The sequence below is a fragment of the Microbacterium sp. Z12_35 genome, from assembly GCF_058310475.1.
This window is the reverse complement of sequence record NZ_JBZEGJ010000001.1, coordinates 783908-840805: the sequence shown is the minus strand read 5'-3', so window position 1 is coordinate 840805 and position 56898 is coordinate 783908. Positions and strand designations below refer to the sequence as shown.

The following is a 56898-nucleotide window of genomic DNA, read 5'->3' as shown; positions in this document are numbered from 1 at the left end:
CGTACGCGCGCTCGATGATGCCGAGATCGCCCTTGGGGTGATGCGTGCGAACGGTGCGCAGCAGCTGGTCGACCCCGTCGCGCTTGGCCGAGCGGGAGAAGATCCGCGGAACCAGCCGTCGCAGTGAGGAGGTCTGTGCGACCGGGGGCGCGGTTTCGGTCATCCGGTCACCTCCCCTGTTCGCTTCGACGCGACCATCTTACGCCAGCGCCGCAGGGGCTCAGGCCGGGGCGACGGCGCGCGAGCGGGCCTCCAGGACGCGCGCGTCGCGCTCTTTGATGCGCGGCTCGTTCTCGCGCAACAGCGAGTACAGCGGCGCCGCCACGAACAAGGTCGAATAGGCCGCCACGATGGTGCCGACGAAGATCGACAGCGAGATGTCGCTGAGCGTACGGGCTCCGAGCCAGATCGCGCCGATGAACAGGATCGCACCGACGGGGAGCACCGCGACGACCGTCGTGTTGATCGAGCGGATCAACGTCTGGTTCACGGCGAGGTTGACCGATTCGCCGAAGGTGCGGCCGGAGATCTCGCCGTCGTCACGGGTATTCTCGCGGACCTTGTCGAAGACGACCGTGGTGTCGTAGAGCGAGTACGACAGGATCGTGAGGAATCCGATCACCGCCGCCGGTGAGATCTCGAACCCCGCAAGCGCGTACACGCCGATCGTGATGACGAGCACGTCGACGAGCCCGACGATGGCGGCGACCGACATCTTCCAGGTGCGGAAGTACAGGGCGAGGATGAGGAAGGTGAGGGCGAGGAAGATCGCCAGGCCCCACAGCGACTGCCGGGTGACGTCGGCCCCCCATGTCGGACCGATGAACGATGCGGTGACCTCGCTGGTGGAGACGCCGTAGACGTCCGCGAGGGCGGCGACGATCTCCTGCGTCTGGGCGTCGTCCTGTCCCCCGTCGAGGAGTTCGGTCTGCACGCGGACGGCATTGTCGCCCACGGTCGTCACGCGCGCCGTCGCATCCGGCACCACCGACTGCACCGCCTCCGACGCGAGCGACTGATCCGGCGAGCTCAACCCCGACACGGTGAACTGCGAACCGCCGGTGAACTCGATCGACAACTGCACCGGCCGGATGAGAGGCACGAGGGCCGAGCCGATCACGAGGATCGCCGCGATGATGAACCACAACCGGCGACGCCCGACGAACGGGAACGAGGTCTTGCCGGTGTAGAGGTCGTTTCCGAGCTGACCCATGGTGCGCATCAGTCGTCGCCCTTCTTACCGGCCGTCGGCGTATCGCCGCGCGAGCTCCTGGATGCGGCCAATTCGGCCTGCTTGCGCTCCGCGATGGTCTGGCGGCGCTGCGCCTCACCGCGCGATCGAGCTGTCCGGGCGCGGTCCGCCACGACGGGCGCGCGGAACTCGGCTCGCCCGCGGTACACGGCCCCGAGCGCCGCAGGATCCATGCCCGACAGCGGGTGTCCCGAGCCGAAGAATCTCGTGCGGGCCAGCAGCTGCATCACCGGGTGGGTGAACAGGATGAAGATGAGGATGTCGATGGCGGTGGTGAGCCCGAGCGTGAAGGCGAAGCCCTTCACGGTCGCGTCGGCGAGGACGTACAGCACCACCGCCGCCAGGATGTTGATCGACTTCGAGATGTAGATCGTGCGCTTCGCGCGCGCCCAGCCGTCTTCGACGGCGCTCGTGATCGACTTCCCGTCGCGGAGTTCGTCTCGGATGCGTTCGAAGTAGACGATGAACGAGTCGGCTGTGAAGCCGATCGTGACGATGAGGCCCGCGACGCCCGCCAGTGAGAGGCGGAAGCCCATGCGCCAGGCGAGGATGCACAGCGTCACATAGGTCAGCACGGCCATCACGGCGAGCGAGGCGATGATCACCGTGCCAAGGGTGCGATAAACGAGGAGCGAATAGATCGCCACGAGAGCGAGACCGATGAGGCCGGCGATGAGGCCGATCTGCAACTGCTGCGAGCCGAGAGTGGCCGAGACGGTGTCGGAGCTCACCACCGTGAAGCTCAGCGGCAGCGCCCCGTATTTCAGCTGGTCGGCGAGGGCCTTCGATGACTCCTGCGTGAAGGATCCGCTGATCGACGGGTTGCCGTCGAGGATGGTCCCGTTCATCTGGGGCGCCGACAGCACCGAACCGTCGAGCACGAACGCGAACTGATTCAGCGGCGGAGTGGCTCCGTAGAGGCGCTGGCTGATCTTTCCGAAGACGGAGGTGCCTTCGTCGTTGAAGTCGAGGTTGACGACCCAGCTGCCGTTGTTGGGATCGACCCCGTTGGTGGCGTCGTCGATCGACGTACCGTCCAGCTCCACCGGGCCGAGGATGTACTTGACCGATCCGTCAGCGCTGCACGTGATCAGCGGCTGGTCCGCGGGCGCATTGGCGGGGTCGTTGTCCGGGTTGGCGCAGTCGTAAGCGAGGAACTGGGACTGCAGAGCCGGGGTGATCCAGGCCTGGTCGCTCCCGCTGGTGGGCGCCGCCGTCGGTGTGGCCGGCAGAGCGGGATCGGCCGAGGGGTACGGAGTTTCCTGGCCGTCCTCCCCCACGAACGTGTTGGCCGGAGCACCGGTGAACAGCACCGCGCGCAGCTGGAGCTGAGCGGCGGCCTGGATGCGGTCGCGCGTCTCCTGGTCGGCTTCGCCGGGAATCTGCACGACGACGTTCCGGCCGCCTTCGCTGGCTACATCGGCCTCACCGACGCCCGTCGCATCCACGCGCTGTCGGATGATCGTGACCGCCTGCGCCAGTTGCTCCTCCGTGGGCGCGGCACCATCCTCGGTCTGCGCCTGCAGGATGATCTGCGTGCCGCCCTGGAGGTCGAGCGCGAGTTCCGGCGTCCAGGAGCTCTGGTGGAAGACATACACGCCGAGCGCGTTGATTCCGAAGAGCACCGCCGTGATGGCGAGCAGTCCGGTCAGCGCGCGCCAGGCGTGACGAACGGGGGTGGAAGGCGCCACGAATTCGGCTCTCTGTACGTCGAACGGGAGGAATCAGGCCTGGGGCTTGTCCTTGGACTCGCCGTCGAGACCGCGTGCACGCTTCTGGTCATCGCTGATCGAGGTGATGTCACCCTCGGCGACGCCGGCGACGTACTCGGCTTCGCTCTCCTCCGCCTCGATGAACTCGTCGTCGGTGACCACGCCCTCCGCGGGATCGACGATGCGCAGGATCGCCTGGCTGTGCACCTTGATCTCGACGCCCGGTGCGATCTCCACACGAGCGGGCCGGTCGAGGTTGTCGGGGTCGTACTCGACGATCGTGCCGTAGAGGCCGCCCTGGAGGAGAACCTCGGCCCCGGGGACCGTCTGGCGCGCCTTGGCCTCCTGCTCGGCCTTCTGCTTCTGCATCCGACGACGCGAACTCCAGAACATGAAGACCAGGAGGAGGACGAGCAGGATGATGAGCCCGTAATCGGCGAGGAATTGCATTGGTCGGGCACCTTTCGATTTCGGCGCGCCGCTGCGGTACTGCCTTCAGGGAGGGAGGGCGGCGATAGCCTTCAGCGATTATAGGTCATGCAGTCGCAGAGCACCGTCGCCCGCGGGCACGCCCATGTGTGCTGCTGCGGCGGCGGTTGCGACTCGGCCGCGCGGGGTCCGGCCCATGAACCCGATGCGGACAAGATAGGGCTCCACGACCGACTCGATCGTCTCGGCCTCTTCACCGACCGCGACAGCGAGGGTGGAAAGACCCACCGGGCCTCCGCGGAAACGACGGACCAGCGCTTCGAGCACCGCGCGGTCGAGACGGTCGAGCCCGATGGCGTCGACGTCGTAGAGGTCGAGGGCCGCGTCCACCGCCGCGAGGTCGGCGTCCAGCGCGTCGTGCACCACGAGGTAGTCGCGCACCCGCCGCAGGAGCCGGTTGGCGATGCGGGGCGTTCCCCGCGAGCGGCGCGCGATCTCAGCGCGGGCGCGCGGCGGCAGGGGGACGCCGAGCATCGCCGAGGAGCGCTCGACGACCCGTTCCAGCTCCTCCGGCTCGTAGTACTCCAGGTGCGCGGTGAACCCGAACCGGTCGCGGAGTGGATTGGGGAGGAGGCCCGAGCGGGTGGTCGCACCCACCAGCGTGAACGGGGCGAGATCCAGCGGGATGCTGGTGGCACCGGCGCCCTTGCCGACCATGATATCGATGCGGAAATCCTCCATCGCGAGGTACAGCATCTCCTCGGCCGAGCGCGCCATGCGGTGCACCTCGTCGATGAAGAGCACCTCGCCCGGAGTGAGGCTCGACAGGAGGGCGGCCAGATCACCGGCGTGCTGGATCGCCGGACCGCTGGAGAGGCGGAGGGGCCGTTCGCTCTGGTGAGCGACGATCATCGCGAGGGTGGTCTTGCCGAGCCCCGGCGGACCCGACAGCAGGATGTGGTCGGGGGAACGCTGCTGGATGCGCGCGGCGTCCAGCAGCAATTGCAGCTGGCCGCGCACCTTGTGCTGCCCGACGAAGTCGGCGAGGGAGGTCGGGCGGAGCGCTCCTTCGATGGCGAGTTCGCCGTCGTCTTCCGGAGTGCCGACGTCGCGCAGATCATCCACCGGCAGGCTCCCGGCGGGCAGGGCCCAGCATCGCGAGCGTCAGTCGGAGGAGCGCCTGGACCGACGCGCGGTCGGCCTCGGACGCGTCGTCGGATACGCTCGCGACCGCTTCGACGGCGATGCGCTCCGACCAGCCGAGTCCGACGAGCGCCTGGGCGACCTGGGCGGGGACCGCGCCCGCGGATCTCGTGAACGACGGAGCTGCCGCGCGGGGCGGGGCGAGCTTGCCGGCGAGCTGGACGACGATGAGCTTCGCCGTCTTCGGCCCGATCCCCGAGACACGGCGGAAGGGTGCGTCGTCGTCGGCCGCCACGGCCTCGGCGATCTGCGAGACGGTGAGCGAGGACAGCACGCCGAGGGCCGACTTCGGGCCCACCCCGGTGACGCTGAGGAGCTGACCGAAGACCACGAGCTCTTCCCGTGTCTCGAAACCGAAGAGCGACAGGGCGTCCTCGCGGACGATGAGGTTCGTGTGCAGGTGGATGTCGGAGCCGACCATGGCGGCGCGGGCGAGCTGAGGCACGACGGCCACGCTGAACCCCACGCCGCCGACGACGACCACGAGCGCGTCGTCGTCGACGTGCGCGACGCTTCCCGTGACGGAGGAGATCATGAAGGCGAGCCTACGTGCGGGTTCGCATCTTTGTTCGAGCGACACGCGTAGTGCGCTGCTCGGCGTCCCGCCAGGCCTTCTGCGCCGGAGTCAGCGCGTCCGTCGCGCCGGGCGCGCTGCCTGGTCCCGACCGCCAGGCGTGGCAGAGCGCCAGGGCGAGGGCATCCGCGGCATCCGCCGGCTGGGGAAGCTCATCGAGCCGGAGAACCCGGGCGACCATCGTCTGCACCTGCCGTTTGTCGGCAGATCCGTAGCCGGTGACGGCGGCCTTGACCTCGCTCGGGGTATGGGTAGCGGCGCGCAGGCCGCGCTCACCGGCGAGCATGAGCGCGATGCCGCTGGCCTGTGCTGTTCCCATGACGGTGTGCAGGTTGTCCTGGGCGAAGACCCGCTCGACGGCGACCACGTCCGGAGAATGCGCGTCGAGGACCTCGCGGAGACCGGCGGCGATGGTGGCCAACCGGCGCTCGATGGGCAGGTCGACCGCCGAGCGGATGACGCCCACGTACACCAGGCGCGCCGAACGGTCGGGCGCGACATCGACGATTCCCACGCCGCACCGGGTGAGTCCGGGGTCGACGCCGAGCACACGCAGAGACGGGCGGGAGGTCACTCCCCCACGCTAAGCGCGGGGGCGGACGGCGGCGGGCAGGCGCGCCTGTTCAGTCGTCTTCTTCGAGCTGCGCCTGCACCTCGGGAGTGAGGTCGAAGTTGCTGAAGACGTTCTGCACATCGTCGCTGTCTTCCAGCGCGTCGATGAGACGGAAGACCTTGCGCGCCGTGTCGGCGTCGACTTCGACTTTGAGGTTGGGGACGAATTCGATGTCCGCGGACTCGTAGTCGATGCCCGCATCCTGCAGCGCCGTGCGCACCGGCACGAGATCGGAGGCTTCGGTGACGACGGCGAAGTCGTCTCCGTGCGGTTCCACCTCTTCGGCGCCGGCATCGAGCACGGCCATCATGATGTCGTCCTCGGTCGTGCCGTCACTGGAGACGACGATGACGCCCTTGCGGGTGAAGTTGTATGCGACGCTGCCCGGATCGGCCAGGTTGCCTCCGTTGCGGCTGAGCGCGGTGCGCACTTCCGCCGCCGCGCGGTTGCGGTTGTCGGTCAGACACTCGATCATGAGCGCCACACCGTTGGGCCCGTAGCCCTCGTACATGATCGACGTGTACTCGACCGCCTCGCCGCCGATGCCGGCGCCGCGCTTGATCGCGCGCTCGATGTTGTCGTTGGGAACGGAGGTCTTCTTGGCCTTCTGCACGGCGTCGTACAGCGTGGGGTTTCCCGCAAGATCGGCACCGCCCATCTTGGCGGCGACCTCGATGTTCTTGATGAGCTTGGCGAACGACTTGGCACGGCGAGAGTCGATGACGGCTTTCTTGTGCTTGGTGGTCGCCCACTTGGAGTGGCCGGACATGGAGGCAATTCTACCCGTGGCGTTCTCGCGCCGAACACCCGCGGTCTCGTCGGGCTCCGACCGCGTCCCGATGAGGCGTCGACTGCACGGGTTGATGCCGAGTGCACGGGATGTCTGCGCCGATAAGCCGTGCGCTGGGGAGGAGGTCGTGCACTCGGCGGATGTGGCGGGGATGCGGCGGGGAGGTGGCGGGGACGCGGGCGCGGCGGGTCTTGATGCGCACCCGCAGCGGGTCCACACTGTCGACGTGGACGAACGCGATGGAGCGTTGCACGCCGCACACGCAGCGGCCTCCGCCTTCCTGGCGAGCCTGCCCGAGCGGGCGGTGTGGCCTCGGGCGACCCTCGACGACATGCTCGCACGATTCGGGGGTGCCCTCCCGGACGAGGGGATGCCGGCCGAGGCCGTCGTCACCGACATGGCGGAGGGGGCCGAGCCGGGGCTGGTCGCCATCCCCGGCGGCCGGTTCTTCGGCTTCGTCATCGGCGGCACGCTGCCCGCAGCTCTCGCGGCCGACTGGCTCGTATCGACGTGGGATCAGAACTCCGGATCGAGCACGATGACGACGGCGACGGTCGCCCTCGAGCGCGTGGCCGGCGAGTGGATCCTCGACCTCCTGGGGCTGCCGTCGGGCGCATCCGTCGGGTTCGTCACCGGCGCACAGATGTCGAACTTCGTCTGCCTGGCCGCCGCCCGCGCCGCCGTGCTGCGGCGGCGGGGATGGGCTATCGCCCGGCAAGGCGTGCACGGCGCGCCGCGGGTGCGACTGGTCGTCGGCGCAGACCGGCACGGCTCGGTGGATCGCGCCGCGCGGTTCCTCGGCATCGGCGAGGACGACATCGTCGTGGCCGCCGCGGACGACCAGGGTCGGATGCTGCCGGATGCGCTCGAGCAGTCGCTCACGCTGTGCGGCGGCGACCCCGTGATCGTCTGCGTGCAGGCCGGAGAGGTGCACTCCGGCGCGTTCGACCCCTTTCCGGAGCTCATTCCCCTGGCACGAGCGCGCGACGCGTGGGTGCATGTGGATGGTGCGTTCGGGGCGTGGGCGGCAGCATCCCCCGCCCTGGCGCACCTGACGGTGGGCATGACCGAGGCGGACTCATGGACGACCGACGCCCATAAGACCCTGAACGTGCCGTACGACTGCGGCATGGCGATCGTGCGGAATCCCGCCGACTCGATCGCGGTGTTCCGCGCCGGCGGCGACTACCTCATGTACTCGAGTCTCGACCCGTGGGATGTCACCCCGGAGCTGTCGCGTCGCGCCCGCGGTGTTCCGGTGTGGGCGGCGCTGCGAAGCCTCGGGCGGTCGGGCGTGGCTGACCTGGTCGAGCGACTGCACACCCACGCGCGTGCGCTCGAGGCCGGGCTCCGCCGCATCCCCGGGGTGACGATCATGAATGACGTTCCCTACACGCAGGTGATGTTCCGCCTCGACGACGACGCGGACACGCAGGCGCTCGGAGCGGCGATCCTCGCCGAGGGAACCGCCGCGGTGACCGGAGCGGTGTGGGCGGGGCATGCGGTGCTGCGCTGCTCGATGTCGTCGTGGGTGACGACGCAGGACGACATCGAGCGCACTCTCGAGGCATTCGCGCGACTGGTGGCGCTCACCCGAGGATCTTGAGCACCGTCCTGAGGTTGCGGTTGGTCGTCCGCTCCTTGTAGGTGCGCTTGGCGATGAGTTTCGCGAACGCCGTATCGGTGCTGGAGCCTTTCGGGGGGTTCCAGTAGACGACGCCGGGGCCGCCGGCGACGGGGTCGATGGCGGAATCGAGGGATGCGGCGGCGTCCACGAGCTCGTCGCGGGTCGCGTCGTCCGCGCAGAACAGCAGCCACGGCTGGCGCGCCGGGTCGTCGGCGTCGAAGGGAAACCCTTCGGCTGCACGCGCCACCTCCTGCCGGGTGAACAGCAGCACCCGGGCCTCGTAATCGAACCGGTCGCGGAGCGCGCCTTCGATGCGGTTCTTGAGCTGCGCCCGCTCCGCAGGCGTTCCGCCACCGGTGAAGGTCGCGTTGCCGCTGGCCAGCACCGTCTGCACGTCGGAGAGCCCGAGCTCGGACAATGTCGCGCGCAGATCGGCACTGCGGACGGTGATGCCGCCCACGTTCACACCGCGCAGCAGCACCACCCACTCGGTCATGCGCTCAGCGTAGGCCGGACATCAGGTCCGCTCACGCACGCGCGCCAGGAAGCGCTCGTGGAATCGGGTCTCCCCCGTCACCTCGGGGTGGAACGCGGTCCCGAGCACGGCGTCCTGCTCCACGGCCACGACCCGGCCGTCGGGGAGCGACGCGATCGCGCGTGCGCCCTCTCCCACGTGCTGGACGATGGGCGCGCGGATGAAAGCGGCGTGCACCGGTGCATCGAAACCGTCGACGTCCAGATCGGTCTCGAAGGATTCCGCCTGACTCCCGAACGCGTTGCGCGCGACGACGACATCGAGTCCGCCGAACGTCTCCTGGCCTGCGATCCCGCCGGTGATCCGGTCCGCCAGGAGGATGAGCCCTGCGCACGTCCCGTAGACGGGCAGCCCGTCGGCGATGGCCTCGCGCAGCGGCTGCTGCATCCCGAACGTCCGGGAGAGCTTGTCGATGACGCTCGACTCGCCGCCGGGGAGCACGAGCCCGTCGACGGCGGCCAGCTCCTCCGGGCGGCGGATGAGGGCGACATCGGCGCCGAGAGAGGCGAGCATGCGTGCATGCTCGCGCACGTCGCCCTGCAGCGCGAGGACGCCGACGCGGGGCCGGTGCGCCACCGCTACCAGCCGCGCGTGGCCAGGCGGTGCGGGGCGGCGAGGTCGGCGACGTTGATGCCGACCATGGCCTCGCCGAGACCGCGGGATACGTCCGCGATCACGCTGGGGTCGTCGAAGAAGGTGGTGGCCTTCACGATGGCTGCCGCGCGCTCCGCCGGATTGCCCGACTTGAAGATGCCCGAGCCGACGAAGACCCCGTCGGCGCCGAGCTGCATCATCAACGCCGCGTCCGCGGGAGTGGCCACGCCGCCGGCGGTGAAGAGCACCACGGGGAGGGTACCGGTCTCGGCGATTTCGGCGACCAGGTCGTACGGCGCCTGCAGCTCCTTGGCTGCGACGTACAGCTCGTCCTTGGTCATCGAGCGGAGCCGGTTGATCTCGCCCGTGATCGTACGGATGTGCTTGGTCGCCTCGGAGACGTCGCCGGTGCCCGCCTCGCCCTTGGAGCGGATCATCGCCGCACCTTCGGTGATGCGTCGGAGCGCCTCGCCGAGGTTCGTCGCGCCGCACACGAACGGCACGGTGAAGCCCCACTTGTCGATGTGGTTGACGTAGTCCGCCGGTGAGAGCACCTCGGACTCGTCGATGTAGTCCACCCCGAGCTGCTGAAGGACCTGCGCTTCCACGAAGTGCCCGATCCGCGCTTTCGCCATCACCGGGATCGACACTGAGGCGATGATCTGATCGATGAGGTCGGGATCGCTCATCCGGGCCACGCCGCCCTGTGCCCGGATGTCCGCGGGCACGCGCTCCAGCGCCATCACGGCGACGGCGCCGGCGTCCTCGGCGATCTTCGCCTGGTCGGCGGTGACGACGTCCATGATGACGCCGCCCTTCAGCATCTCCGCCAGTCCGCGCTTCACGCGCGACGTTCCGTTGGTGCTCATCGTGGGGTCCTTCCGCCGTGGCGGGTTCAGTCCGCGACCGGGCGATCGCGGATGCACATTGGCATAGGCCAGAAAGTACCATGTTCCACGCCCTTAGGATCGAGGCGGAGGACACATATGACAACGCAGATCGGCGGCAGCTCTGCGGCCGAGATCGCCGAGAGCGTCCGCGGCCTCCGCGAGCGCGGCGCCCTGCGCGCGGGCGATCCGCTTCCCTCGGTGCGGGCGCTGGCCTCTGAGCTCGGGGTGAATCGCAATACCGCCGTCGCCGCCTATCGCCAGCTCGTCGCGGCGGGGGTTGCCGTGACCCGGGGGCGCGGGGGTACCCGCATCGCCGGTCAGAGCCCGATCCCCCAGGAAGGATTCGCCGCCGACACGGTGCTGCGCGACGTGGGCACCGGGAACCCGGATGTCACGCTCATTCCCGATCCGACCCCCGCGCTCGCCCGGGTCGTCGGCCGGCCGGTGCTCTACGGAGAGCCGGTCGTGGACGCAGGCCTCGAGGAGTGGGCGCGCGGCTGGCTCGCGGCCGACCTCCTGCCCACCGATGTGCGGGTGACCGTGACGAACGGCGCCGTCGATGCCGTCGAGCGGCTTCTCTCGCAGGCGCTGACCCGCGACGACGGGGTGGCGTTGGAGGACCCCTGCTTCCTCTCCGCCATTCACACGGTCCGCGTCGGGGGCTACCGCCCGGTGGCCGTCCCGGTCGACGCCGAGGGGATGACCCCGGCCGGGCTCCGCGCGGCGCTCGACGGCGGGGTGCGTGCCGTGCTGTGCACGCCGCGGGCGCAGAACCCGACCGGAGTGAGCCTCTCGCCGCGCCGCGCCGAAGAACTGCGCGCGGTCCTGGCGGAGCATCCCTACGTTCTCGTGATCGAAGACGACCACTACGCGATGCTGTCGCGTCAGCCGTACACGTCCCTCATCGGCCCGGAGCATCAGCGCTGGGCGCTCATCCGGTCGGTGTCGAAGTCACTCGGTCCCGACATGTGCCTCGCCGTCACGGCCACCGACCCGGAGACCGCGGAGCGCCTCGCCCTGCGGCTGCGCCCCGGGACCACCTGGGTGAGCCACCTGCTCCAGCGGCTCGCCCTCGCCCAGGTCAGCGACCCCGACGTGACGGGCGCGATCGAGCGGGCCGCTGCGCACTACTCCGAGCGCAACGCGGCGTTCGCCGCTCGGCTGCGCGACGCGGGCTTCGACTGCACCCCCGGCGACGGGCTGAATCTGTGGGTCGATGTCGCGGCGCCTGCCCGTGCGGTGTCCGAACAGCTGATGCGTCGCGGATGGCTCGCGCGTACCGGGGACGAGTTCTCCCTCGCGCCCGGGGTCAGCACGCACCTCCGACTGACCGTCCATGACCTCGATGAGACCGCCGCTGCGGCCCTCGTCACCGATCTGTCCGCTGCGGCGCGTGCCGCCTCGACTTCCAGAGGATGATGTTCCCGTGAAGATTCTGTCCATCCAGTCCGCCGTCGCCTACGGCCACGTCGGCAACTCCGCCGCCGTCTTCCCCCTGCAGCGCATCGGCGTCGAGGTTCTCCCGGTCTATACGGTGAACTTCTCCAACCACACCGGGTACGGGGCGTGGCGGGGCCCGCTTATTCCGCCGGGCGACGTCGCCGAGGTCATCACGGGTGTGGAAGAGCGCGGGGTGTTCCCGCAGATCGACGCCGTGCTGTCGGGATATCAGGGCAGCGAGGGGATCGGCGACGTCATCGTCGACGCCGTGCAGCGCGTGAAGGCAGCGAACCCGAACGCGCTGTACGCATGCGACCCGGTCATGGGCAACGCCACGTCGGGATGCTTCGTCGCGCCGGCCATTCCGGAACTCCTGCGTGAGCGGGTCGTGCCGGTGGCCGACATCATCACGCCGAACCAGTTCGAGCTCGGCTTCCTCACCGGCACGGATCCCGACACCCTCGAGTCGACGTTGGACTCGGTGGATGCCGCGCGCGCCATGGGTCCGCGGACGATCCTCGTCACGAGCGTCGAGCGCCCCGACCGCGAGCCGGACACGATCGAGATGCTCGTCGCCGACGACACGGGCGCGTGGATCGTTCAGACGCCGCTGCTGCCGATGAAGGCCAACGGGTCGGGCGATGTCACGGCCGCGTTGTTCACGGCGCATTACGTGCGCACCGGGGATGCCGCGGACGCGCTGGCGCGCACCGCATCCAGCGTCTTCGACCTGCTGCAGCGCACCCTCGACTCGGGCGAGCGGGAGTTGCAGCTGATCGAGTCGCAGGAGGCCTACGCGCATCCGCAGATGCAGTTCCCGGTCCGCCAGGTGCGGTGAGCGTCAGCCGTACAGGGCGGCGAAGGCTGTTTCCCACTGCGGAGCGTCGGCGGGACAGATGAACGTGGTGCCGAACACCATGATGCTCACCAGCCCCTGGGTGGCGTCGGGGTCGCCGCCTGCGACCTCCGTGATCAACGGGGAGCTTTCGATGTGCATTCGGGCGGTCTCGACGCTGACGTCGTGGCCGTTGAGGATCGACGTTTCGCACGCGTCGAGCGCCAGGGCGAGTGCGACTCCGTCGTAGACCTCGTCCCACGTGCCGCCCTGCGACTCGACGTACGCGCGCTGCTGCGCGAGGAAGTCTTGCTGCTCGGGTGTCTGCGGGGTCGGCAGCGTGCCGTCGGCCGGCTGCCCCTGCGCGGCGAAGAACTCGTCGCGCTCGGCCAGCGCGTCGGCGGGCGGCGACGTCGGCGCCGCCGAGGGCCGGGACGTCTCCTCCCCCGTGACACCCGATGTGCCCGACGGCTGGGGATCGGATCCGGGCGCCGTGCACGCGGACACCCCGAACGCGGCACCGGCGACGAGGAGCAGAACACACGTGGCACGCACGCGACGGGTCGGGGTTTGCGTCATCCCCTCACGCTACGCGTCGACGAAGCCGGGACGTCAGCGGGCGGGAGCGGGCCAGGCCTCGGCCACGGCCTGGCGCACTTCGCCCAGAAGCTGCGGCAATGCCTTCGTCTTGGCGATGATCGGGAAGAAGTTCGCATCGGTGGCCCAGCGCGGCACGACGTGCTGGTGCAGGTGGGCGGCCACTCCGGCACCGGCCACCGCGCCCTGGTTCATCCCGATGTTGAACCCGTCGCATCGCGACACCTGGCGGAGCACGCGCATCGCGGTCTGGGTGAGCTCACCGATCTCGGCGACCTCCTCGGGGGTGGCCTCGTCGTACGTCGCGATGTGGCGATACGGGCAGATGAGAAGGTGCCCGGAGTTGTACGGGAAGAGGTTCAGCAGCGCGTAGGCGGTTCGCCCTCGGGCCACGATCAGCCCGTCCTCGTCGCTCTTGAGGGGCGCCTCGTCGAACGGGCACACGTCCCGGAGTGGCTCGGGCCCCGCCTGGATGTACGCCATGCGGTGCGGCGTCCACAGTCGCTGGAACTCATCCGGCACACCCGGGAGGTCGGATGCGGCGATGAGGGCCGCATCCGGATCTTCCGGGTTCTCGCTCACGCGAGATCCTCCGCGGTGTTGACGAGAGCGTGGGTGGCGATGGCTTCGCGGATGCGGCGGATCGCTTCCTCCACGGGCACACCGTTCTCCTGGGTCCCGTCACGGAAACGGAACGACACGGTGCCGGCAGCGCGGTCCTGCTCCCCCGCGATGAGGATGAGCGGCACCTTGGTCGTGGTGTGGTTGCGGATCTTCTTCTGCATGCGGTCGTCGCTGTGGTCGACCTCGGCACGCACTCCCTCGACGCGCAGCCGATCGACGATTCCGCCGAGATACTCGGCATACTCGTCGGCGACGGGGATTCCGATGGCCTGCACGGGCGACAGCCACACGGGGAACGCCCCGGCGTAGTGCTCGAGGAGGATGGCGAAGAATCGCTCGATCGATCCGAAAAGAGCCCGGTGGATCATGATCGGGCGGTGCTTCTCACCGTCGGGTCCGGTGTACTCCAGCTCGAAGCGCTCCGGCAGGTTCACATCGACCTGGACGGTGGACAGCTGCCAGGTCCGTCCGATGGCGTCCCTGGTCTTCAGGTCGATCTTCGGACCGTAGAACGCGGCCTCCCCCGGCACCTCGGTGACCTTCAGCCCGCTCGAGTGAGCGACGTGGCGGAGCGCGTTGGTGGAGTACTCCCAGAACTCGTCGCTTCCGATCCACTTCGACTTCTCGTCGTCGCGCATGGACAGCTCGAGCTCGAAGTCCTCCAGGCCGAAGTCGCGCAGCATGGAGATGACGAACTCGAGCACGCGGGTGGTCTCCGCCTCGAGTTGGTCCGGGGTGACGAACAGGTGCGAATCGTCCTGGGTGAAGCCCCGCACACGGGTGAGGCCGTGCAACGCGCCGGAGAGCTCGTTGCGGTAGACCGTTCCGTTCTCGGCGAGGCGCATCGGGAGATCGCGATAGCTGCGCGCACGCTCCTTATAGATGAGGATGTGCATCGGGCAGTTCATCGGCTTGAGGTAATAGTCGACGCCCTGCTTGGTGACCTCCCCCGCCGCGTCGCGCTCCTCGTCCAGGGTGATGGGCGGGAACATGCCCTCCTTGTAGGTGACGAGGTGGTTCGACTGCAGGAAGAGGTCCTGCTTGGAGATGTGCGGCGTGTACACGTAGGTGTACCCGTCGGCGATGTGCCGGCGACGGGCGTGCTGCTCCATCTCTCCGCGGACGACCCCGCCCTTGGGATGCCACACCGACAGCCCGGAGCCGATCTCGTCCGGGAAGGAGAAGAGGTCGAGCTCCTTGCCGAGCTTGCGGTGGTCCCGCTTCGCGGCCTCCTCGAGACGGTGCTGGTAGGCGCGCAGCTCATCCTTGGTCGGCCATGCGGTGCCGTAGATGCGCTGGAGCTGCGGGTTCTTCTCGCTGCCACGCCAGTACGCCCCTGCGATACGGGTGAGGTCCCAGCCGTTGCCGATCATGCGCGTGCTCGGCACGTGCGGGCCTCGGCACAGGTCCTTCCACACGGTCTCGCCGTCGCGGTTGACGTTGTCGTAGATCGTCAGCTCGCCCGAGCCCACCTCCACGTCCGCGCCCTCTGCCGCAGTCGACGACCCGCCCTTCAGATCGATCAGCTCGAGCTTGAACGGCTCGTCGGCGAGCTCGGCACGGGCCTCGTCATCGCTCACGACGCGACGGACGAAGCGCTGCCCTTCGCGGACGATGCGCTCCATCTCTTTCTTGATCGCTTTGAGGTCGTCCGGGGTGAACGGCTCGGCGACGCCGAAGTCGTAATAGAACCCGTCGGTGATCGGCGGGCCGATGCCGAGATTCGCCTGCGGATTGATGCGCTGAACGGCCTGCGCGAGCACGTGTGCGGTGGAGTGGCGCAGGATCGAGAGACCATCGGGGCTGTCGATGCGCACCGGCTCCACCTCGTCGGACGCCTGCACGGTCGCGGCGAGGTCCTTCAGTTCGCCATTGACGCGGAGCGCGACGACGGAGCGGTCGGGAAAGAGGGCGAATCCGTCGGCGGGGTAGGACACATCGGACGGGGAGGCGGCATCGGTCACGGGAACTCTCCTGGGTGGCTCGGCTTCAAGGCTACGGGCAGCCTTGGCGGGCCCGCGCCGGGGAATGTCTCAGCTTCGGGCGCGCGCCGCGCCCCGCCCGCTCAGGCGTCGGGCGTTCGCGTTCCGACACGCGCGGATGCTGCGGCTCCCGTGGGGCGGAGCATCCGGAGTTCCATGGCCAGAGTCTACCGTCGAGAGGCGCGATGATGGTTCGGTGAGGTTGGGGGTCGCGGGCGGAGTGCTCTGCTGTGCGGGGGCTCTTGCCGTCGCCCTCGGCATCCTGCCGTTCGATGGTCTTGCCGCCATCGCAGAACGCGTCTGGCCGGTCCTCCTGTTCGTGGTCGCTGTCACGATCGTCGCTGAGCTGGCCTCCACCGCCGGGCTCTTTGCTGTGATCGCGGAGCGGCTCGCCCGCCTGGCCGGCGGACGGACCCGGGTGCTGTGGCTTCTCGTGGTCGTGCTGGCCACCGGGACCACCGCGTTCCTTTCGCTGGACACGACCGCCGTGCTCCTCACCCCCGTAGTCGTGACCATGGCGCGCCAGCACCGGCTCGACCCGCTGCCCTTCGCGTTCCTGACGGTGGTCCTGGCGAACACCGCGTCGCTGCTCCTGCCCGTGTCGAACCTCACGAATCTGCTGGCGGCTGAGCGGACAGGGTCGACCGATCCTTGGCGTTTCCTCGGCCTCCTCGGCCCCTCGGCCGCCCTGGCGATCCTCGTGTCGGCCGCCGTCCTGACCGCCGTGTTCCTTCCGGGCCTTCCCGTCCGGCACCCCGAAGCCGCCGCGCCCGCCGTCTCCGACCCGGTGCTGCTGCGGGCATCCGCCGTGGTGGTGGGCCTTCTTCTGCCGCTGCTGGTGGCGGGAATCCCGCCCTGGCTGCCGACGGTCGCTGCGGCGACGGCGCTGGTCGCGGTCTTCGCGTTGCGCGCGCCGCGTGCGGTGCAGCCGCGCCTCGTGCCGTGGTCGACGCTCGTCTTCGCGTCGGGCCTCTTCGTCGTCGTGGCCGCGGCCGAGTCCCTCGGGCTGGGGCTGGTGGCGGGGGCACTGGTGGGCGAAGACGGCGGGCCCGGCGGAGTGTGGCAGGTGGCCGGCGCCGGGGTGCTCAGCGCGAACGCGATCAACAACCTCCCCGCCTTCCTCGCGCTGGAATCGGCCGCCGGCGGCGGCGAGCGATTGGCGGCCTTGCTGGTGGGCGTGAACGCCGGACCTCTCATCACCCCGTGGGCCTCGCTCGCGACCCTGCTGTGGCACGGCCGTCTCGTCGCGATGGGAGTGGATGTACCGTGGCGGCGTTTCGTCGTCCTCGGCGCGCTCGTCGTTCCGCTCACGGTCGCTGCCGCGGTGCTGCCGCTGGCCCTCTGAAGGCCGCGGCGGCTCCGTCAGGTCTCGGGAGCGGGCTGCAGGCGGGAGAGCCAGTACTCCGTACGGGCGACGTGCGCTACGGCGGCGGCGGTGGCCGCGGCCGGGTCTCGACGGGCGAGCGCATCGACGATCGCGCGGTGCCCTTCGTCACTGGACCGCTTGGCCGGCGACGCGGGTCCGGAATCGAAGATCCGGTAGTGACGTCCTCGCGAGCGGAGTACGCCGATGAGGGAGGTCACCGTCGGGTTGCCGGCCGCGAGGCAGATCCGCTCGTGGAACTCGTCATCCAGTTCCGCGACGTCACCGTTGTCGCCCCGTTCCATCTGGTCGCACAGTTCGGACAGACGTGGCACCAGGTCGTCGGGGGCGCGGGCTGCGGCCTGGGCCGCAGCATTTCCCTCGAGGACCCGACGAATCTCGAACAGCTGCAGCAGCCCCTCGAGCGGGAGCAGATCGACGGTCAGCGAGAATCCCCGGATGATGTCGGCGGGATTCAGGCGCGAGACGTAGGTTCCGGATCCGTGCCGCACCTCGATGACACCGAGCGTGTCGAGCACCCGCACGGCTTCCCGGAGAGAACTGCGGGACACATCCAGCTGACGGCACAGTTCCGCCTCGGGCGGGAACTTCTGGCCCGGGGCGAGCGCGCCGGAAGAGATCATCTGGCGGAGCCCGGTCAGCGCCGTCATCATCACCGTCATGGCTGACCTTTCTCGCACCCTCACTGTAGAACCCCCTCAGTCATCTGATGACTATTTCTCCAGCTCGTCACCGCCGCGACCGGATGAGGGGAAAAACAGCGTTGCGGCGGTGGCGGTCTCAGCCCTATGTTGTGCGTGAGTGTCCCAAGGTCTTATGACTTCGAGAACCGGTGCATGTGATGACCCCTGAGCCCGCGACGGCGTACGACGTGCCGCGACCCACGAGCGGCGGGGCCGCCCGTGACCTCTGGGCGCTCACCAACGACGCCGTGCACCTCAACCACGGGTCGTATGGCGCCGTTCCGACGGCCACGACGGACTATCAACTGACGCTCATCCGGCTCATGAACGCCGCCCCCGGTCGCTGGTTCACCGAGCTGCCCGGCCGTGTGGGCGGAGCGCGCCACAGTATCGCCGCGTTCCTCGGCACGGACCCCGACCGCACAGCGCTGGTTTCGAACGCCAGCGCGGGCGTTTCCGTCGTGCTGCAATCTCTCGATCTCCCCCGTGGAGCCGAGATCCTGATGACGGATCACGCCTACGGCGCGGTGCGGATGGCGGCCGAACGCGCCGTCCGCCGCGTGGCCGGCATCGTGACCGAGGTCGCCATCCCCCTGGAGGCCACCGACGATGACGTCACGGCCGCGCTCTTGGATGCCGTCTCCGAGCGAACGGCGCTCGTCATCGCCGATCAGATATCGTCGGCCACCGCGCGTGTGTTTCCCATCGGCGACATCGCGCGGCGGTTGCATGAGCGGGGCATCCCTCTGCTTGTGGATGCGGCCCACGCCCCGGGAATGGTGGCGAAACCGGCCGCGGACGCGGAGGTCGACTACTGGGTCGGCAACCTCCACAAGTGGGGGTGCGCTCCGCGCGGGACCGCGGCGCTGGTGGCGTCGGCGCGCGTGGCTGACACGCTCTTTCCCACCATCGATTCCTGGGGTGCCCCGCATCCGTTCCCCACGCGCTTCGACACCCAGGGAACGGTGGACCTGACGTCCTACCTCGCCGCGCCGCACGCGCTCGGTCTGATCGAGGACGAGTTCGGGTGGGAGCATGTCCGCGACTACTCGGCGTGGCTCGTCGGCGAGGCGCAGTCCAGGATCCGGACGGCATTGGAATCAGCCGTCGACGCCTCGGCCGCCGTCGAGGTCGCCGCGCCGGCACCCATGATGCGGCTCGTGGCGCTCCCACCCGGTCTCGTGGCCGGCCCCGATGACGCGCACGTCCTGTCGGCCGCGCTCGCGAAGCTCGGCTTCGAGACCGCGATCACCGCGTGGGGAGGCCGCGGGTTCCTGCGGCTGTCCGCGCACGTCTACAACACCCTGGACGACTACACGCGTTTCATCGAACGGGGTGTGCCGGCTATCGCGGCCGCCCACGCAGCCCGAGCCAAGAGCGGCGGGCCGCTTGCGTCGGCAGTGGCCGACCTTTCCCCGACCTGACCCCCGCCGCCGGTCAGACGGCGGTCATCCATGAGTGCGACGAAGCCCCATCGACAATCGGAGGAACGAATGAACAAGCGGATGAGTGCAGCAGCTGCCGTCACCGCGGCCACCGCCCTGGCCCTGACAGGATGCTCGGGGTCGTCGGGAGACGACACCGTTCGGTTGCGGATGGTCGAGACGCTGACCAACCCGGTGCGGCAGGAGATTCTCGGGGAACTCATCACGGAGTTCGAGGAGGAGAACCCCGGAGTCACCGTGGAGCTGGTCTCCCCGCCGAACGAGCAGGCCCTCACGACGGTGCAGCAGATGCTGCAGGCCGGTGACGGCGTCGACGTCCTGGAGGTGCAGGACTCGACCGTCGGCCCGTTCACGGCCAACGACTGGATCTACGACATGAATGCCGACCTCGCGGACTGGGAGGGCTGGGACGAACTCACCCCGAACGCGGTCTCCTTCGCGAACCAGGACGGTCCTACCTATCTGATCCCCTACGGCTTCTACGGGTTGAGCCTGTTCTATCGCACCGATCTCATCGCCGAGGCGGGCTTCGACGAGCCGCCCCACAGCTGGGAGGACATGATCGAGATGGCCGCGGCCATCAACGACCCGTCATCGAACACCTACGGCTACGCGTTCCGCGGTGGCACGAACGGTGCATCCAACGCCGCTGCCATCATCACCGCCTACGCGGCAGATCAGATCGACCCGGAGAGCGCGTTCCTTCTCGAGGATGGATCCACGGTCTTCTCGACGCCCGAGGCGCAGCAGGCGATGGACGACTACCTGGAGCTCTTCCAGACCGGTTCGCCGCCCTCGTCGATCGCATGGGGCTACCCGGAGATGGTGCAGGGCTTCGCCTCCGGGTCGACCGCGTTCCTGCTTCAGGACCCGGAAGTCATCGCCACGATCCGCGACGACTCGAATCTCACGGAAGACCAGTGGAGCACCACGCCGCTCCTGGTCGGTCCCTCCGGCAAGGCGGCACAGCCGCTCGCCTCGGCCGGCTGGGGTGTCGCCGAGAGCAGTGAGCACAAGGAGGAGGCCGTCGAACTGGTGAAGTTCCTCTCCTCCGGCGACGCTCCCTTGACCTTCGCGAAAGGCAACTCGCTCATTCCGATCGTGACATCGGCACAGGACGACCCGTTCTTCAGCGAGGGCCCCTGGGCCACCTACGTCGCGATGAACGAGCAGCCCGAGACGTACATGACCGTCGTGCAGCCGCGCGGTGTCGCATGGTGGACCGAGTGGGAGGAGAAGGCGGACCGGGAGCTGCAGTCCGCGCTGCTGGGCGAGCTTTCCACGGCCGACCTCCTCGCCGGATGGGACACCTTCTGGTCTGAGAAGTACGCGTCCGAGGGCTGAGGCGCATGGTCGACACCGTCCGGGAGCGGCGTCCCCCCGCGGACGCCGCTCCCGAACGCCCACCGCGCGATCGCGGGTCGCGGCGCCGGGTGTTCACGCGCCGCCGCGCGGCGACGATCGCTCTGTTCCTGGCGCCCGCATTCCTATTCGTCGCCGTCTTCACCTACTACCCGATGTTCTCGGGCAGCCTCGGGGCGTTCCGCACGTGGACCATCTACAACATCACCGAGCAGCCCTGGATCGGCCTGGACAACTTCCGCGCCGTCCTGTCCGACCCGCTGTTCTACAACACCGTCGGCAACACGATCATCTGGGTCGTCGGATCGATCGTGCCCCAGTTCGTCATCGGCTTCGCGCTGGCGTTGTGGATGCGACGAAAGTTCCGCTTCCGCGGTGTTTATCAGGCGCTCGTCTTCTTCCCGTGGGCGATCTCGGGCTTTCTCATCGGCATTCTGTTCCGCTGGATGTTCAACAGCGAGTTCGGCGTCATCAACGACTTGCTGATGCGCAGCGGCCTCATCGACAGCCCGCTCCCCTGGCTGGCGACGCCGGCGCTGGCGATGCCGGCGGTGATCATCGCCAACGTCTGGTACGGGGTGACGTTCTTCGCCATCATGATCCTCGCCGCGCTGCAGTCCGTGCCCGATGAGCTCTACGAAGCGGCGGCGCTGGACGGCGCGGGAAAGGTGCGCGTCTTCTGGAACGTCACCATCCCGTACATCCGCACGACCTTGGCGCTGACGGTGCTGCTGCGAACGATCTGGATCTTCAACTTCCCGGATCTCATCTTCGGGATGACCGCCGGGGGTCCCGGGGGTCGCACGCACATCGTCACGAGCTACATGATCGCCACCACACAGCAGGGAGAGTACGGACGAGCCAGCGCCCTGGGCCTCATCGTCATGCTCGTCCTCGCGGTCTTCGCCGTGTTCTACCTGCTGGCGACGCGGGAGAAGAAGGAGGTCGCCCGGTGATCACCACGCAGTCTCGAAGCAGCAAGATCGTGCGCTTCGTCGCGCTGGGGATCTGGTTGGTCATCACCCTCTTCCCCCTGTACTGGATCGTCGTGACGGCGGTGAAGCCGCGCAACGACATCTATGCCTTCCCCGTGGAGTACTGGCCGCAGACATTCTCGTTCGAGAACTTCGAGAACCTCTTCCGGGTGTCGAACTTCGGCACGTACCTGCTCAACAGCGTCATCGTCTCCGTCGTGGCCGCGAGCTCGGTCACTCTGATCTCGCTGTTGTCGGGGTACATCCTGGCCCGCTTCGAGTTCCGGGCGAAGACGACGGTGCTGATGGCCTTCCTCGTCACTCAGATGATCCCCGGCTTCATCGCCCTGGGGCCCCTCTACCAGCTGATGGTCGACCTGAACCTGGTCAACGACCGGACCGGACTGGTCCTGGTGTACATCGCGATGTGCATACCGTTCTCCACGATCCTGCTGCGGGGGTTCTTCGAGAACGTTCCCGACGCCCTGGAAGAAGCCGCGATGATCGACGGGTGCAGCCGCATCACGGCGCTGTTCCGGGTGATCGTCCCCGTCATGACCCCGGGGATCGTCGCGGCGTTCATCTTCAACTTCGTCAGCTGCTGGAACGAATTGTTCCTGTCCGTCACGTTGTTGACCTCGGACGCCAACAAGACGGTGCCGACGGCGCTGAACGGCTTCATCACCAGTTACAACATCGACTGGGGCTCGATGACCGCCGCCGCCGTGCTGACGATCATCCCCACCATGGTGCTGTTCGCTTTCGCGAGCAAGTACATCGTGCAGGGGCTCACCTCGGGGGCAGTGAAGGGCTGATCGCTACGAGGACACCAGGGGCGGGGAGCATGGGCGTGTGCACCCGGGGTTTCGCTTCAGTGGGCGTCGGCGACCGTCTCCCGGAGGAGCTCGATCAGGGCGGCCGCCGCGGCGCTCGGACGACGGTCGGCGGGGACGGCGAGTGACATCGGCCACACAAGCTCGGTGTCGGTCAGGGGTACGACCGCCACGGAGGGACCGGGATGGATGGCGAACTGCGGCAGCAGCGCGATACCGAGGCCATGACTGACGAAGTCGCTGATCGTTCCCACATCCGCGACTTCGATCGTCACCCGGCGGGAAACCCCCGCCTCGATGAACGCGCGGTCGACCAGGGTGCGGTTGCCGTAGCCGATCGGGGAGTCGATGAAGTCGCACTCGGCGAGGTCGGAAAGGCGCGCAGAGCCCATGCTCGCGAGCTCGTGGCCGGACGGCACGAGGAGTTCGATCGGCACCTGGGCGACATCGACCAGTTCGATCGAGGCGGGGCGCCCACCGGGCATGGACACGAGCGCCAGGTCGACTTTTCGCTCCTCGAGGGCGGCCACGAGCTCCTGTGAGCCGCCGCTGGGTGCCGCCGTCACCTGCACCGCGACGTGAGGATGTCGCGCCCGGAATCGCCCGAGGATCGCGGCGAGATCGACGATCCCCACCGACGTCATCGTCCCGATCCGTACGGTGCCGCGGATCCCGCCCTGCACCGCGTCGACAGCATCCCGAGCATCCGCGGCTGCCTGCAGGGTCTTGCGCGCCTCGACGAGGAGCGCGGCGCCCGCCTCGGTGAGGTCGACGCGTTTGGTGCTGCGTTCGAGCAGCGTCGCGCCCAGCTCCTTCTCCAGCGCTTTGATCCCGGCGGAAATCGCCGACTGCACGACGTGCACCCGCGCTGCGCCCCGAGTGAAGCTCCGCTCCTCGGCGACGGCGATGAAGAACTCCAGGTGACGCAGTTCCATAGGACGATTATCTCTGCATGCGATCAATATGAGCACGATTAGGCGTTGGACATGATCGACGCTGCGGAGCACGCTGGGAATCTCCCGACCACCCGATGGAGCATCTCGTGCCCGCTACCACCGCGCCCGTTCCCATTCGCACCGGCCTCAACCGCCGCGCGCATTCTCGCGCTCGCCACCACGCCGGCTTCTGGGTGATCGCGTTCGCCTTCTTCGTCGCCATGGCATTCTCCGCCGCGCCCGCACCGCTGTATCCGCTCTACCAGGCGCGCGACGGATTCTCCACGTTCACGATCACGATCATCTTCGCCGCCTACGCCGTCGGGGTCGTCATCAGCCTGATCCTCGCCGGGCATGTCTCGGACTGGGTCGGTCGCAAGAACATCCTGGTTCCCGCCCTGGCCCTGGAGCTCGTCGCCGCCATCCTGTTCCTGACGGTTCCGGAGCTCTGGGTCATTCTCCTCGCCCGGGTCCTCTCGGGTCTGGGCATCGGGATGCTGACCGCCACCGCCACGGCTCACCTGCACGACCTGCACGTGAAGCACCGGCCCGATGCGTCGAAGCGGCGCTTCGAGGTCGTCTCGACCGCCGCGAACATCGGGGGCATCGGCTCCGGTCCGCTGATCGCCGGTGTGCTCGCACAGTATGTCGGTGAGCCGCTGCGGACCCCGTACGTGGTCTTCGCCGTGCTCCTCATCGTGAGCATCATCGGGGTGGTGCTCACCCCCGAGACGGTCGAGGCACGGACCGTGAAGCCTCGCTATCGTCCCCAGCGGGTCAGCGCCCAGCACGGCGATCGCGTCCGGTTCATCGCCGCCCTCGGCTCGGGGTTCGTCGCGTTCGCCCTGCTCGGGATCTTCACCTCCGTCGCACCGGGATTCATCGCAGGCTCTCTGCAGCAGACCTCCCCCGCGATCGCAGGGTTCGTCGTGTTCGCCGTCTTCGGCGCCGCGACGGTGGCTCAGACCGCGACGACCCGCATGGGCCTTCAGAGCCGCCAGGTCAGCGGACTGGCGGCGCTGGCGGTCGGGCTCGTCCTGCTCGTCGTCGGGATGGCGGTCGGCAGCTTGCCCATGTTCCTCACCGGCGGCATCCTCGCCGGCGCTGGCGCCGGCCTGCTCTTCACCGCAGCGGTGGGCACCGTGTCGGCCGGGGCGGCCCCCGAGAGACGCGGTGAGGCACTCGCGGGACTGTTCCTCGTCTCCTACGTCGGGCTGAGTGTGCCCGCCGTCGGAATCGGCGTCGCCACTCTCAGCGTCACCCCCGTCGTCGCGATGGGCGGGCTGGCGGTCATCCTGTTGCTCGTCATCGGCGGTCTCGGGGTTCTCGCGTTCCGCCGGCGCGCGTGAGGCGGCCGTCGGCCGTGGGCCGCCGTCGGCCGTGAGGCGCGCGTTCGCCGGCGCACCGCGCGCCTGACCTGCGGGACGGGGGCGCGGGCGCGGCTGCTCGTCGGACGGGCCCGCGTGTTGCGTTGACCCCATATGGGCGGCGCTGCGCGGCTGACCCCCGGACAGGCGCGCGCCGTGTCGAATCACGCCGGCGGCGTCGATCCGGTTGCGCGCTCCACTGCGGATGCCCATACCCACGTCCGTAGCTCCCTCTCCCCCACGTGGAAGCGGATGCCGATGGCACGGGCCGTCCACCGTAGAGCCTCCGCATCCACCCGTACCGGGGTGTCCCCGAAGCGCACCCACGCTCGCACCGGTTCGGGGACCGGCGTGATGGTCAGCGGATGCCGGTCGAGCTCGAGTTCACCGGGAGTCAGCGTCTGCAGTGGTCCATCGCGCGAGACGCGCTCGAGGATGCGGTCATCCACACGCGCGTCCACGCGATGCGCGTAACGCCGATTCGTGCCCACAGCCATTGCCTCCCGCCACCTCGACCCTAGGCACGAGCGACGACATGCCTCCCGCCCGCCTCGTCGACCGGTCGCACCGCACCCCGGCTGGGCCCCACGGGAGGAGATGTCACTTCGGGAGGATGCATATGGCTGATATGGCCCTCCGGATGCGACATCTCCTCCCCTGGTGCGCGCAGGCGGGCGGTACCACGACGGCGCTCCGGCGGCATCCGCCGCATCTGCCCGCGCACCGGGCGTTCCGGGAGGAGATGTCACTTCGGGAGGGTGAATACGGCCGATATGGCCCTCCGGATGGGACATCTCCTCCCCTGGTGCGCGCTGGCGGGCGGTACCGCGCCGGTGCTCCGGCGGCATCCGCCACATCCGCCTTCGCCCCGGGCGTTCCGGGAGGAGATGTCACAACGGGAGGGTGAATACGCCCGATATGGCCCTCCGGATGGGACATCTCCTCCCCTGGTGCGCGCTGGCGGGTGGTACCACGCCGGTGCTCCGGCGTGGTACGCCACATCCGCCCTCGCCCCGGGCCTCACGGGAGGAGATGTCACTTCGGGAGGGTGAGTACGGCTGATATGGCCCTCCGGATGGGACATCTCCTCCCCTGGTGAGCTCTGCCGGCCGGCACCCCCCGCCGGTGCTCCGGCGGCCTCCGCCGCATCAGCGCTCACTCCGGGCGTTCCAGGAGGAGATGTCGCAACGGGAGGGCGAATATCGCCGATATGGCCCTCCGGATGCGCCATTTCCTCCCCTGGTGCGCGCTGCCGGGCGGTACCAGCCGGTGCTCCGGCGGCATCCGCCGCAGCAGCGCTCGCACCGGGCGTTCCGGGAGGAGATGTCACGACGGGAGGGCGAATACGGCCGATATGGCCCTCCGGATGGGACGTCTCCTCCCTTCGCGCCCGGGCATGCGTCGACCGGCCACCGCCCCGGCCGCGACGGCCCCGCCCCCGGGCCGCGGCACACCGGCCCGCGGGCGTGGGGGCGGTCGGCGATATGGTCGCGCACATGGCGGAGCGCGTGGAGCTGTGGTGGGCGCGTCGGCAGTTCTCCAAGGGCGTCGACGTCCCTTACGGGGTGGGGACCTACCGCGAGGCGTGGGCGCCCTACCCGATGCTCATCCGGCAGTATCACCCGGAGCTCAACGCCGGCATCACGCTCACGCAGATCCCCCCAGCCGCGGATGTGCTGCTGTGCTGGGAGTGCGACGCCGGTCACCGCTTCGCTGCGACGCCCTCCGAGCAGCGCAACCGTCCGGGGCGGGAACGCCGACGCTCGGCCTGGTGCCCCGACTGCGCCGCCCTCGCCAACCCCACGCCCGTCCGAACTCGGGACTCGCCGCCCCGGCCCCCCAAACCTCGGCGGGCGCTGTGCGAGAAAACCCCCGCCCTCCCGGCCGGCGAAGCGTTCGTCAGCGATTGCGCGCCGAAGCCGGCCTCGGCCGTGGAAGCCCGGCTGCGCGCCGAGCTGTTCGAACGGCTCGCGCTCACCCCGGGGTTCAACGCCGTCCGCACCGCGCGCCCCTTCTTCGACCATTTCGAGGTGTGGCCGGACATCGTCCTCCCCGAGCTGCGCATCGCCGTGGAGTACGACAGCACCGGCCGTCACGGCCTCGAGCACGTCGGTGCGCGCGAGCAGTCCGACCGTCGGAAGGATCGTCTGCTGCGGGCGTCAGGCTGGGAGGTCGTGCGTATCCGCACCGGCAAGCTCGAAAAGCTCGGACCCTACGACCAGCAGATGAACACGCTCGGCCGACACGGCGTCGATCGCCTCATCGAGACCATCCGCGATGTCCGCGGCTCGATCACGGTCGACGCATATCTGCGCTGAGCCAGCGGCGGCTCAGCCGTGGCGAGAGGACGTCACCTCTTGGCGCGCCGCGCGCGCTCCCGGACGGCACCGAAGGCGATCGTGCCCAGGAAGAGCACGATACCGATGATGCCCAACCACAGCAGGCCTTCGAGGGCGAAACCGACGATCGCCAGCACCGCCCACGCGACGAGCAGGATGACGAGAACTGTCCACATGCCTCAGACGTTACGCCTTCTTCGCAAGCCGGAGGAGCGGGTTGACGCGGACGCGCCGTCGCGTTGTTATGCCACCGAGAGGAATCCCTCCGGCACGCGGCCCCGTTCCTCCCAAAGCGGCCGTGCCGGTGTCGATCCGGCGGCGGGCGAATCGTCATCAGGGTGAAGCATCCGACAAACCGAGACGGAAGGACATGCCATGCGTTATGCGCTGCTGTTGCACTACCCCGAGATGACCGCCGAAGAGCTGGGCCCGGAGGGGCTCGCCGAGGGGATGCGGGAGTTCGATGAGTATGCCAAGGCACTGGAACAAGCGGGGGTGTTGATCTCCGCCGAGGTGCTGCGACCCGCCGAGGCGACCACGACCGTGCGGGTCGCCGATGGTGCACTTCGGATCCAGGACGGGCCGTTCGCCGACACGAAGGAGCAGATGGGCGGCACGTTCGTTCTGGAGGTGCCCGATCTGGATGCGGCGATCTCGTGGGCCGCGAAGGCGCCTGCCGTGTCGTGGGGGGCCGTGGAGATCCGGCCGTCAGCCACGCACTTCGCCGACGGCGCCTGGCAGGTCTTCGAGTACCGATGACATCGCCGGACGCGGCGCGGGCCGCGGAGCACGCGGTCCGCGCTTCGTACGGGCGGCTCATCGCTGTGCTGTCCGCCCATACCCGTGACCTCGCAGCCGCGGAGGATGCGCTCGGCGACGCCCTCGAACGCGCGCTACGGGTGTGGCCCGACGCCGGCATCCCCGCCAATCCCGAAGGGTGGCTGATCACCGTGGCACGTAACCGCCTTCGCGATCACTTCGGTTCCGCCGCGCAGCGCACCGCCGCGTCAAGAGCGGATGCAGCGCTGAGTGCGATCGCCGACGATACCGACGTGATCGCCGCCGTGGAGCGGGGCGACGACATCCCCGATCAGCGGCTGCAGCTGCTCTTCGTGTGTGCGCACCCGGCGATCGACGCGGCCGCACGCGCGCCGCTCATGTTGCAGACCGTCCTGGGGTTCGAGGCGGCTCGAATCGCCACCGTCTTCGGCGTAGCGCCCGCCGCGATGGCACAGCGGCTCGTACGTACGAAGCGCCGCATCCGCCAGGCGGGCATCCCCTTCGTGGTGCCGACGAGGGCCGACATGCCCGACCGGCTTCCCGCGGTTCTCGAGGCGATCTACGGCGCGTACGCCATCGACTGGCTCAACCAGTTCGACAACGTACGGGAGTCGGTGGCCGACGAGGCCCGCTGGCTGGCCGTGCTCGTGGCCAACCTGCTGCAGGACGAGCCGGAGGCATGGGGGCTGGCGGCGCTGTTGACCTTTGCGCAGTCGCGCGCACCGGCGCGCGTCGGACCGGCGTGGCCCGCGCTGGACGATCAGGATCCGACCTCGTGGGACCGCGGCCTGATCGCCGAGGGCGCGGCGTTCCTCCGGCGGGCATCGGCGCTCGGCCGCCCTCTCGGGCGTTTTCAGCTGGAGGCGGCGATCCAATCCGTCCACTGCGATCGCGCACGAACCGGGCTTCTCGACGTCGAGGCGCTCCTCACCCTGTACCGGGGCCTCGTCGTGATCGCACCGACGTCGGGTGCCCGTTCCGCCCTCGCCGCCGTGGAAGCGCGTCACCTCCGGCGCTGACCTCCTAGCGGGCCCGCCGCACGCGAATCCACTCTCCGCACCCCCAGGCGGGTGGAGCTGATTGCGTGCGGCCGGCGGGCCCCGGAGCGTTCGCCCCACCCCCCAGTGGCACGAACACAGGGGCAACGCTATCCGCCGTTTTTCCGTCTTGACGGTTCCTTCTGGAACCCTCGCGCATTCCTTCAGCGCCCCACGCGACGTCGCGCCAGCGAGGGTTGCCGACTTCGTATCGGTGTGGTGTCAAGGGGGCGCGGGCCGCGCTGTGTGCGGGGTTGAGTGTGAGTGTCCGGCCGCCCCATCGGCCGGGTAACCGGGGCTCCCTCGCGACCCGTCTCCCCCACTCAGGTCGCTTGAGGGAGCTCCCCCTGTCGGCGCGGGATGGGCGGATCAGCTGCGGCGCAGGCGAGAGCCGCTTGCCGGAGAAACCAGAAAACCCCCGGAAATCCGGGGGTTTTGTGGTGCGCGATACTGGGATCGAACCAGTGACCTCTTCCGTGTCAGGGAAGCGCGCTACCGCTGCGCCAATCGCGCCTAAAAGGCTATTCACTTGTTGAGTGGAGGTGGCGACGGGATTCGAACCCGTGTAAACGGCTTTGCAGGCCGGTGCCTAGCCGCTCGGCCACGCCACCGCGTGTGGTTCGACCCACGTGCGTGATCGGCTTTCGGGTTTCCCCGGGTGGCGATCCACTCGAGCGGATGACGAGACTCGAACTCGCGACCCCAACCTTGGCAAGGTTGTGCGCTACCAACTGCGCTACATCCGCGTATCCGGGCTTCCCCGGGCACTCGAATGACTTTATCCCATCGCGACCCCTGCTTCAAACCGAGGCGCACCGAGCGTGTCGCGGGGGCCGCGTTCAGCGGCGTCCGCAGCATCCGGTAATATCGACCGAGGTCCTACGGGGCCGGCGGGCGATTGGCGCAGTTGGTAGCGCGCTTCCTTCACACGGAAGAGGTCATCGGTTCGAGTCCGGTATCGCCCACAGAATATAGCCCCGGAATCACGCGGAAGCCGCGAGTGAACGGGGCTTTTTCGCGCGCTCAGAACGGCGCTGTGTGGACAGAATCGCTGGTTGTGTGGACACGGTGTCCGGCACGATACGAGCGCGACCCGCACCCACATTCCTCTGGTCACCGCTGACCCCTCGGCCGCGTGGGTCGCGGAGGGTGCGGAGATCACCGCGTCGGACCCGACGCTGGATGACGTGATCGTGACCCCGGCGAAGATCGCGGGCCTGTCGATCATCACGAACGAACTCGCCGCCGACACCAGCCCCGCCGCCGCGGGCATCGTCGGGGACGGCCTCTCTCGGGATATCGCCCGCAAGATCGACCCCGCATTCTTCGGCTCGAAGGGTGCCAGCCTGGTTCAGCCCGCGGGCCTGGAGGACCTGTTGGGCATCTCGGCTGTGGATGCCGGTGCGACGTGGGCGAACCTCGACCCGTTCGCGGAGGCGCTGGCGAACGCGGAGGCGTTCGGCCTGGCCGTGGATTCGTTCATCGCGAACCCCGCCGACGCGCTGATCCTCGCGACCCTGAAGGAGTCCGCGTCGAGTCAACGGCCGCTCCTGACGCCGGACCCCACTCAGCCGTCGAAGCGTCTGCTTCAGGGTGTCCCGCTGTTCGTGTCGTCGGCTGTGACGCCGGGCACCGTGTGGGGCATCCCGCGGGTGCGGGCCATCCTGGTGCGCCGGAACGATGTGGACCTGGCCGTGGACCGCTCCGCGTACTTCACCAGTGACCGCACGGCGATCCGCGCGACCATGCGCGTGTCGTTCGCGTTCCCGCACGCGGCCGCGATTCAGAAGATCAGCCTGGACTGATCGGAGGCTGTTGGGAGGGACCGGGCCGATGTGCCTGGTCCCTCTCTCATTCCCCGTCGTCTTCGACTATCTCGGCGTCCTCAACGTCCGCGGCCTCTTCAATCTCCGCTTGCTTGCGCTCGGGCACGACCTCGACCGCGGGGTCGCCGCGATTCACGAAGGATTCACTAGGGTCCAGTTCCTTTTCAGCGAACGGACTGCCAGAGCGAAGAGTCTCAGTTTCGACGCGCTCAGGGGTGTAGTTGCCCATGAGATTCAACGCGGCATACGCCGCCATGCCTCGGGTGCCGCTGGCCGGGGTCACGAACTTTCGGAACGTTCGCCCGACTGAAATCTTCGGCTGGACACTCACGATCTTGACTTCAGTCTTCGGCCACTCGACGCTCCCCAGCGGTTCGTCGGTGTCGGGGTCGGTGATCGCTATCCCGCCGGGGTAGAGAATCCGGAAGCGCATTCCCACTGTCACGCCGTCGTCACTACCTACGTTCAGAACGAGTTCTCGTTCATTGAGCACGGATGCGACCTTGCCCTCGATGCGGCTCATTTCTTCCCCTCCTCAGGCGGCCTCAGCGGCTGATCCTTCACGGTGTTGTCTACGGCGTTCCTCAGTTTGAACGCTTCAGGGTGGAACTGCGCCCAATTGTCGGCGCCGGAGATGAATCCATCCTCCAGATACGAAAGGTGGCTACTGAGCCGGCCCATGTCGCCCTTCAGCACGCTTTGCGTCTTCGACTGCTCAAAGCCATCCTCAGCGATGACGCGGGCTTCGGATGCACGCTCGGCAAGCCTCAGAAGATCACGGACGGATGCACGTGCGAGCGCTGGGTCAGCCCTACCGACGCTGTTGAAGAGGAGCACGCTTGCGCCCTGCAAAACCGCGGCCAACAGGACCAGCAAGACGTTGATCAAGGTGGCGGTTTTCGGATCGGAGGATACGACCGCTAGCCAGATGGTGACCCCCACGCCACCTAGGAAGAGCACTCCTCCGAGCCACGGTCGCCAGTTCAATGTGCGTTGTGACCGGACAATCCCCATGTGCTCATCCTGGCGGAGTGTGTGGACTCAGTGTGGACAGACTCGCAGGGAGCCGTCGTGAGCGGCCGTCACGAAACGGGATGAGTCCCCTCCCAGCCCTTGATATTCCAGGCCGAAAGGGGACTCACTGGGACTCGAAGGGATGGCCCTTCGCTCCTTCACACGGAAGAGGTCATCGGTTCGAGTCCGGTATCGCCCACTCGACAGAGGCCCGGGATCACGCGGAAGCGGATGCTGGGCCTCCGCACTTCCCGTCAGGGACGAGCCGCTTCTCGCTGAGATGATCTGCCTCCCCCGGCGACCCTGCTCCCGGCGACCCTGGCTCCCCCGGCGAGTGGACCACCCCGGCGACCGGACGCCCTGGACACGTAGTGAAGCCCCCGGCCGGCATCCTCACGGATGCAGGCCGGGGGCTTTGGCTGTCCCAGGCAGTGCCCGGGACAGGGCTCGGCCTGCCGCACGCCTTCGGCTTCTCCCGCATCCCCAGGCGGTCGAATCTCTGCGTGCATCTGGCAGTCCGTCGGTGCCGTTCTCGCCACCCCCAATGGCTCGAACACGTGCAACGCTAGCGGTCACCTGTCGGCCGTTTGTGCGTCTTCACAATTACTTCAGGCACCGTCGCGGATATCTTGCGGGGAACGCAACGGCGAGCCACTCCAGGGGCGCGGCATCGACCGGGGGAGCATGAAAGCGGGCGCTTCGCGACGCCCCGGAGGCATCTCGCGACCCGCCCGACAGCGTCATCGCTCAGGCGCCGGTGCGCCAGCCGTACCGACGGTGCAAGGCCGCGGACACGCGGCCGAAGCGGGCGGGGTCGAGGGCGGATGCTTCGCGACGCATGCCGTGCTCGTGCACGCTGTACAGCTGGCTGATGTCCACCCAGGAGGCACGGTTCTGCGCATCCCACTCCCCCGGACCCAGCGCCACGTGGTCGGCCGACGCGTCGTGCGGGGTGCTCGTCAGTCGCACCGCATAGACGCGGTCGGCGCTCTGCCGCCCGATGACGAGCACAGGGCGATCCTTGCCGCGGCCGTCACGTTCCTCGTACGGAACCCATGTCCACACGATTTCTCCCGCATCCGGCGCGCCATCGGCGTCCGGCGCGTAGGCGACGACCACACCGTGCGACCCCGGCGGCGTCAGGTGCACCGTGGCCGTCGCCTCCGCTCGTCCCGGTCCGCCGTCCGTCGCGACCTTCGGCGCAGCGGCGCCCCGAGTCGAAGGCCGGAAGAGACGGGTGAGCGCGGAGACGAGGCGAGACGGCACACGCACACCCTAGCGAGACCGGGCGCACAGGAAGGGGCGCCGCGGATCATCCGCGACGCCCCTTCGAGGTGGTGTGGGTCAGGACCGGCTGTCGGCCAGGACGTATCCTTCCTCGCCGTGCACGATGGTGTCGATGCCGGCGACCTCGTCCTCGTTCTTCACGCGGAAGCCCATGGTCTTCTCGATCGCGAAGCCGATGATGTAGGCGAGCACGAAGGAGTAGACGAGAACTGCGAGGGCGGCGATGGCCTGCACGAGGAGCTGCGTGAACTCACCGCTGTAGATGAGACCGGTGCTGTTCGCGAAGAACCCGAGGTAGAGGGTACCGATCAGACCACCGACGAGGTGGATACCCACCACGTCGAGCGAGTCGTCAAAGCCCCACCGGTACTTCAGCTCCACCGCGAGGGCGCAGACGGCACCGGCGACGAGGCCCAGCACGATCGCCCAGAACGGCGTCAGCGACGCGCAGGCCGGGGTGATCGCGACCAGGCCGGAAACGGCACCGGATGCTGCTCCCACGGACGTGGGCTTGCCATCCTTGAGCTTCTCGACGAGAAGCCAGGCCAGCAGAGCGGCAGCGGGAGCGGCGATCGTGTTGACGAACGCGAGGGCGGCGGTGCCGTCGGCGGCGAGCTCGGAGCCGGCGTTGAAGCCGAACCATCCGAACCAGAGCAGGCCGGCACCGAGGAGAACGAACGGCGGGTTGTGCGGGACGTGCACGCCCTTCTGGAATCCGACGCGCTTACCGAGCACCAGCGCGAGAGCGAGAGCTGCAGCACCGGCGTTGATGTGCACGGCCGTGCCGCCGGCGAAGTCGATCGCGCCGACGCCGAACCACTCCTGCATCCCGTAGGTGATCCAGCCGCCGTAGGCGAAGCTGCCGTCGTCACCGAGCCCGAAGTTGAACACCCAGCTGGCGACCGGGAAGTAGACGATCGTGGACCACAGAGCGGCGAAGACCATCCAGGAACCGAACTTCGCCCGGTCGGCGATGGCGCCCGAGACGAGTGCGACGGTGATGATGGCGAAGGTGGCCTGGAAGGCGACGAAGGCCAGCGGCGGGTAGGCGGCGCCTTCCGGAGTCTCCAGGAGGCTCGACAGACCGAGCGCCGACCAATCGATCGACCACGGCGCGATGATCCCCTCAGCTCCGGGGAAGGCGATGGCGTAGCCGTAGAGGACCCAGATCACGCCGATGAGGCCCATTGCGCCGAAGCTCATCATCATCATGCTGATGACGCTCTTGGCCTTGACCAGACCGCCGTAGAAGAACGCGAGTCCTGGCGTCATCAGCAGGACGAGTGCTGCCGCTATCAGGATGAATGCTGTGTTGCCTTGATCCATCTCGAAGTGAACCTCTCTGCAGGGACGCAGGTGTAGCGTCGGGTGCTCCCAGTGTCCTCAGCGCGGGTTACCACCGCCCCCCGTTCGGTGTTTCGGGCCTGTTACGTGGTGGGTGCGCGCGTAAACATCGTGTTTCGGCGCAGCGCGAGGATGACAGGAATCCTTGACCGCTGTGCGGCGACGGGGATCGAATACGGCCGAGCTCAGGCGTGCGTCAGCGCGACGAGCCGAGAGATCGCCCGAAGGTATTTCTTCCGGTACCCACCGGCGAGCATCTCGGTGCCGAACACCTCGTTCAGCGGCACTCCCGTCGCACGGATCGGGATCTGCGCGTCATACGCCCGGTCGACGAAGGCCACGAGCCTCAGCGCTGCCGACTGGTCCGTGAGTATGGCGACATCGCGCAGACCGATGAGGTCCAGGTCGTCGAGAAGGCGGATGACGCGCGACGGGTGCACGCGCGCCAGATGCGCCACCAGGGCGGCGAACTCGTCGTCCGATGCCACTCCGTCGGTGCTCACGCGTTCGATGTCCGCCGCGTACTCCTCCGGCGTGCGGACGACGGCCGAGCCGTCGATCGCACGCTGGCGGTAGTCGGTGCCGTCGATGCGGATGGTGTCGAAGCTCGAGGACATGGCGTGGATCTCGCGCAGGAAGTCCTGCGCGGCGAACCGGCCCTCCCCGAGCGCATTCGGCGGCGTGTTGGATGTGGCGGCCAACCGGGTTCCGGATGCCACGAGCTCGCCCAGCAGACGCGTCATCACCATCGTGTCGCCGGGGTCGTCGAGTTCGAACTCGTCGATGCAGAGGAGGTCGGAGCCGCGGAACAGCTCGACGGTGTTCTGGTAGCCGAGGGCGCCGACCAGCGCGGTGTACTCGATGAACGAGCCGAAGTATTTCCGGCGGGCCGGCAGCGCGTGGTAGATCGCGGCCAGGAGGTGGGTCTTACCGACGCCGAAACCGCCGTCGAGGTAGACCCCGGGCTTGGTTTCGGGGCCCCGTTTGGCGCGCCGGAAGAATCCACCGCGTGCGGCCGGTGCACCCTGGCCGGCGAAAGCCAGGAGTCGCTCCTTGGCCTCCTGCTGCGAGGGGTACTCCGCATCAGCGCGATACGAGTCGAACGTGGCCTCGTCGAACTGCGGCGGCGGCACGAGGGCTGCGACCATCTCGGACCCGGTCACTTCCGGGGTGCGATCGACCAGGTGGACGATCCCTGTCCCGGTGGAGGTGCCTGTCGAGGTCATTCGCCATCCTGTGTCGCCGTTTTACGAACGTGGTCCGCGCCCCTGGCAGCGGATCTAGGCTCGAAGGGGCCGTGCCCAGCCTACGCCGAACCACCCACCGCGCTGACCGAGGAGCCACCATGACCGTCGAGTACGACACCACGTCGGAGAAGTTCGCCGAGTACGCCACGCCCGGGCGTCTCGTCACCGGCGACTGGCTCGAGGCCCACCTCGGCGAGCCCGGTCTCGTCGTCGTGGAGTCCGACGAGGACGTGCTGCTGTACGAGACCGGACACATTCCCGGGGCCGTCAAGGTCGACTGGCACACCGAGTTGAACGACCCGGTGGTACGCGACTACATCGACGGCGCCGGGTTCGCCGAGCTGCTCAGCAAGAAGGGCATCTCGCGGGATGACACCGTCGTCATCTACGGAGACAAGAACAACTGGTGGGCCGCCTACGCGCTGTGGGTGTTCTCCCTCTTCGGACACGAAGACGTGCGGTTGCTGGACGGCGGGCGTGACAAGTGGGTCGCCGAGGGCCGGCCTCTCACGACGGACGCCTCCGCCCGGGAGCGCACCGAGTATCCCGTGGTCGAGCGGAACGATGCGCTCCTTCGGGCCTACAAGGAAGATGTGCTCGCCCACCTCGGCAAACCACTGGTGGATGTCCGCAGCCCGGAGGAGTACTCCGGCGAACGGACGACCGCGCCCGCATATCCCGAAGAGGGAGCGCTGCGGGCCGGCCACATCCCGACTGCTCAGAACGTTCCGTGGGCCAAGGCGGTCGCCCCCGACGGCGGATTCAAGTCGCGTGCCGAGCTCGACTCCATCTACCGCGACGGCGCGGGCCTCAAGGACGGCGATGAGATCGTCGCCTACTGCCGCATCGGCGAGCGCTCGAGCCACACGTGGTTCGTGCTCCAGCATCTCCTCGGGTTCGAGAACGTCCGCAACTACGACGGCTCCTGGACGGAGTGGGGAAGCGCGGTCCGCGTCCCGATCGCCACCGGGAGCGAGCCCGGCGCGGTGTGACCCGCCGACCACTCTCCCCAGGAGCGCGTCCCGATCGGAGCCGGGGAACCGTGCCCGTGGGATGATGGCGTGGATGACCGAAATCGCTCTCCCCGCAACGCTGGCCGCCATCCGCGATGAGTTCCTGGAACTCGACGAGCCGGAACGGCTCCAGTTGCTGCTCGAGTTCTCGCAGGAGCTTCCCGCTGTGCCTCCCGAGTACGACGGTCACCCCGAGATGTGCGAGCGGGTCGTGGAATGCCAGTCGCCGGTGTACATCGTCGTGGACGTGGATGCGGACGACCGGGTGGCGATGCACGCCACGGCACCGGCCGAGGCTCCCACCACCCGCGGATTCGCGAGCATCCTCGTCCAGGGGATCAGCGGCCTGAGTGCGGAGGAGGTCCTGGCCATCCCGGACGACTTCCCCCAGAGCATCGGCCTCACGCGCGCCGTCAGCCCTCTCCGCATCGCCGGGATGACCGGCATGCTCCTGCGCGCGAAGCGTCAGGTACGGGCCAAGCGCGCCGCCTGACATGCGTGTCCGCCAGATCGTCCCCTCGGCCGACCGGGATCACGACATCACCGACGCCGAAGGACGCTCCTGGCTGGAATCCGTCTACGCGTGGGACGAGCCGCGCTACGTGCGGCTCAATATGATCACGAGCCTCACCGGTGCCGCCGTCGGCGTCGACGGCACGAGCGAGACACTCACCAGCCGCACCGACCGAGCGATCCTCGGCATCATCCGTTCGCATGCCGACGTCGTGGTGGTGGGAGCCGCCACCGTCCGGGCGGAGGGGTATCTCCTCCCCCGCCGCTCCGTGCTGGCGATCGTCACCGCGACCGGCCATCTCGACGGACACCGCCTCTCGGAGGCCGCCGACCGCGTGGTCCTCGTCTGCCCGGCAGACCGCGCAGAGTCCGTGCGCGTCCGCGCCGATCTGCCGGCGGCCCAGGTGCTTCCGGTGGCAGGCGAGGGCGAACTCGATCCCCGCGGGATCGTCGATGCGCTGACCGCCCACGGGATGGGCCGTATTGTCTGCGAGGGCGGGCCGACCCTGGCCGGACGGTTCGCCGGAGCCGGCGTGATCGACGAATACTGCCTGACCGTGGCTCCCGTGCTCGAGGCGGTGGAGCGTCCCTTCCTGCCGGTGGCGACACGGGTCGACACCGATGTGGCGGGGATGCTGGTGGACGAGGCGGCGTTCAGCTACGTGCGTCTACGCCCTCGACGGTGAGCCCCTGCCTCCGCAGCCACTCGCTGATCGCCTGCGACCAGCGCTCCTGGTCGTAGTTCCACAGCTTGGTGTGCCGGGCGACAGCGAACGTGTGCATCTCGACGAGGTCAGGACGGGCAGCGGCAAGCCGGTGGGATGCGTCGGAGGGCACGAACCCGTCATCGTCGCTGTGCAGCAGGAGAATGGGGTGCCGCAGCTCGTCGGCGCGGGCGACGCCGTCCAGACGGTCGAACGGAATGGGCGCGCCGGTACGCGCGACAGGAGATGCCCACTCGGATCCGAGCGCGCCGAGTGCGAGCCCGGTCACCGGGGCGGGGAGGTGCATCTGCTTGGCCTGATATTCCAGCACGACCCGCCAGTCGACGACCGGCGACTCGAGGATGAGCCCGACGATCATGTCCTGATGAGGGGAATTCAGCTCCACCTGCAGGGCCACCGCTCCCCCCATCGACCAGCCCATCACCACCACGCGGCGCGCGCCGGCGCGACGAGCGTGCCCGATCGCCGCATCCACGTCGCGCCACTCGGTGGCGCCCAGCGCGTAGGTCCCCGTGCGGCTTCGGGGAGCGTCGCCATCGTTGCGGTACGACACCAGCATCGACGTGTATCCGAGCGAGTGGAACAGCGGCACCGCACGCAGCGCCTCAGCGCGGGTGGTGCCCCGGCCATGCACCTGGATGACCCAGAGGTCCGAGTCGACAGCCGCGGGGAAGACCCAGGCGGGGCACGGGCCGATCGAGGTCCCGATGAGCTCGTTGCGGAACGGGAGCTGGAGGTCCTCGGGGCGGTCGAAGTACCAGCCACTGAACGCCGCATCCGGGGCCAGGCGTGCACCGCTTCCCACGTGCGTGAGCAGCTTTCGCTTGACCGTGCGCTCATCCTCGGAGAGGACGGATCCGAGCTTGACGTACGGGAGGGTGCCGGTGGTGAACAACCCATAGCGTCCGGGCAGCTCGGTGTCGGCATTGCGTTCGAGGGTGATCGTCTGGGCGCTCGTGTCGAGGTCGACGATCCGGGTGTCGGGCACGCGATCCGCCGGTGTGACCACGCGGCGTGCAACCCGGACGGTGATCGCTCCGATCGCGGTCACCACAGCGCCCAGCGAGATCGCCAGGAGCGCGATCGACGTGCGCAAGGCTGCGGCATGCCGGGGAGAGGCGCCGGGGGTTGCGGCGCGCCTGGAGGCGTTCATCGAGGCCTCACTCTAGTCTGTCGCCGTGACCGACCTTCCTCCCGACGGGTCTCCGACGGAGTTCGCGCGTGCGGCCGACGACCTGCGTTCGCTCGCGTTCCGCCCCGACTTCGCGGTGCGCGAGATCCCCGCGCCGGAAGGCCTCGCGCCCGAGGCCCTCGCCCTCGCCGGTGACGTCCGACCTGACGACGGGGGCGGGCTGGACTCGCCGTACGGCACAGGGCGCTTCATCCTGTTGCACGATCCCGTCGAACCCGAACCGTGGGAGGGCGCGTGGCGCATCGTCTGCTTCGCGCAGGCACCGCTGGAGACGGAGATCGGCACCGACCCGATGCTGGCGGACGTGGCATGGTCGTGGCTCACCGACGCCCTCGCCTCGCGTGGCGCGGGCTACCATTCCGCGTCAGGAACGGCCACGAAAACACTGTCGAAAGGGTTCGGCTCTCTGTCCGCCCACGGCGACGGAGCACAGATCGAGTTGCGCGCATCGTGGTCGCCGGAGGGACCCTTCGGCCCACATGTGGAAGCATGGGCTGAGCTGGTGTGCATGCTGGCCGGGCTGCCGCCGGGCTCCGAGGGAATCGCCGTGTTCGGCGCACGAAGGACTGTGAGTGACTGATTACGCCGTGATCGCCGACACGGACGGGTTCTCAGCAGCCGTTCGCGCGCTCGCCGCAGGTACCGGACCCGTCGCTGTCGACGTGGAGCGTGCCTCCGGATTCCGCTATTCGCAACGCGCCTACCTGATTCAGGTGTTCCGTCGCGGCGCGGGCAACTTCTTGTTCGACCCGACGCAGATCGACGACTTCGCTCCGCTGCAGGAGGCTATCGGCGACGCCGAGTGGGTCTTCCATGCGGCGAGCCAGGATCTGCCATCGCTCCGGGAACGTGGCCTCGAGCCCCCCAAGATCTTCGATACGGAGCTTGCGGCACGGCTGTTGGGGCATGAACGAGTGGGCCTGGGCGCCGTGGTCGAGTCGACCCTCGGGATCACTCTGGCGAAGGCCCATTCGGCCGCCGACTGGTCAACGCGACCGCTTCCGCAGTCGTGGCTGGAGTATGCGGCTCTGGATGTCGCCCACCTCCTGGATGTGCACGACGCCCTCGTCGTCCAGCTCGAGGAGCAGGGGAAGACCGCTTACGCCGCCGAGGAGTTCGAAGCGGTGCGCACGCGCACGCCGAAGCCGCCCCGTGAAGACCCGTGGCGCCGGCTGAGCGGGCTGCACACCGTGCGCGGGCGTCGCTCGCTCGCCGTCGCGCGCTCGCTGTGGCAGGCCCGTGAGGACTTCGCGCGGGAACAGGACGTCGCCCCCGGCCGCCTCGTGCCCGACCGATCGCTCGTGGCGGCCGTGCTCGCCGATCCCCAGTCCAAGCAGGAACTCGCGAGCATCAAAGAGTTCAACGGCCGTGCCAGCCGATCGCAGCTCGACCGGTGGTGGAACGCCATCGTGGAGGGTCGCGCCGCGGAGGAACTTCCTCCCGACCGTGTGCCCTCCGACACGCTTCCTCCCCCGCGGGCATGGGCCGATCGCAATCCGGAAGCCGACGCCCGATTGCGCGCGGTGCGCCCCGTCGTCGAGGCGCGCGCGGAAGAGCTCGGGATGCCGACGGAGAATCTGCTCACGCCCGACCTGCTCCGCCGGCTCGCCTGGGCGCCGCCGCTCGACCCGACCGCAGACGAGATCGGGCTCGCCTTGCGGGAACTCGGTGCGCGCGAGTGGCAGATTGAGCAGACCGCACAGCTAATCGCCGATGCCTTTGTAGAATCCGTCAAAGAGCCGGACGAGGCCTCGTCCGAGGATTCGTAGGTTCGATCCAACCGATTCGGGGCGGCCCATGGGCGCTCCTAGGCTGGCGGCATCCCTACTCTTGGAGGCAGAGTGCCCGACATCTCGGACGTCTTTTTCGTCGATGGAATGCGCACGCCGTTCGGCCGCGCCGGCGAGAAGGGCATGTACTGGAACACCCGCGCGGATGACCTCGTCGTCAAGGCGATCATCGGACTGATGGAACGCAACGCACAGGTGCCGAAGGACCGCATCGACGACGTAGCGATCGCGGCGACCTCGCAGACCGGCGACCAGGGCCTCACGCTGGGACGCACGGCCGCGATCCTCGCCGGCCTCCCGCAGTCGGTGCCCGGACTCGCCATCGACCGCATGTGCGCAGGCGCGATGACGAGCGTCACGACGATGGGCGCGTCGATCGGCTTCGGCCAGTACGACATCGCCCTCGCCGGCGGCGTGGAGCACATGGGCCGGCACCCGATCGGTGCGAACACCGACCCCAACCCGCGTTTCGTTGCGGAGAAGCTCGTCGATCCGGGCGCGCTGAACATGGGCGTGACCGCCGAGCGCATCCACGACCGATTCCCGCACCTGACGAAGGAGCGCGCCGACCGTTACGGGATGCTGAGCCAGCACAAGTTGCAGGCCGCGTACGAGGCCGGCAAGATCCAGCCCGATCTGGTTCCGGTGGCCGTCAAGGATGCGGAAGGCGCGTGGGGTCTCGCGACCGAAGACGAGGGCCGCCGCCCGGAGACGACCATGGAGGGTCTCGCCGCCCTCAAGACGCCGTTCCGCCCGCACGGACGGGTCACGGCCGGCACCTCCTCACCGCTCACCGACGGGGCGACCGTGTCGCTCCTGGCCGGCGGGGACGCCGTGAAGGAGCTGGGTCTCCAGCCCAAGATGCGCATGGTGTCGTTCGCGTTCGCCGGCGTGCAGCCCGAGATCATGGGCATCGGCCCCATCCCGTCGACCGAGAAGGCTCTGCGCAAGGCCGGACTCACCATCGACGACATCGGGCTGTTCGAACTCAATGAGGCGTTCGCCATCCAGGTGATCTCGCTCCTCGATCACTTCGGCATCGCCGACGACGACCCGCGCGTCAACGCGTGGGGCGGCGCTCTCGCGGTGGGCCACCCCCTCGCCGCATCCGGCGTTCGGCTCATGATCCAGCTCGCCGCACAGTTCCAGGAGCGCCCCGATGTCCGCTACGGCCTGACGGCGATGTGCGTCGGCCTCGGCCAGGGCGGATCGGTCATCTGGGAAAACCCGTACTTCAACGGCAAGAAGCGGAAGTAAGTGCACATGACGAGTTACGACGACATCGATTTCACCGTTCTGGAGTCCCTGTCCGCCGACGAGGTCGTCACGCAGTCGCGTGTTCGCGACATCCGGCTCGCCTCGGGCAAGGTGCTCGCCCTCATCACGCTCGACAACGGTCGTGACCACACCCGGCCGAACACGCTGGGTCCTGCGACGCTCGCCGAGCTCGGTGCAACCTTGGGCGGGCTGAAGAAGCGCGCCTCCGCCGGCGAGATCGACGCGGTCGCGATCACCGGGAAGCAGTACATCCTGGCGGCAGGAGCCGACCTCTCCGAGGTGGCGAACCTGCCGTCGAAGGATGTCGCACGACTCATCGCGCAGCGCGGACACCAGGTGCTCGGCTCACTGTCCGAGCTGGGCGTGCCCTCGTTCGCGTTCGTGAACGGTCTCGCGCTCGGAGGCGGTCTCGAGATCGCGCTGAATTCCACCTACCGCACCGTGGATGCGTCGGCGGCGGCGATCGCGCTGCCCGAGGTGTTTCTCGGCATCATCCCGGGGTGGGGCGGTGCGTACCTGCTCCCGAATCTCATCGGGATCGAGAACGCCCTCGAGGTCGTGATCTCCAATCCGCTGAAGCAGAACCGGATGCTGAAGCCGCAGCAGGCATTCGACCTGGGCATCATGGACGCGATCTTCCCGGCATCGAACTACCTCGAGGATTCGCTGCGCTGGGCCGACGGCGTCCTCACCGGCGCGGTGAAGGTCTCGCGGAAGCACGAGCCGGGGAAGATCGAGCGCCTGACGAAGTGGCCCATTGCGATCAAGATGGCCCGCGGCATGCTCGAGAGCCGGATCGGCACCGTGCCACGCTCCCCGTATGTCGCGCTGGATCTGCTCGACAAGGCCAAGAGCGGCACCAAGGCCGAGGGGTTCGCCCGTGAGGACGAGGCCCTGGCCGATCTGATCGTGGGCGACCAGTTCGCCGCATCCATGTACGCGTTCGATCTCGTGCAGAAGCGGGCTAAACGGCCCGTGGGGGCGCCGGACAAGGCGCTGGCGAAGAAGGTGACCAAGGTCGGCATCATCGGCGCGGGCCTCATGGCCAGTCAGTTCGCACTGCTGTTCGTGCGCAAGCTGCAGGTTCCTGTGCTCATCACCGACCTCGATCAGGCGCGCGTCGACAGGGGCGTCGCCTCCATCCACGAGGAGATCGGCAAGCTCGAAGCCAAGGGTCGGCTCGACTCGGACGCCGCGAACCGGCTCCGTGCGCTGGTGCGTGGCACGACCGACAAGGGCGCGTTCTCCGATTGCGACTTCGTGATCGAGGCCGTCTTCGAGGAGGTCGGCGTCAAGCAGCAGGTCTTCGCGCAGATCGAAGCGATCATCGCCGACGACGCGATCCTCGCGACGAACACCTCGTCCCTCTCGGTCGAGGAGATCGGCGCCAACCTCGCCCACCCCGAGCGCCTGGTCGGCTTCCACTTCTTCAACCCGGTCGCCGTCATGCCGCTCGTCGAGATCGTGCGCACGCCCGGAACATCGGACGCGGCCCTGTCGACCGCGTTCGTGGTCGCGAAGAATCTCGGCAAGAACGCGGTGCTCACCGCCGACTCCCCCGGGTTCGTCGTGAATCGCTTGCTCGCCATCGTGATGGGCGAGGCCGCGCGTGCGATGTTCGAAGGTACGCCGCTCCTCACGGTTGAAAAGGCCTTCGGACCCCTCGGTCTGCCCATGACGCCGTTCCAGCTCATCGACCTGGTGGGCTGGAAGGTGGCCGCCCACGTGCAGGACACCATGGCCTCCGCCTTCCCCGACCGCTTCTTCGCGTCGGAGAACTTCCACGAGCTTGCCGAGCTTCCGCAGGTCGTGGAGAAGGACAAGAGCGGCCGGGTCACCGGCTGGACGAAGGCCGCGCAGAAAGTGCTGAAGACCGGCTCGTCCCCCGCATCCGAAGAGGCCATCCTCCACCGAGTGCAGGACGGACTCGCGCAGGAGATCACGCTCATGCTCAACGAGGGCGTCGTGCCCGCGGTCGAGGACATCGACCTCTGCCTGATCCTCGGCGCCGGCTGGCCGTTCATCGACGGCGGCGCATCGCCCTACCTCGACCGCGAGGGCGCATCGGAGCGGGTTTTCGGCGACACCTTCCACCACCCGCCGATCCGCGGCATCGGCAGCTGAACGGCATCCACGAGGGGCGGTCCTGCGGGGCCGCCCTCTTGGCGTCCGCGCCGGAAGTGCCGCTGAGCGGCGGCCGACGCTTCGCGGCGGTGGCGGGTCGGGTCAGCGCTCGCGCGCGTCGCGTCGCGCGGAGACGTCCATCAACCACACGGGCTGCTGCTCCGTGGGCCGCGCGACGGGGATGCGGGTGCCGAGCACCTGGGACACCACATCCTGGGCGATCTTCGCCGGCGTGAGGCCGGCGTCATCCAGGATCTGATCGCGCGAGGCGTGCGGGATGAATTCGTCGGGGACGCCCAGTTCGTCGACGGCGGTATCGACCCCGGACTCGCGGAGAACCTGCCGAATCCGTGTACCGACCCCGCCGACGCGGATGCCGTCTTCGATCGTGATGACGAGGCGATGGCGCGCGGCGAGCTCCACGATGGACGGCTGGACCGGGATCACCCAGCGCGGATCGACCACCGTGGCGCCGATTCCTTGCGCGCGCAGGCGCTCCGCGACGTCGACCGCGATATGAGCCATCGGTCCGATGCCGATCAGGAGAACATCCTCCGCGTCCGAGCGGACCAGCACGTCGACCCCGTCGGCCAGGCGCTCGAGCGCGGGGAGGTCGGGCGCGGCCGCACCCTTCGGGTAGCGCACCACCGTAGGAGCGTCGTCCACGGCCACCGCTTCGCGCAGCTCTTCACGCAGGCGCGCCGCATCGCGGGGTGCGGCGATACGGATGCGCGGCACCAGCTGGAGCATGGCGAGATCCCAGATCCCGTGGTGGCTCGGACCGTCCGGGCCGGTGATGCCCGCGCGATCGAGTGCGAACGTGACGCCCGCTCCGTGCAGCCCGACATCCATCAGCACCTGGTCGAAGGCGCGGTTCATGAACGTCGCATACATGGCCACGACGGGATGCAGCCCGCCGAACGCCAAGCCCGCCGCGGAGGCGACGGCGTGCTGCTCGGCGATGCCGACGTCGTACACCCGCTCGGGGAAGCGCTCGGCGAACACCTGCAGGCCGGTGGGGCGCAGCATCGCCGCGGTCATCGCGATGACGTCCTCGCGTTCCGCGCCGATGGCGGCGAGCTCGTCGGCGAACACGTCGGTCCAGTCGTTGCCGCCGCTGAGGGAAAGCGGTTCACCGGTCACCGGATCGATCCGCCCCACCGCGTGGAACTGGTCGGCCACGTCGCTGCGGGCCGGACCGAAGCCCCGTCCCTTGTCGGTGATGGCGTGGACGATGACCGGGGCGCCGTACGACTTCGCCAGCTCCAGAGTCTCCAGGAGAACCTCGAGGTCATGACCGTCGACCGGTCCGAGGTACTTGATGTCGAGATTGGAGTACAGTGCCGCGTTGTTGGTGAATCGCGAGAGGAACCCGTGCGTGCCGCCTCGGACGCCCCGGTACAACGCGCGGGCTGCGGGGCCCAGCCGACGGAACAGCGAGTCGGAGCCCCGGTACAGCGTGCGGTAGGCGTCACCTGTCCGTACCCGGTTGAGGTAACGTGCCATCCCCCCGATCGTGGGGGCGTAGGAGCGGCCGTTGTCGTTGACGACGATGACCAGGTTGCGGTCGTTGTCGTCGGTGATGTTGTTGAGCGCTTCCCACGTCATCCCGCCGGTCAGCGCACCGTCGCCCACGACGGCGACGACGTGCCGGTCGCGGCGTCCGGTACGCGTGAAGGCGCGCGAGACGCCGTCCGCCCAGCTCAGGGAGCTGGAGGCGTGGGAGGACTCCACCACGTCGTGGGGGCTTTCCGAGCGCTGCGGGTAGCCGGCCAGTCCGCCCCGGGAGCGCAGACCGGAGAAGTCCTGACGCCCCGTGAGGAGCTTGTGGACGTACGACTGGTGACCCGTATCGAAGATGATCGGGTCGGCCGGCGAGTCGAAGACGCGATGGATGGCGATGGTGAGTTCGACGACGCCGAGATTGGGACCGAGATGCCCACCCGTACGGGCGACGTTCTCGACGAGGAACGAGCGGATCTCGGCGGCGAGCTGCTGCAGCTGCGGAAGGTCCAGCGCATCGATGTCGCGCGGATTCCGGATTGTCGGCAGCAGCTCCATGAGACCCTTCTTCGGCCGGTCGCGACGCCGGGCGTCGTGCTCAGAGTTTAGCCGCGCACTCTTGGACGATGCCTGTACGCGCGGGAAAAGGCATCCGTGTGTACCGTTGCGCCGCATCCGCCGGCAAACGGCCGGTGGCCCCGAGGTCTCCCCCGGGGCCACCGACGCGCGTGTTCAGACGAGCGAACGCAGCACGTACTGCAGGATGCCGCCGTTGCGGTAGTAGTCCGCCTCGCCGGGCGTGTCGATGCGAACGACCGCATCGAACTCGATCGGCTGCTTGCCTTCGGCCGACGCGTCGCTCGGCTGGGCGGTGACCCGCACGGTGCGCGGCGTCGTGCCCTCGTTGAGCTGAGCGATGCCCGACACCGAGATGATCTCGGTCCCGTCCAGGCCGAGCGACGCCGCCGACTCCCCCGCCGGGAACTGCAGCGGCACGACACCCATGCCGATGAGGTTGGAACGGTGGATGCGCTCGTAGCTTTCTGCGATGACCGCACGCACGCCCAGGAGGCTGGTGCCCTTGGCGGCCCAGTCGCGCGACGATCCGGAGCCGTACTCCTTGCCGGCGAGGATCACCAGGGGGGTGCCCGCCGCCTGGTAGTTCTGCGACGCGTCGTAGATGAAGGCCTGCGGCGCGCCGTCCTGGGTGAAGTCGCGCGTGTAGCCGCCCTCCACGCCGTCGAGGAGCTGGTTGCGCAGGCGGATGTTCGCGAACGTACCGCGGATCATGACCTCGTGGTTGCCTCGGCGCGATCCGTAGGAGTTGAAGTCCTTCCGATCCACGCCGTGCCCCATGAGGTACTGACCGGCGGGGCTGTCGGCCTTGATCGAGCCGGCGGGCGAGATGTGGTCGGTCGTGACCGAGTCACCCAGCTTCGCCAGCACCCGTGCGCCCGAGATGTCGGACACCGCGTCGGGCTCGATCGTCATGCCCTCGAAGTACGGGGGCTTCCGGACGTAGGTCGAGGCGTCGTCCCACTCGAAGGTCGCGCCCGTCGGGGTGGGAAGGGAACGCCACCGCTCATCGCCGTCGAACACGCTCGCGTACTGCGTGTCGAACATGTCGGTCGAGATCGAGGAGTCGATCGTGGCCTGCACTTCGTCGGCGCTCGGCCACACGTCGCGCAGGAACACGTCGTTCCCGTCCGCGTCCTTGCCCAGCGCATCCGTCTCGAAGTCGAAGTTCATCGACCCGGCGAGGGCGTACGCGATCACCAGCGGCGGCGACGCGAGGTAGTTCATCTTCACGTCGGGGTTGATGCGACCTTCGAAGTTGCGGTTGCCCGAGAGCACCGCGGTGACGGCGAGGTCGTTCTGGTTGATGGCCTCCGAGACCTCTTCGATCAGCGGGCCGGAGTTTCCGATACACGTGGTGCAGCCGTAGCCGACGGTGTAGAACCCCAGAGCCTCGAGGTCGCCCGTGAGACCGGCCTTGTCGTAGTAGTCGGTGACGACCTTGGAGCCCGGCGCCAGGGTGGTCTTGACCCACGGCTTGGCCTTTAGCCCCTTCTGTGCGGCGTTGCGGGCGAGCAGGCCCGCCGCGAGCATGACCGAGGGGTTGGACGTGTTGGTGCAGGAGGTGATCGCCGCGATTGTGACCGCGCCGTGGTCCAGCATGAAGGACTCCCCGCCCTCCAGCGTCACCTTCGTCGGCTTGGACACCGTCGAGGGCGCGTGCGCCAGCGATTGCGCGTCGTGCTCGTGCTGGTGGCTGACCTCCGTGGGCGGCTCGCCCTGGCTGTGCTCGTCCTGCGGCGTGAAGCCGATCGGGTCGGATGCCGGGAAGGTCCCCTCCACCGCCGCATCGACGGGCGTGTGTGCGCCGGGCTCGGCGTAGTCCAGCAGGTCGTGCCCGAACTGCTCCTTGGAACGGGACAGCTCGATGCGATCCTGGGGGCGCTTCGGACCGGCGATCGACGGCACGACGGTGGAGAGGTCGAGCTCCATGTACTCGCTGAACGAGGGTTCGGTCGCCGGGTCGTGCCAGAGGTGCTGAGCCTTGGAGTACGCCTCCACGAGGGCCACCTGCTCGTCGCTGCGGCCGGTGAGACGCAGGTAGTCGAGGGTCACGTCGTCGATGGGGAACATGGCCGCGGTCGAACCGAACTCCGGGCTCATGTTGCCGATGGTCGCGCGGTTGGCCAGCGGCACCGAGGCGACGCCCTCGCCGTAGAACTCGACGAACTTGCCGACCACGCCGTGCTTACGCAGCAGGTCGGTGATCGTGAGCACGACGTCGGTCGCCGTCACGCCGGTCGGGATGGAGCCGGTCAGCTTGAACCCGACGACACGGGGAATGAGCATCGACACGGGCTGGCCGAGCATCGCGGCCTCGGCCTCGATACCACCGACGCCCCAGCCCAGCACTCCGAGGCCGTTCACCATCGTCGTGTGGGAGTCGGTACCCACGCACGTGTCGGGGTACGCGCGGAGCACGCCGTCGACCTCACGGGTGAAGGTCACCTTGGCCAGGTGCTCGATGTTCACCTGGTGCACGATGCCGGTTCCGGGCGGGACGACCTTGAAGTCGTCGAACGCCGTCTGACCCCAGCGGAGGAACTGGTACCGCTCACCATTGCGCTCGTATTCGATCTCGACGTTGCGCTCGAATGCGTTCGGCGTGCCGAAGAGGTCGGCGATGACCGAGTGATCGATGACGAGTTCGGCCGGCGCGAGCGGGTTGATCTTGGTCGGGTCACCACCGAGGTCGGCGACGGCCTCGCGCATGGTGGCGAGGTCGACGATGCAGGGAACACCGGTGAAGTCCTGCATGACGACGCGCGCCGGCGTGTACTGGATCTCGGTGTCGGGCTCGGCCGAGGGGTCCCACGAGCCGAGGGCGCGGATGTGTTCGGTCGTGATGTTGGCGCCGTCTTCGGTGCGCAGAAGGTTCTCCAGGAGGACCTTGAGACTGAAGGGGAGCTTCTCGTAGCCGTCGACCGAATCGATCCGGAAGATCTCGTAGTCGGTGCTGCCGACCGTCAGGGTGCTCTTGGCACCGAAGCTGTCAACCGTGGACACGTTCGTCTCCTTCGTCGGCGAATGCGGGCGAGCCCGTCTTCCCATCTTCCCTGTCGCATTCCGCGGGAGCTAGGAAGGTTGACCTAACCGGCGGGGGCGGGAATTTATCTTGATGTCGAGATAAATGTATCAGGTTTGCCGGGGCGGATAGAGCGCCCGCACGGCGAGCCAGGTGACCGCGAGGAGGGGCGCGAACAGCGGCAGCCCCATCGCGATCTTCAGGGTTCCGAGCGTCGTGACGTCACCCGCGAAGTAGAACGGGAGCTGAACGAACAGGCGGGCGGCGAAGAGCGCAGCCCACGCCAGCGAGAGCCAGAAGAACACCCGCCGCTTGCGGACATTGGTCCGCCACCGCGTGCCCTCGTTCATGAGGAAGCCGACGGCCAGTCCGATCAAGGGCCATCCGATCAATGCAGTGATGAGGAACGCCGACCCGTAGATGCCGTTGGTGAAGAACCCGAGAACGAAGTTGTCCTGGCCGCGACCGGTCCACAACGCGAGGGCGGCAGCCGCGGCGGTGGCGATGAGGCCGCCGAGGGCGGCGCCGGCGGGTCCGCGCTGGACCAGACGGACGACCGTGAACACCACGGCGATGCCGACGGACACTCCCAGGCTCAGCCAGAGGTTCCCCTGCCCGGCGTCGGGGTCGTGGGTCGCCGTGAACAGGATCACGAACGCCAGGCTCGGCAGCACCGACTCCAGGATGCCGCGCCATCCCCCCATCGCGGTCCAGACCGCCGCACCGGTGGAGGCGTTGCGTGACGGGTCGAGGCCGGCCCGGCGGGCGGCGGCGCCGAGCGCCGCGCCCAGCGCCTCGGAGGCGGGCGGCGGCGTCTCGGGCGTGCCGTGTGCCGCCTCCACGCCCGGCGAGGCGGGCTCTCGGGGGCGCTCCGGATCGGTCACGCGGTACCCGGGGTAGCGGGCATCTTGAGAGGGATGAGGTCGCGCGGTGGCATCGGCGCCGTTCCGCGCACGACGACGATCGAGCGGAAGAGATCCTCGACCTTGGCCGCAGCATCCGTGTCACTGGTTGCCGCGCCGCCGATGACTCCACGGAGGAACCAGCGTGGCCCGTCGACACCGACGAACCGGGCGAGGCGCTTGCTGCCTCCGTCGGCGCCGGCGGTGACCGGTACTTCGGCGAGAAGCTCGGGCCCGAGCGGACCTTCGCGTTCCTCGACGCGGCCCCCCTGCTGACGGACCTGCTGGCGGATCTGGTCGCGGGTCTCGGTCCACAGGCCGGTCGTGCGCGGTGCCGCGAACGGCTGAACCTGCAGGGTGGAGTCGGCGTAGTCCAGGCCCACGGCGACGATGCGCTTGGTCTGCTCTTCGACCTCGAGCCGGAGGTTCAAGCCCTCCCTCGGGAGGACCTTGATGCCGCCCAGATCGATGTACGGGCGGACCGGGTTCGCCTCGGACTCGTCGAACGGTCCGGCGACGTCACGGTCGGTGGGAGATTCCTTGACGGCGGGCGTCTCGGGGGGAAGATCGGTCATGCGCGGGTCCCTTGCTGGCTGGAGTAACCGGTGGACCCGAAACCGCCCTCGCCTCGGGCGCTGTCGGGGAGGACGTCGACGGGAACGAACCGCACCTGCGGTACGGGCATCACGATCAACTGGGCGATGCGGTCGCCCACCGATACATCGAACGGTTCGCGCGCATCGGTGTTCAGCAGCGCGACCTTGATCTCGCCCCGGTAGCCGGCGTCCACGGTGCCGGGTGCGTTGACGATCGTGATGCCGTGCTTCGCGGCCAGCCCGCTGCGGGGAACGACGAAGGCGACGTAGCCGTCGGGGAGGGCGATGCGCACGCCCGTGCTCACCAGGGCTCGCTCGCCGGGCTCGAGTCGCACGGACTCCGCCGCCGTCAGATCGGCGCCGGCATCGCCCGGGTGCGCATACACGGGAGCCGCGGCGGCGATAATGGGCACGTCGACGGTATCGGTCACCCCACGAGGGTAATGCAGATGGGAAGGTGCAGCATCCGCGAGGCAATCACCTATCGGGAGCGGCTGAGCCCGTCTCTGTGGGCGCTGGTCGCTGCCGCCGTGTGCGGTCCGATGGCGGCGCTCGTGTTCGCCCCGATCGATCGCACGATCGCGCTCATCGCCGGCGCAGTCGTGGGTGTGGGGGTGGTTGCCGCTCTCGTCGCCCTCGCCCCCGTGTTGGAGGTGCGTGACGGCGTGCTGCACGCGGGAGCGGCGCACATCGACGCGCGTCTGCTGGGCGACCCGGTTCCGGTGACCGGCGACGAGGCGCGGATGGCGCGCGGCGCCGGCATCGATGGCCGGTCATGGATGCTGATTCGCGGTGGGATCGACGGGGTGGTCACGATTCCCGTGACCGACCCGGACGACCCGACTCCGGCGTGGGTGATTTCCACGCGCACGCCGGATCGGTTGGCGGCGGCGATCCGCCGCGCTCAGGTCAAGCCGCGCATTCCCGGCAGATAGGGCCGGAGCCGGTCTCGTGGTCGAGCTGTGAGCGGTGCTTCACGAGGAAGCAGTTGGAACAGGTGAACTCGTCCTCTTGCGGGGGGAGCACAACGACGTCGAGTTCCAGGTCGGAAAGGTCGGCGCCGGGCAGTTCGAAGCCCGAGGGGTTGTCGGCGTCCTCGACGTCGATTGCACCAGAGGTCTTGTCCGGCACGCGCTCCTTCAGGGCCTCGATCGACTCGCTGTCGTCCTCGGTCTTGCGGGGGGCGTCGTAATCGGTGGCCATGCGTGAACGTCTCTTCTTTCAAATAAACAGGGGGTGCGTCGCCCGAGCGGGCGGCCATAGTTTGCATGACCGACCGTCGTTTCGCAAATACACGCGCGACGACATCGCCTGTGTGGTTCGGGATATCGGCAAAACGCGCGGCGCGCCCGCGATATTCCCGGTGGTGAGCGGGGCCTGTGTCAGCATGGGCGCTGACCGCAGATCGAAGGGGTGTTTCGCATGGAACAGCTCAAAGTCATCGGCACCGAGGAAAATCTCCTGGTCCTGGCGACCGACTCCGGCGAGAGGTTCACTCTCGCTGTCGATGAAGTGCTGCGCGGCGAAATGCGCCGCGCCCGTCGCGAACGCAGCACCGAGGAACGCGGGCCGCGCCCGAGCCCCCGGGAAGTGCAGGCGCACATCCGTGCCGGCCTCTCGGCGCAGGAAGTCGCCGTGCTGATGGGCGCCCGCCTCGAGGACGTGGTGAAGTTCGAGCATCCTGTCCTCGCCGAGCGCGAGCACATCGTCGGGCAGGCTCTCGCCGTGCCCGTGCTGCTCGGTGGTGAGCTGGAGCACGAGCACGTCACCTTCGGCGCAGCGGTGCGCGCCAAACTTGCCGAGGCCCACGCCACGGGTGAGCGGTGGAGCAGCTGGAAGGAATCGACCGGCTGGATCGTCAAGCTCGAGTTCACAGCGAGCGCCATCGATCACGATGCGCGGTGGGGCTACGATCCGCGGCGCAGCACGCTGTCGCCGCAGAACGCCGATGCGATCCAGCTGTCGCGGCAGGGATCCCTTCCGGAGGGCCTCATCCCGCGTCTGCGCGCGCTGGACGTGCCGGCGGCCAAGGACGACTCGCGCTTCGACAGTGGAGCATTCGGTCCGCGACGCATGGAGAACGACACCGAGCCGATCCCCGACTCGCCTTTTGCGGGACCGTCCGCTCAGGATGCGGCGATCAAGCGGGCGCCGGAGATTCCTGTGACATCGACGGAGACCGCTGACCTTCTCGAGGCGTTGCGGCGCCGTCGCGGCCAGCGGGAGCCCCTCCCCGGCACGGGTGCGGAGGCCGAGGCGCGACACTCGGCGGCGCCGGTGGCGCTGTTCGACGCGCTGGAGCCCGGATACGACGACTCCCCCACCACCGGCCAGGACGCTGATCCGTCGCGAAGCACGCCATCATCCGACGCTGGCGGGCGACGCAAGGGACGCTCGTCGATGCCGTCGTGGGATGAGATCGTCTTCGGCGCTCGCGGCGACGAGAGCTGACGCACCTCCGACGCGGGTGAGCTGACCCGCGTAGCCGGGTTCGGGGGGTTCGGCGGTGACGCGGGTTTGTGGGTCCGGGCTCGTGCTCCGCGGGTTCGGTGGGGCCGGGCTCGGGCTCTGCGGGTTCGGTGGGGCCGGGCCCGGGCTCCGCGGGTTCGGTGAGCGGGAGGCGCCCGCCGCGTGCGGGCGGATTCTTCCGCCGTGTGAGTGCCGCGTGCGCTCCGGGAGGAGATGGCGCGTCGGGAGGAGAGAATCCCCGGATCCGCCCTCCTGGGTGCACATCCCCTCCCGAACGGCCCGGGCGGCGGGGTACGGGCGGCGGGGTTCGGCGTGCGCTCCGGGAGGAGATGGCGCTTGGGGAGGAGAGAATCCTCGGATGCGCCCTCCCGGGTGCACATCCCCTCCCGAACGGCCCGGGCGGCGGGCTACGGCGTGCTCTTCGGGAGGAGATGACGCTTGCGGAGGAGAGAATTCCTCGGATCGGCCCTCCCGGGTGCATTTCCCCTCCCGAAATGCCCAGGCTGCGGGGTGTGGCGTGCGCTTCGGGTGGAGGTGGCGCTTGGGGAGGAGAGAATCCCGGATCCGCCCTCCCGAGTGCACATCCCCTCCCGAACCGCCCAGGCGTAGAGCCAAAAGGCTGGCGGGTGCAGCAGCGGCAGGGGCCCACCCAGGCTGCGGGGTGGGGCGAAGGCACTGTGACGCACCCAGGCGCATGGGTGGGAACGGCGCGCACCTCGGGAGGAGATGGCGCTTCGGGAGGAAAGAAATCCTGGGATGCGCCCTCCCGGGTGCACATCCCCTCCCTAACCGCCCAGGCTCCGGGGTCGGCGGGCGTTTCGGGGGGAGATGGCGCTTCGGGGGGAGATGGCGCTTCGGGAGGAGAGAATCCTGGGGTGCGCCCTCCCGGATGCACATCCCCTCCGGAACTACCCGAGGTGGCGGCTCGCCCGACGCGCCTTCAGCGCCACCAGAGAACGCGGAGCCGGCGCCGCGCGAGCCGAAGCAGTACCGTCAGGCGAAGGCGCCGAGGCGGAGCAACGGCACCATCCGTTCCTCGATGGTGAGCGATCCGTGCTGCCCGACCATCCGCTGCGAAGCCTTGTCGGCTTCGCGGTCGTCGTAGTACGCCACGCCGGCGCGGGCCGCCACCAGGACGTCGCCGATGCGTTCACGAACCGCGGGGTCGACCGGGCCGAACAAGCCCGCGTCGATCGCCTCATCCCGGGCGAGCACCCACGCCCGGCCCGATTCGGCGGCGTGCCAGGCGGCATGCACGTCGGCAGCCCGGCCGTCCTCGGCATAGAGGTGCAGCATCCGAGGCTCACCGCCAACGACCGCGACCCCGTCCCACAGCTGTGAGTCCGCCCCGAACAGCAGCCGGCGGTGCGCCGGCACGTCGACCATGCCGTGGTCGGCCGTGATCAGCGCGCCCGTCGTCGGATCCAGGACCTCCGCAAAGTGTTGAGCCGCAGCGTCCACCCGTTCCAAGGCGGAGGACCATTGATCGGACTCCCAGCCGTGCCGGTGCCCGACGCCGTCGAGGTCGGGGGCGTAGAGGTAGGTCACCGACCCGGGATGCTCCGCCGCGAGGCGGGCGGCCGCCTCGACGCGCCCGACGAGATCCTCGACTCCCACGATCTCCGCTCCGCGGAGTGTCGCCTCGGTGAAACCCGTTCCGCGGTACTCGGGGCGGGACACGACGAAGGTCGGGCGACCCGCGTTCGCTTCGCTCTCGAGGATCGGTTGCGAACGCTGCCAGGTGCGGGGGTCCAGGCCATGGGTCTCCCATCCGTGCAACTGGTTCGGCGCGGAGTCCGTGCCGGGGATGCGCACGCGGTAACCGACGATGCCGTGCACACCGGGGTCGGTGGCGGTGAGCAGGCTGGTCAGCGCGGCCGCCGTCGTGGACGGGAAGACGGTGCGGGCGACGGCGGATCGCGAGCTCAGCGAGGAGACGAACCGGGCGTGCCCGCGCCGAGCGGCGAGGTTGTGCGCGCCCAGGCCGTCGAGGACGAAAACGATCGCGCTGCGGGCGGGGGGAAACGCACCGGGGGTGCCTGCGACCGCGGCGAGCGCGTCGGCCAGCACGCCGGTGAGGCTCCGGGCGCGTGGCGGGTACGCCGGTAGGCTGAGAGACATCCGGGTCAGTCTCGCACAGGCGAACGGCCCCTGGTCGAGGCGCAACCGCCGCGATCGACACCGCCGACCCGAGGCCGAACGGACATGCCCTCTTCCCGCCCCTCCCCTGCCGTCGAAGAACGCATCGAAGACGTCGACCTCTCCGCCGAGATGCAGGGCTCGTTCCTCGAGTACGCCTACTCGGTCATCTACTCGCGCGCGCTCCCCGACGCCCGCGACGGGTTGAAGCCGGTGCAGCGACGCATCCTGTACCAGATGGCCGAGATGGGTCTGCGGCCCGACCGAGGCCACGTCAAGAGCGCCCGCGTCGTGGGCGAGGTCATGGGAAAGCTGCATCCGCACGGCGACGCGCCGATCTACGACGCCCTCGTTCGCCTGGCCCAGGCGTTCTCGCTCCGCGTGCCTCTCGTGGATGGACACGGCAACTTCGGGTCGCTGGACGATGGTCCTGCGGCTCCGCGCTACACCGAGGCGCGACTGGCGCCTCCTGCCCTCGCCCTGACGGCCGACCTCGATGAGGATGTCGTCGACTTCATCCCGAACTACGACGGGCAGTTCCAGCAGCCGGAGGTGCTGCCGGCCGCCTTCCCCAACCTGCTCGTCAACGGGGCATCCGGCATCGCGGTCGGTATGGCCACGAACATGGCGCCGCACAACCTCATCGAGGTGGTGGCAGCCGCCGTGCACCTGCTGGCGAACCCGGAGGCCACCCTCGAAGAACTCATGGAGTTCGTTCCCGGGCCGGATCTGCCCTCCGGCGGCATCATCGTCGGACTCGACGGAATCCGCGACGCGTACGCCACGGGGCGCGGCTCCTTCCGGACGCGGGCGAAGGTCTCGGTCGAGCCGCTCGGACCGCGCCGCACCGGACTGGTCGTGACCGAGCTGCCGTACCTCGTCGGACCGGAGCGCGTGATCGAGAAGATCAAAGACGCCGTGACGAGTAAGAAGCTCACCGGCATCGCCGACGTCACCGACCTCACCGACCGCACCCACGGCCTGCGTCTTGTCATCGGGATCAAGACCGGGTTCGATCCGAACGCCGTGCTGGACCAGCTGTACCGCCTCACGCCGATGGAGGATTCGTTCGGCATCAACAACGTCGCACTCGTCGACGGTCAGCCCCAGACGCTCGGGCTGCGAGAGCTGCTGCAGGTCTATCTTGACCACCGCATCCGCGTCGTCACGCGCCGCAGCGAGTACCGTCTCGCCCGTCGGCGTGAGCGCCTGCACCTCGTCGAGGGCTTGCTCATCGCGATCCTCGATATCGACGAGGTCATCCAGGTCATTCGTGCGTCGGACGACGGCGAGCAGGCGCGTGGACGGCTGATGGACGTGTTCGACCTCAGTCAGCCGCAGGCCGAATACATCCTCGAGCTGCGCCTGCGCCGCTTGACCAAGTTCTCGCGGATCGAGCTCGAGGCCGAGCGCGATGCACTGCAGGCGGAGATCGCCGCGCTCGTGGAGCTCCTGAGCGACCCGGCGCTGTTGCGTGCGCAAGTGGCCCGCGAACTCGA

At 68.7% G+C, this 56898-nt stretch carries 54 protein-coding genes and 4 tRNA genes (2 of these 58 only partly in view); 24 read left to right on the top strand and 34 right to left on the bottom strand.

The annotated features are described in order from the left end of the window. The 8 genes from AC4FS1_RS04220 to AC4FS1_RS04185 form a co-directional block, all read right to left on the bottom strand. Positions 1–163, bottom strand: the beginning of a protein-coding gene (locus tag AC4FS1_RS04220; RefSeq protein WP_491152928.1) for a RelA/SpoT family protein. 2090 nt of this gene lie to the left of the window's left edge; only the first 163 of its 2253 coding nucleotides appear in the window; its start codon is at positions 161–163; its stop codon lies off the left edge, out of view. Between the two features lie 57 nt (positions 164–220). After that, a complete protein-coding gene (secF, locus tag AC4FS1_RS04215; RefSeq protein ID WP_491152927.1) occupies positions 221–1222 on the bottom strand; it encodes a protein translocase subunit SecF in 1002 nt (333 codons plus the stop codon). Continuing rightward, a complete protein-coding gene (gene secD, locus AC4FS1_RS04210; RefSeq protein ID WP_491152925.1) occupies positions 1222–2943 on the bottom strand; it encodes a protein translocase subunit SecD in 1722 nt (573 codons plus the stop codon). The genes secF and secD overlap by 1 nt, the downstream gene beginning before the upstream one ends. A 33-nt stretch (positions 2944–2976) precedes the next feature. Beyond that, positions 2977–3414 (bottom strand): preprotein translocase subunit YajC, encoded by a 438-nt coding sequence (locus AC4FS1_RS04205; protein WP_491152924.1) that lies wholly within the window; start codon positions 3412–3414, stop codon positions 2977–2979. 78 nt (positions 3415–3492) lie between these two features. Beyond that, positions 3493–4518 (bottom strand): Holliday junction branch migration DNA helicase RuvB, encoded by a 1026-nt coding sequence (gene ruvB / locus AC4FS1_RS04200; protein WP_491152922.1) that lies wholly within the window; start codon positions 4516–4518, stop codon positions 3493–3495. Beyond that, entirely contained in the window at positions 4511–5131 is a 621-nt protein-coding gene (gene ruvA / locus AC4FS1_RS04195) for a Holliday junction branch migration protein RuvA (protein ID WP_491152921.1), read from the bottom strand. Before ruvA ends, ruvB begins: the two co-directional genes overlap by 8 nt. 10 nt (positions 5132–5141) lie before the next feature. Beyond that, the gene (gene ruvC, locus AC4FS1_RS04190) at positions 5142–5744 is read right to left on the bottom strand and encodes a crossover junction endodeoxyribonuclease RuvC (RefSeq protein ID WP_491152918.1); all 603 of its coding nucleotides are present in this window, start codon (positions 5742–5744) and stop codon (positions 5142–5144) included. A gap of 49 nt (positions 5745–5793) precedes the next feature. After that, positions 5794–6552: a YebC/PmpR family DNA-binding transcriptional regulator gene (locus AC4FS1_RS04185; RefSeq protein ID WP_491152915.1), complete on the bottom strand. Its 759-nt coding sequence runs from the start codon at positions 6550–6552 to the stop codon at positions 5794–5796. Positions 6553–6799: 247 nt separating this feature from the next. Between AC4FS1_RS04185 and AC4FS1_RS04180 the strand changes: the two genes are divergently transcribed. Next, positions 6800–8179: a pyridoxal phosphate-dependent decarboxylase family protein gene (locus AC4FS1_RS04180; protein WP_491152914.1), complete on the top strand. Its 1380-nt coding sequence runs from the start codon at positions 6800–6802 to the stop codon at positions 8177–8179. Here the strand turns inward: AC4FS1_RS04180 and AC4FS1_RS04175 are convergent. The 3 genes from AC4FS1_RS04175 to pdxS form a co-directional block, all read right to left on the bottom strand. After that, on the bottom strand, positions 8163–8696 hold the full coding sequence (locus tag AC4FS1_RS04175; RefSeq protein ID WP_491152912.1) for a DUF1697 domain-containing protein: 534 nt from the start codon (positions 8694–8696) through the stop codon (positions 8163–8165). The genes AC4FS1_RS04180 and AC4FS1_RS04175 overlap by 17 nt on opposite strands. A 21-nt stretch (positions 8697–8717) precedes the next feature. Then, positions 8718–9248 (bottom strand): pyridoxal 5'-phosphate synthase glutaminase subunit PdxT, encoded by a 531-nt coding sequence (gene pdxT / locus AC4FS1_RS04170; RefSeq protein ID WP_491152910.1) that lies wholly within the window; start codon positions 9246–9248, stop codon positions 8718–8720. A gap of 65 nt (positions 9249–9313) precedes the next feature. After that, positions 9314–10198, bottom strand: a complete 885-nt coding sequence (gene pdxS / locus AC4FS1_RS04165; RefSeq protein WP_491152907.1) for a pyridoxal 5'-phosphate synthase lyase subunit PdxS — start codon at positions 10196–10198, stop codon at positions 9314–9316. A gap of 117 nt (positions 10199–10315) precedes the next feature. Here pdxS and AC4FS1_RS04160 point away from each other — a divergent pair, with 117 nt between their 5' ends. Then, entirely contained in the window at positions 10316–11638 is a 1323-nt protein-coding gene (locus AC4FS1_RS04160) for an aminotransferase class I/II-fold pyridoxal phosphate-dependent enzyme (RefSeq protein WP_491152905.1), read from the top strand. A 7-nt stretch (positions 11639–11645) separates the two neighbouring features. After that, positions 11646–12497, top strand: coding sequence for a pyridoxal kinase PdxY (pdxY, locus tag AC4FS1_RS04155; RefSeq protein WP_491152903.1), 852 nt, complete (start codon positions 11646–11648; stop codon positions 12495–12497). A 3-nt stretch (positions 12498–12500) separates the two neighbouring features. Here pdxY and AC4FS1_RS04150 read toward each other — a convergent pair whose 3' ends face one another. The 3 genes from AC4FS1_RS04150 to thrS are packed head-to-tail and all read right to left on the bottom strand — an operon-like array spanning position 12501 to position 15679. Then, positions 12501–13073 (bottom strand): hypothetical protein, encoded by a 573-nt coding sequence (locus tag AC4FS1_RS04150; protein WP_491152901.1) that lies wholly within the window; start codon positions 13071–13073, stop codon positions 12501–12503. A 33-nt stretch (positions 13074–13106) separates the two neighbouring features. Next, the gene (locus AC4FS1_RS04145; protein ID WP_491152899.1) at positions 13107–13673 is read right to left on the bottom strand and encodes an HIT family protein; all 567 of its coding nucleotides are present in this window, start codon (positions 13671–13673) and stop codon (positions 13107–13109) included. Next, on the bottom strand, positions 13670–15679 hold the full coding sequence (gene thrS / locus AC4FS1_RS04140) for a threonine--tRNA ligase (RefSeq protein WP_491152897.1): 2010 nt from the start codon (positions 15677–15679) through the stop codon (positions 13670–13672). The genes AC4FS1_RS04145 and thrS overlap by 4 nt, the downstream gene beginning before the upstream one ends. A 214-nt stretch (positions 15680–15893) precedes the next feature. Here thrS and AC4FS1_RS04135 point away from each other — a divergent pair, with 214 nt between their 5' ends. Next, positions 15894–17042 carry an SLC13 family permease gene (locus AC4FS1_RS04135; protein WP_491152894.1) on the top strand — a complete coding sequence of 383 codons (1149 nt, stop codon included), beginning with the start codon at positions 15894–15896 and terminating at the stop codon, positions 17040–17042. Between the two features lie 17 nt (positions 17043–17059). Here AC4FS1_RS04135 and AC4FS1_RS04130 read toward each other — a convergent pair whose 3' ends face one another. After that, positions 17060–17743, bottom strand: a complete 684-nt coding sequence (locus AC4FS1_RS04130) for a FadR/GntR family transcriptional regulator (protein WP_491152893.1) — start codon at positions 17741–17743, stop codon at positions 17060–17062. Positions 17744–17922: 179 nt separating this feature from the next. Between AC4FS1_RS04130 and AC4FS1_RS04125 the strand changes: the two genes are divergently transcribed. The 4 genes from AC4FS1_RS04125 to AC4FS1_RS04110 all read left to right on the top strand — a co-directional run bounded on the left by AC4FS1_RS04125 (position 17923) and on the right by AC4FS1_RS04110 (position 22360). Continuing rightward, positions 17923–19188 carry an aminotransferase class V-fold PLP-dependent enzyme gene (locus AC4FS1_RS04125; protein WP_491152891.1) on the top strand — a complete coding sequence of 422 codons (1266 nt, stop codon included), beginning with the start codon at positions 17923–17925 and terminating at the stop codon, positions 19186–19188. Positions 19189–19269: 81 nt separating this feature from the next. Beyond that, positions 19270–20553: an ABC transporter substrate-binding protein gene (locus tag AC4FS1_RS04120; RefSeq protein ID WP_491152889.1), complete on the top strand. Its 1284-nt coding sequence runs from the start codon at positions 19270–19272 to the stop codon at positions 20551–20553. Positions 20554–20558: 5 nt separating this feature from the next. Continuing rightward, positions 20559–21527 carry a carbohydrate ABC transporter permease gene (locus tag AC4FS1_RS04115; protein WP_491152887.1) on the top strand — a complete coding sequence of 323 codons (969 nt, stop codon included), beginning with the start codon at positions 20559–20561 and terminating at the stop codon, positions 21525–21527. Beyond that, positions 21524–22360 carry a carbohydrate ABC transporter permease gene (locus tag AC4FS1_RS04110; RefSeq protein ID WP_491152885.1) on the top strand — a complete coding sequence of 279 codons (837 nt, stop codon included), beginning with the start codon at positions 21524–21526 and terminating at the stop codon, positions 22358–22360. The genes AC4FS1_RS04115 and AC4FS1_RS04110 overlap by 4 nt, the downstream gene beginning before the upstream one ends. Before the next feature lie 56 nt (positions 22361–22416). Here the strand turns inward: AC4FS1_RS04110 and AC4FS1_RS04105 are convergent, their stop codons facing one another. Next, a complete protein-coding gene (locus AC4FS1_RS04105) occupies positions 22417–23313 on the bottom strand; it encodes a LysR family transcriptional regulator (protein WP_491152883.1) in 897 nt (298 codons plus the stop codon). Positions 23314–23420: 107 nt separating this feature from the next. On the opposite strand from AC4FS1_RS04105, the gene AC4FS1_RS04100 reads away from it, so the two are divergent. Further along, entirely contained in the window at positions 23421–24662 is a 1242-nt protein-coding gene (locus AC4FS1_RS04100) for an MFS transporter (protein WP_491152881.1), read from the top strand. A gap of 182 nt (positions 24663–24844) precedes the next feature. On the opposite strand, the gene AC4FS1_RS04095 is transcribed toward AC4FS1_RS04100, so the two are convergent. Then, positions 24845–25171, bottom strand: coding sequence for a hypothetical protein (locus AC4FS1_RS04095; RefSeq protein WP_491152879.1), 327 nt, complete (start codon positions 25169–25171; stop codon positions 24845–24847). Between the two features lie 1005 nt (positions 25172–26176). On the opposite strand from AC4FS1_RS04095, the gene AC4FS1_RS04090 reads away from it, so the two are divergent. Continuing rightward, positions 26177–26998, top strand: a complete 822-nt coding sequence (locus AC4FS1_RS04090; RefSeq protein ID WP_491152878.1) for a zinc-ribbon domain-containing protein — start codon at positions 26177–26179, stop codon at positions 26996–26998. A gap of 32 nt (positions 26999–27030) precedes the next feature. On the opposite strand, the gene AC4FS1_RS04085 is transcribed toward AC4FS1_RS04090, so the two are convergent. Then, positions 27031–27195 carry a hypothetical protein gene (locus tag AC4FS1_RS04085; protein ID WP_491152876.1) on the bottom strand — a complete coding sequence of 55 codons (165 nt, stop codon included), beginning with the start codon at positions 27193–27195 and terminating at the stop codon, positions 27031–27033. Between the two features lie 199 nt (positions 27196–27394). On the opposite strand from AC4FS1_RS04085, the gene AC4FS1_RS04080 reads away from it, so the two are divergent. Further along, positions 27395–27778 (top strand): YciI family protein, encoded by a 384-nt coding sequence (locus tag AC4FS1_RS04080; RefSeq protein ID WP_491152874.1) that lies wholly within the window; start codon positions 27395–27397, stop codon positions 27776–27778. Further along, on the top strand, positions 27775–28818 hold the full coding sequence (locus AC4FS1_RS04075) for an RNA polymerase sigma factor (protein WP_491152872.1): 1044 nt from the start codon (positions 27775–27777) through the stop codon (positions 28816–28818). The genes AC4FS1_RS04080 and AC4FS1_RS04075 overlap by 4 nt, the downstream gene beginning before the upstream one ends. Positions 28819–29274: 456 nt before the next feature. Here the strand turns inward: AC4FS1_RS04075 and AC4FS1_RS04070 are convergent. The 3 genes from AC4FS1_RS04070 to AC4FS1_RS04060 all read right to left on the bottom strand — a co-directional run bounded on the left by AC4FS1_RS04070 (position 29275) and on the right by AC4FS1_RS04060 (position 29582). Beyond that, positions 29275–29349, bottom strand: a tRNA-Val gene (locus AC4FS1_RS04070). A 24-nt stretch (positions 29350–29373) separates the two neighbouring features. Next, positions 29374–29447, bottom strand: a tRNA-Cys gene (locus AC4FS1_RS04065). Positions 29448–29509: 62 nt separating this feature from the next. Next, positions 29510–29582, bottom strand: a tRNA-Gly gene (locus AC4FS1_RS04060). 146 nt (positions 29583–29728) lie between these two features. On the opposite strand from AC4FS1_RS04060, the gene AC4FS1_RS04055 reads away from it, so the two are divergent. Further along, a tRNA-Val gene (locus AC4FS1_RS04055) sits at positions 29729–29801 on the top strand. Positions 29802–29891: 90 nt separating this feature from the next. Next, positions 29892–30641, top strand: a complete 750-nt coding sequence (locus AC4FS1_RS04050; RefSeq protein WP_491152870.1) for a phage major capsid protein — start codon at positions 29892–29894, stop codon at positions 30639–30641. Between the two features lie 46 nt (positions 30642–30687). On the opposite strand, the gene AC4FS1_RS04045 is transcribed toward AC4FS1_RS04050, so the two are convergent. The 5 genes from AC4FS1_RS04045 to zapE form a co-directional block, all read right to left on the bottom strand. Further along, a complete protein-coding gene (locus AC4FS1_RS04045; protein ID WP_491152868.1) occupies positions 30688–31185 on the bottom strand; it encodes a hypothetical protein in 498 nt (165 codons plus the stop codon). Further along, positions 31182–31676 carry a hypothetical protein gene (locus AC4FS1_RS04040; protein ID WP_491152866.1) on the bottom strand — a complete coding sequence of 165 codons (495 nt, stop codon included), beginning with the start codon at positions 31674–31676 and terminating at the stop codon, positions 31182–31184. The genes AC4FS1_RS04045 and AC4FS1_RS04040 overlap by 4 nt, the downstream gene beginning before the upstream one ends. Positions 31677–32423: 747 nt before the next feature. Beyond that, positions 32424–32942, bottom strand: a complete 519-nt coding sequence (locus AC4FS1_RS04035; RefSeq protein ID WP_491152864.1) for a type II toxin-antitoxin system PemK/MazF family toxin — start codon at positions 32940–32942, stop codon at positions 32424–32426. A 78-nt stretch (positions 32943–33020) separates the two neighbouring features. Next, positions 33021–34289, bottom strand: coding sequence for an ammonium transporter (locus AC4FS1_RS04030; RefSeq protein ID WP_491152863.1), 1269 nt, complete (start codon positions 34287–34289; stop codon positions 33021–33023). A 203-nt stretch (positions 34290–34492) separates the two neighbouring features. Then, a complete protein-coding gene (gene zapE, locus AC4FS1_RS04025) occupies positions 34493–35533 on the bottom strand; it encodes a cell division protein ZapE (RefSeq protein ID WP_491152862.1) in 1041 nt (346 codons plus the stop codon). Positions 35534–35652: 119 nt separating this feature from the next. On the opposite strand from zapE, the gene AC4FS1_RS04020 reads away from it, so the two are divergent. The 3 genes from AC4FS1_RS04020 (at position 35653) to AC4FS1_RS04010 (ending at position 37766) form a co-directional block, all read left to right on the top strand. Continuing rightward, positions 35653–36546: a sulfurtransferase gene (locus AC4FS1_RS04020; RefSeq protein WP_491152860.1), complete on the top strand. Its 894-nt coding sequence runs from the start codon at positions 35653–35655 to the stop codon at positions 36544–36546. A 73-nt stretch (positions 36547–36619) separates the two neighbouring features. After that, the gene (locus tag AC4FS1_RS04015) at positions 36620–37060 is read left to right on the top strand and encodes a SufE family protein (protein ID WP_491152858.1); all 441 of its coding nucleotides are present in this window, start codon (positions 36620–36622) and stop codon (positions 37058–37060) included. A 1-nt stretch (position 37061) separates the two neighbouring features. After that, positions 37062–37766, top strand: a complete 705-nt coding sequence (locus AC4FS1_RS04010; protein ID WP_491152857.1) for a dihydrofolate reductase family protein — start codon at positions 37062–37064, stop codon at positions 37764–37766. Here AC4FS1_RS04010 and AC4FS1_RS04005 read toward each other — a convergent pair. Then, complete coding sequence (locus tag AC4FS1_RS04005) at positions 37735–38958, bottom strand: alpha/beta hydrolase family protein (RefSeq protein WP_491152855.1); 1224 nt, start codon at positions 38956–38958, stop codon at positions 37735–37737. The two genes, AC4FS1_RS04010 and AC4FS1_RS04005, sit on opposite strands and share 32 nt — an antisense overlap. 25 nt (positions 38959–38983) lie before the next feature. Here AC4FS1_RS04005 and AC4FS1_RS04000 point away from each other — a divergent pair, with 25 nt between their 5' ends. The 4 genes from AC4FS1_RS04000 (at position 38984) to AC4FS1_RS03985 (ending at position 44189) form a co-directional block, all read left to right on the top strand. Then, positions 38984–39577, top strand: a complete 594-nt coding sequence (locus AC4FS1_RS04000) for a DUF3000 domain-containing protein (protein WP_491152853.1) — start codon at positions 38984–38986, stop codon at positions 39575–39577. Continuing rightward, positions 39570–40766, top strand: coding sequence for a ribonuclease D (locus AC4FS1_RS03995; RefSeq protein ID WP_491152852.1), 1197 nt, complete (start codon positions 39570–39572; stop codon positions 40764–40766). The genes AC4FS1_RS04000 and AC4FS1_RS03995 overlap by 8 nt, the downstream gene beginning before the upstream one ends. Positions 40767–40838: 72 nt before the next feature. Beyond that, positions 40839–42044 carry a thiolase family protein gene (locus tag AC4FS1_RS03990; RefSeq protein ID WP_491152850.1) on the top strand — a complete coding sequence of 402 codons (1206 nt, stop codon included), beginning with the start codon at positions 40839–40841 and terminating at the stop codon, positions 42042–42044. 6 nt (positions 42045–42050) lie between these two features. Beyond that, positions 42051–44189, top strand: a complete 2139-nt coding sequence (locus AC4FS1_RS03985) for a 3-hydroxyacyl-CoA dehydrogenase NAD-binding domain-containing protein (protein ID WP_491152848.1) — start codon at positions 42051–42053, stop codon at positions 44187–44189. A gap of 102 nt (positions 44190–44291) precedes the next feature. On the opposite strand, the gene dxs is transcribed toward AC4FS1_RS03985, so the two are convergent. From dxs to dut, 5 genes are all read right to left on the bottom strand, one after another. Beyond that, positions 44292–46250, bottom strand: a complete 1959-nt coding sequence (gene dxs, locus AC4FS1_RS03980; protein WP_491152845.1) for a 1-deoxy-D-xylulose-5-phosphate synthase — start codon at positions 46248–46250, stop codon at positions 44292–44294. 174 nt (positions 46251–46424) lie between these two features. Further along, entirely contained in the window at positions 46425–49274 is a 2850-nt protein-coding gene (locus tag AC4FS1_RS03975) for an aconitate hydratase (RefSeq protein WP_491152842.1), read from the bottom strand. Positions 49275–49403: 129 nt separating this feature from the next. Further along, entirely contained in the window at positions 49404–50177 is a 774-nt protein-coding gene (locus tag AC4FS1_RS03970; RefSeq protein WP_491152840.1) for a DUF3159 domain-containing protein, read from the bottom strand. Beyond that, positions 50174–50770, bottom strand: a complete 597-nt coding sequence (locus tag AC4FS1_RS03965; RefSeq protein WP_491152838.1) for a DUF3710 domain-containing protein — start codon at positions 50768–50770, stop codon at positions 50174–50176. The genes AC4FS1_RS03970 and AC4FS1_RS03965 overlap by 4 nt, the downstream gene beginning before the upstream one ends. Next, on the bottom strand, positions 50767–51222 hold the full coding sequence (gene dut / locus AC4FS1_RS03960) for a dUTP diphosphatase (protein ID WP_491152836.1): 456 nt from the start codon (positions 51220–51222) through the stop codon (positions 50767–50769). Before dut ends, AC4FS1_RS03965 begins: the two co-directional genes overlap by 4 nt. A 12-nt stretch (positions 51223–51234) precedes the next feature. On the opposite strand from dut, the gene AC4FS1_RS03955 reads away from it, so the two are divergent. Then, positions 51235–51726 carry a DUF3093 domain-containing protein gene (locus tag AC4FS1_RS03955; RefSeq protein ID WP_491152834.1) on the top strand — a complete coding sequence of 164 codons (492 nt, stop codon included), beginning with the start codon at positions 51235–51237 and terminating at the stop codon, positions 51724–51726. Here the strand turns inward: AC4FS1_RS03955 and AC4FS1_RS03950 are convergent. Continuing rightward, positions 51701–51994, bottom strand: a complete 294-nt coding sequence (locus tag AC4FS1_RS03950) for a DUF4193 domain-containing protein (RefSeq protein WP_491152832.1) — start codon at positions 51992–51994, stop codon at positions 51701–51703. The two genes, AC4FS1_RS03955 and AC4FS1_RS03950, sit on opposite strands and share 26 nt — an antisense overlap. A gap of 219 nt (positions 51995–52213) precedes the next feature. On the opposite strand from AC4FS1_RS03950, the gene sepH reads away from it, so the two are divergent. After that, positions 52214–53242, top strand: a complete 1029-nt coding sequence (gene sepH / locus AC4FS1_RS03945; protein WP_491152830.1) for a septation protein SepH — start codon at positions 52214–52216, stop codon at positions 53240–53242. A gap of 1011 nt (positions 53243–54253) precedes the next feature. On the opposite strand, the gene AC4FS1_RS03940 is transcribed toward sepH, so the two are convergent. Further along, positions 54254–55381: an alkaline phosphatase family protein gene (locus AC4FS1_RS03940; protein ID WP_491152828.1), complete on the bottom strand. Its 1128-nt coding sequence runs from the start codon at positions 55379–55381 to the stop codon at positions 54254–54256. A gap of 84 nt (positions 55382–55465) precedes the next feature. Here AC4FS1_RS03940 and AC4FS1_RS03935 point away from each other — a divergent pair, with 84 nt between their 5' ends. Beyond that, positions 55466–56898 carry the 5' portion of a DNA gyrase/topoisomerase IV subunit A gene (locus AC4FS1_RS03935; protein ID WP_491152826.1) on the top strand. The gene runs 1024 nt beyond the window's last position, so 1433 of the gene's 2457 nt are visible here — the first part of the coding sequence; the start codon lies at positions 55466–55468; the stop codon falls past the right edge of the window.

Coding starts and splice junctions, on each gene's coding strand:
- AC4FS1_RS04090 (WP_491152878.1), top strand. CDS start 26,177: ATGGCGGAGCGCGTGGAGCTGTGGTGGGCGCGTCGGCAGTTCTCCAAG.
- dxs (WP_491152845.1), bottom strand. CDS start 46,250: ATGGAGCTGCTGCCGACAATCCGGAATCCGCGCGACATCGATGCGCTG.
- AC4FS1_RS04075 (WP_491152872.1), top strand. CDS start 27,775: ATGACATCGCCGGACGCGGCGCGGGCCGCGGAGCACGCGGTCCGCGCT.
- AC4FS1_RS04115 (WP_491152887.1), top strand. CDS start 20,559: ATGGTCGACACCGTCCGGGAGCGGCGTCCCCCCGCGGACGCCGCTCCC.
- AC4FS1_RS04010 (WP_491152857.1), top strand. CDS start 37,062: ATGCGTGTCCGCCAGATCGTCCCCTCGGCCGACCGGGATCACGACATC.
- AC4FS1_RS04005 (WP_491152855.1), bottom strand. CDS start 38,958: ATGAACGCCTCCAGGCGCGCCGCAACCCCCGGCGCCTCTCCCCGGCAT.
- AC4FS1_RS04085 (WP_491152876.1), bottom strand. CDS start 27,195: ATGTGGACAGTTCTCGTCATCCTGCTCGTCGCGTGGGCGGTGCTGGCG.
- AC4FS1_RS04120 (WP_491152889.1), top strand. CDS start 19,270: ATGAGTGCAGCAGCTGCCGTCACCGCGGCCACCGCCCTGGCCCTGACA.
- AC4FS1_RS04020 (WP_491152860.1), top strand. CDS start 35,653: ATGACCGTCGAGTACGACACCACGTCGGAGAAGTTCGCCGAGTACGCC.
- AC4FS1_RS04015 (WP_491152858.1), top strand. CDS start 36,620: ATGACCGAAATCGCTCTCCCCGCAACGCTGGCCGCCATCCGCGATGAG.
- AC4FS1_RS04175 (WP_491152912.1), bottom strand. CDS start 8,696: ATGACCGAGTGGGTGGTGCTGCTGCGCGGTGTGAACGTGGGCGGCATC.
- secF (WP_491152927.1), bottom strand. CDS start 1,222: ATGCGCACCATGGGTCAGCTCGGAAACGACCTCTACACCGGCAAGACC.
- zapE (WP_491152862.1), bottom strand. CDS start 35,533: ATGACCTCGACAGGCACCTCCACCGGGACAGGGATCGTCCACCTGGTC.
- AC4FS1_RS04185 (WP_491152915.1), bottom strand. CDS start 6,552: ATGTCCGGCCACTCCAAGTGGGCGACCACCAAGCACAAGAAAGCCGTC.
- AC4FS1_RS04045 (WP_491152868.1), bottom strand. CDS start 31,185: ATGAGCCGCATCGAGGGCAAGGTCGCATCCGTGCTCAATGAACGAGAA.
- ruvA (WP_491152921.1), bottom strand. CDS start 5,131: ATGATCTCCTCCGTCACGGGAAGCGTCGCGCACGTCGACGACGACGCG.
- AC4FS1_RS03985 (WP_491152848.1), top strand. CDS start 42,051: ATGACGAGTTACGACGACATCGATTTCACCGTTCTGGAGTCCCTGTCC.
- AC4FS1_RS04040 (WP_491152866.1), bottom strand. CDS start 31,676: ATGGGGATTGTCCGGTCACAACGCACATTGAACTGGCGACCGTGGCTC.
- AC4FS1_RS04205 (WP_491152924.1), bottom strand. CDS start 3,414: ATGCAATTCCTCGCCGATTACGGGCTCATCATCCTGCTCGTCCTCCTC.
- AC4FS1_RS03940 (WP_491152828.1), bottom strand. CDS start 55,381: ATGTCTCTCAGCCTACCGGCGTACCCGCCACGCGCCCGGAGCCTCACC.
- AC4FS1_RS03965 (WP_491152838.1), bottom strand. CDS start 50,770: ATGACCGATCTTCCCCCCGAGACGCCCGCCGTCAAGGAATCTCCCACC.
- AC4FS1_RS04030 (WP_491152863.1), bottom strand. CDS start 34,289: ATGGATCAAGGCAACACAGCATTCATCCTGATAGCGGCAGCACTCGTC.
- AC4FS1_RS04080 (WP_491152874.1), top strand. CDS start 27,395: ATGCGTTATGCGCTGCTGTTGCACTACCCCGAGATGACCGCCGAAGAG.
- AC4FS1_RS03950 (WP_491152832.1), bottom strand. CDS start 51,994: ATGGCCACCGATTACGACGCCCCCCGCAAGACCGAGGACGACAGCGAG.
- pdxS (WP_491152907.1), bottom strand. CDS start 10,198: ATGAGCACCAACGGAACGTCGCGCGTGAAGCGCGGACTGGCGGAGATG.
- AC4FS1_RS03955 (WP_491152834.1), top strand. CDS start 51,235: ATGCAGATGGGAAGGTGCAGCATCCGCGAGGCAATCACCTATCGGGAG.
- AC4FS1_RS04130 (WP_491152893.1), bottom strand. CDS start 17,743: ATGACGGTGATGATGACGGCGCTGACCGGGCTCCGCCAGATGATCTCT.
- sepH (WP_491152830.1), top strand. CDS start 52,214: ATGGAACAGCTCAAAGTCATCGGCACCGAGGAAAATCTCCTGGTCCTG.
- pdxT (WP_491152910.1), bottom strand. CDS start 9,248: ATGCTCGCCTCTCTCGGCGCCGATGTCGCCCTCATCCGCCGCCCGGAG.
- AC4FS1_RS04105 (WP_491152883.1), bottom strand. CDS start 23,313: ATGGAACTGCGTCACCTGGAGTTCTTCATCGCCGTCGCCGAGGAGCGG.
- AC4FS1_RS04150 (WP_491152901.1), bottom strand. CDS start 13,073: ATGACGCAAACCCCGACCCGTCGCGTGCGTGCCACGTGTGTTCTGCTC.
- AC4FS1_RS04160 (WP_491152905.1), top strand. CDS start 10,316: ATGACAACGCAGATCGGCGGCAGCTCTGCGGCCGAGATCGCCGAGAGC.
- AC4FS1_RS04125 (WP_491152891.1), top strand. CDS start 17,923: ATGACCCCTGAGCCCGCGACGGCGTACGACGTGCCGCGACCCACGAGC.